Source organism: Thalassospira sp. MCCC 1A01428, assembly GCF_002115825.1.
Lineage (GTDB): Bacteria > Pseudomonadota > Alphaproteobacteria > Rhodospirillales > Thalassospiraceae > Thalassospira.
Window position 1 is genome coordinate 57,672 of sequence record NZ_JFJZ01000011.1, and the last position, 57,671, is coordinate 115,342.

Annotated in this window: 54 protein-coding genes (1 of these 54 only partly in view); 14 read left to right on the plus strand and 40 right to left on the minus strand. The window is 53.3% G+C overall.

Annotation, left to right across the window (positions count from 1 at the left end):
- The 6 genes from urtE to THS27_RS11165 all read right to left on the minus strand — a co-directional run.
- On the minus strand, window positions 1–136 hold the beginning of the coding sequence (urtE, locus tag THS27_RS11140; RefSeq protein ID WP_085590815.1) for an urea ABC transporter ATP-binding subunit UrtE. The gene continues 560 nt to the left of window position 1, outside the view; 136 of the gene's 696 nt are visible here — the first part of the coding sequence; the start codon lies at window positions 134–136; the stop codon falls past the left edge of the window.
- 2 nt (window positions 137–138) lie between these two features.
- A complete protein-coding gene (urtD, locus tag THS27_RS11145; RefSeq protein ID WP_085590976.1) occupies window positions 139–894 on the minus strand; it encodes an urea ABC transporter ATP-binding protein UrtD in 756 nt (251 codons plus the stop codon).
- A gap of 35 nt (window positions 895–929) precedes the next feature.
- Window positions 930–2,090 carry an urea ABC transporter permease subunit UrtC gene (gene urtC, locus THS27_RS11150; RefSeq protein ID WP_371455503.1) on the minus strand — a complete coding sequence of 387 codons (1,161 nt, stop codon included), beginning with the start codon at window positions 2,088–2,090 and terminating at the stop codon, window positions 930–932.
- 30 nt (window positions 2,091–2,120) lie between these two features.
- Window positions 2,121–3,815: an urea ABC transporter permease subunit UrtB gene (gene urtB, locus THS27_RS11155; RefSeq protein WP_246832934.1), complete on the minus strand. Its 1,695-nt coding sequence runs from the start codon at window positions 3,813–3,815 to the stop codon at window positions 2,121–2,123.
- Between the two features lie 128 nt (window positions 3,816–3,943).
- A complete protein-coding gene (urtA, locus tag THS27_RS11160) occupies window positions 3,944–5,221 on the minus strand; it encodes an urea ABC transporter substrate-binding protein (protein ID WP_085590821.1) in 1,278 nt (425 codons plus the stop codon).
- 362 nt (window positions 5,222–5,583) lie between these two features.
- Window positions 5,584–6,510 carry a LysR family transcriptional regulator gene (locus THS27_RS11165; RefSeq protein WP_085590978.1) on the minus strand — a complete coding sequence of 309 codons (927 nt, stop codon included), beginning with the start codon at window positions 6,508–6,510 and terminating at the stop codon, window positions 5,584–5,586.
- Window positions 6,511–6,609: 99 nt separating this feature from the next.
- Here THS27_RS11165 and THS27_RS11170 point away from each other — a divergent pair, with 99 nt between their 5' ends.
- The gene (locus THS27_RS11170; protein ID WP_085590824.1) at window positions 6,610–7,512 is read left to right on the plus strand and encodes an MBL fold metallo-hydrolase; all 903 of its coding nucleotides are present in this window, start codon (window positions 6,610–6,612) and stop codon (window positions 7,510–7,512) included.
- A 95-nt stretch (window positions 7,513–7,607) separates the two neighbouring features.
- On the opposite strand, the gene THS27_RS11175 is transcribed toward THS27_RS11170, so the two are convergent.
- The gene (locus tag THS27_RS11175) at window positions 7,608–8,798 is read right to left on the minus strand and encodes a urate hydroxylase PuuD (protein WP_085590826.1); all 1,191 of its coding nucleotides are present in this window, start codon (window positions 8,796–8,798) and stop codon (window positions 7,608–7,610) included.
- Window positions 8,799–9,116: 318 nt separating this feature from the next.
- Here THS27_RS11175 and THS27_RS11180 point away from each other — a divergent pair, with 318 nt between their 5' ends.
- The gene (locus THS27_RS11180; RefSeq protein WP_085590828.1) at window positions 9,117–10,031 is read left to right on the plus strand and encodes a LysR family transcriptional regulator; all 915 of its coding nucleotides are present in this window, start codon (window positions 9,117–9,119) and stop codon (window positions 10,029–10,031) included.
- Window positions 10,032–10,053: 22 nt separating this feature from the next.
- Here THS27_RS11180 and THS27_RS11185 read toward each other — a convergent pair whose 3' ends face one another.
- Window positions 10,054–10,758: an LrgB family protein gene (locus THS27_RS11185; protein ID WP_085590830.1), complete on the minus strand. Its 705-nt coding sequence runs from the start codon at window positions 10,756–10,758 to the stop codon at window positions 10,054–10,056.
- Complete coding sequence (locus THS27_RS11190) at window positions 10,745–11,227, minus strand: CidA/LrgA family protein (protein ID WP_085590832.1); 483 nt, start codon at window positions 11,225–11,227, stop codon at window positions 10,745–10,747. Before THS27_RS11190 ends, THS27_RS11185 begins: the two co-directional genes overlap by 14 nt.
- Window positions 11,228–11,317: 90 nt before the next feature.
- Between THS27_RS11190 and THS27_RS11195 the strand changes: the two genes are divergently transcribed.
- Complete coding sequence (locus THS27_RS11195; RefSeq protein WP_085590834.1) at window positions 11,318–12,238, plus strand: LysR family transcriptional regulator; 921 nt, start codon at window positions 11,318–11,320, stop codon at window positions 12,236–12,238.
- 40 nt (window positions 12,239–12,278) lie between these two features.
- Here THS27_RS11195 and THS27_RS11200 read toward each other — a convergent pair whose 3' ends face one another.
- The 3 genes from THS27_RS11200 to THS27_RS11210 all read right to left on the minus strand — a co-directional run bounded on the left by THS27_RS11200 (window position 12,279) and on the right by THS27_RS11210 (window position 15,182).
- Window positions 12,279–13,376 (minus strand): histone deacetylase family protein, encoded by a 1,098-nt coding sequence (locus tag THS27_RS11200; RefSeq protein ID WP_085590836.1) that lies wholly within the window; start codon window positions 13,374–13,376, stop codon window positions 12,279–12,281.
- A gap of 69 nt (window positions 13,377–13,445) precedes the next feature.
- On the minus strand, window positions 13,446–14,624 hold the full coding sequence (locus THS27_RS11205; protein WP_085590838.1) for a methyl-accepting chemotaxis protein: 1,179 nt from the start codon (window positions 14,622–14,624) through the stop codon (window positions 13,446–13,448).
- Between the two features lie 24 nt (window positions 14,625–14,648).
- Window positions 14,649–15,182 (minus strand): PAS domain-containing protein, encoded by a 534-nt coding sequence (locus THS27_RS11210; RefSeq protein WP_085590840.1) that lies wholly within the window; start codon window positions 15,180–15,182, stop codon window positions 14,649–14,651.
- Window positions 15,183–15,526: 344 nt separating this feature from the next.
- On the opposite strand from THS27_RS11210, the gene THS27_RS11215 reads away from it, so the two are divergent.
- Window positions 15,527–16,138: a hypothetical protein gene (locus THS27_RS11215; protein ID WP_085590842.1), complete on the plus strand. Its 612-nt coding sequence runs from the start codon at window positions 15,527–15,529 to the stop codon at window positions 16,136–16,138.
- 88 nt (window positions 16,139–16,226) lie between these two features.
- Here THS27_RS11215 and THS27_RS11220 read toward each other — a convergent pair whose 3' ends face one another.
- Window positions 16,227–17,426: a helix-turn-helix transcriptional regulator gene (locus THS27_RS11220; RefSeq protein WP_085590844.1), complete on the minus strand. Its 1,200-nt coding sequence runs from the start codon at window positions 17,424–17,426 to the stop codon at window positions 16,227–16,229.
- A gap of 139 nt (window positions 17,427–17,565) precedes the next feature.
- Between THS27_RS11220 and THS27_RS26895 the strand changes: the two genes are divergently transcribed.
- Complete coding sequence (locus THS27_RS26895) at window positions 17,566–18,051, plus strand: hypothetical protein (RefSeq protein WP_210402888.1); 486 nt, start codon at window positions 17,566–17,568, stop codon at window positions 18,049–18,051.
- 250 nt (window positions 18,052–18,301) lie between these two features.
- Here THS27_RS26895 and THS27_RS11230 read toward each other — a convergent pair whose 3' ends face one another.
- The 10 genes from THS27_RS11230 to THS27_RS26645 all read right to left on the minus strand — a co-directional run bounded on the left by THS27_RS11230 (window position 18,302) and on the right by THS27_RS26645 (window position 29,687).
- Window positions 18,302–19,372 (minus strand): BMP family ABC transporter substrate-binding protein, encoded by a 1,071-nt coding sequence (locus THS27_RS11230; protein ID WP_085590979.1) that lies wholly within the window; start codon window positions 19,370–19,372, stop codon window positions 18,302–18,304.
- Between the two features lie 123 nt (window positions 19,373–19,495).
- The gene (locus THS27_RS11235) at window positions 19,496–20,416 is read right to left on the minus strand and encodes an ABC transporter permease (RefSeq protein ID WP_085590847.1); all 921 of its coding nucleotides are present in this window, start codon (window positions 20,414–20,416) and stop codon (window positions 19,496–19,498) included.
- Window positions 20,416–21,495 (minus strand): ABC transporter permease, encoded by a 1,080-nt coding sequence (locus THS27_RS11240; protein WP_085590849.1) that lies wholly within the window; start codon window positions 21,493–21,495, stop codon window positions 20,416–20,418. Before THS27_RS11240 ends, THS27_RS11235 begins: the two co-directional genes overlap by 1 nt.
- Window positions 21,482–23,083, minus strand: coding sequence for an ABC transporter ATP-binding protein (locus THS27_RS11245; protein ID WP_085590851.1), 1,602 nt, complete (start codon window positions 23,081–23,083; stop codon window positions 21,482–21,484). Before THS27_RS11245 ends, THS27_RS11240 begins: the two co-directional genes overlap by 14 nt.
- Before the next feature lie 113 nt (window positions 23,084–23,196).
- The gene (locus THS27_RS11250; protein WP_085590981.1) at window positions 23,197–23,649 is read right to left on the minus strand and encodes a nucleoside deaminase; all 453 of its coding nucleotides are present in this window, start codon (window positions 23,647–23,649) and stop codon (window positions 23,197–23,199) included.
- Between the two features lie 164 nt (window positions 23,650–23,813).
- Window positions 23,814–24,989 carry a xanthine dehydrogenase accessory protein XdhC gene (gene xdhC / locus THS27_RS11255; protein ID WP_085590853.1) on the minus strand — a complete coding sequence of 392 codons (1,176 nt, stop codon included), beginning with the start codon at window positions 24,987–24,989 and terminating at the stop codon, window positions 23,814–23,816.
- A 5-nt stretch (window positions 24,990–24,994) separates the two neighbouring features.
- Window positions 24,995–27,436: a xanthine dehydrogenase molybdopterin binding subunit gene (gene xdhB, locus THS27_RS11260; RefSeq protein ID WP_085590855.1), complete on the minus strand. Its 2,442-nt coding sequence runs from the start codon at window positions 27,434–27,436 to the stop codon at window positions 24,995–24,997.
- The gene (xdhA, locus tag THS27_RS11265) at window positions 27,429–28,916 is read right to left on the minus strand and encodes a xanthine dehydrogenase small subunit (protein WP_246832935.1); all 1,488 of its coding nucleotides are present in this window, start codon (window positions 28,914–28,916) and stop codon (window positions 27,429–27,431) included. The genes xdhB and xdhA overlap by 8 nt, the downstream gene beginning before the upstream one ends.
- 8 nt (window positions 28,917–28,924) lie before the next feature.
- Window positions 28,925–29,278, minus strand: a complete 354-nt coding sequence (gene uraH / locus THS27_RS11270; RefSeq protein ID WP_085590857.1) for a hydroxyisourate hydrolase — start codon at window positions 29,276–29,278, stop codon at window positions 28,925–28,927.
- A 181-nt stretch (window positions 29,279–29,459) separates the two neighbouring features.
- Window positions 29,460–29,687 (minus strand): hypothetical protein, encoded by a 228-nt coding sequence (locus tag THS27_RS26645; RefSeq protein WP_139835552.1) that lies wholly within the window; start codon window positions 29,685–29,687, stop codon window positions 29,460–29,462.
- Window positions 29,688–29,689: 2 nt separating this feature from the next.
- Between THS27_RS26645 and puuE the strand changes: the two genes are divergently transcribed.
- The 4 genes from puuE to THS27_RS11290 all read left to right on the plus strand — a co-directional run bounded on the left by puuE (window position 29,690) and on the right by THS27_RS11290 (window position 32,973).
- Window positions 29,690–30,604, plus strand: coding sequence for an allantoinase PuuE (gene puuE / locus THS27_RS11275; protein ID WP_085590985.1), 915 nt, complete (start codon window positions 29,690–29,692; stop codon window positions 30,602–30,604).
- Window positions 30,605–30,659: 55 nt separating this feature from the next.
- Window positions 30,660–31,217 carry a 2-oxo-4-hydroxy-4-carboxy-5-ureidoimidazoline decarboxylase gene (gene uraD / locus THS27_RS11280; RefSeq protein ID WP_085590859.1) on the plus strand — a complete coding sequence of 186 codons (558 nt, stop codon included), beginning with the start codon at window positions 30,660–30,662 and terminating at the stop codon, window positions 31,215–31,217.
- Window positions 31,218–31,253: 36 nt separating this feature from the next.
- Window positions 31,254–32,273 carry an allantoicase gene (gene alc / locus THS27_RS11285; RefSeq protein ID WP_085590861.1) on the plus strand — a complete coding sequence of 340 codons (1,020 nt, stop codon included), beginning with the start codon at window positions 31,254–31,256 and terminating at the stop codon, window positions 32,271–32,273.
- Window positions 32,274–32,451: 178 nt separating this feature from the next.
- Window positions 32,452–32,973, plus strand: coding sequence for an ureidoglycolate lyase (locus tag THS27_RS11290; protein ID WP_085590863.1), 522 nt, complete (start codon window positions 32,452–32,454; stop codon window positions 32,971–32,973).
- Between the two features lie 176 nt (window positions 32,974–33,149).
- Here THS27_RS11290 and THS27_RS11295 read toward each other — a convergent pair whose 3' ends face one another.
- Together THS27_RS11295 and THS27_RS11300 are read right to left on the minus strand one after the other, a co-directional pair.
- Complete coding sequence (locus THS27_RS11295; protein WP_085590865.1) at window positions 33,150–33,920, minus strand: hypothetical protein; 771 nt, start codon at window positions 33,918–33,920, stop codon at window positions 33,150–33,152.
- A gap of 88 nt (window positions 33,921–34,008) precedes the next feature.
- Complete coding sequence (locus THS27_RS11300) at window positions 34,009–35,805, minus strand: DUF4153 domain-containing protein (RefSeq protein WP_085590867.1); 1,797 nt, start codon at window positions 35,803–35,805, stop codon at window positions 34,009–34,011.
- A 323-nt stretch (window positions 35,806–36,128) separates the two neighbouring features.
- On the opposite strand from THS27_RS11300, the gene THS27_RS11305 reads away from it, so the two are divergent.
- Window positions 36,129–37,634 (plus strand): jacalin-like lectin, encoded by a 1,506-nt coding sequence (locus THS27_RS11305; RefSeq protein WP_085590869.1) that lies wholly within the window; start codon window positions 36,129–36,131, stop codon window positions 37,632–37,634.
- Between the two features lie 161 nt (window positions 37,635–37,795).
- Here the strand turns inward: THS27_RS11305 and THS27_RS11310 are convergent, their stop codons facing one another.
- A complete protein-coding gene (locus THS27_RS11310; protein WP_085590871.1) occupies window positions 37,796–38,194 on the minus strand; it encodes a helix-turn-helix domain-containing protein in 399 nt (132 codons plus the stop codon).
- Window positions 38,195–38,325: 131 nt separating this feature from the next.
- On the opposite strand from THS27_RS11310, the gene THS27_RS11315 reads away from it, so the two are divergent.
- Window positions 38,326–38,877, plus strand: coding sequence for an NADPH-dependent FMN reductase (locus THS27_RS11315; protein ID WP_085590873.1), 552 nt, complete (start codon window positions 38,326–38,328; stop codon window positions 38,875–38,877).
- A gap of 125 nt (window positions 38,878–39,002) precedes the next feature.
- Here the strand turns inward: THS27_RS11315 and THS27_RS11320 are convergent, their stop codons facing one another.
- From THS27_RS11320 to THS27_RS11345, 6 genes are all read right to left on the minus strand, one after another.
- Window positions 39,003–39,785: a succinate dehydrogenase iron-sulfur subunit gene (locus THS27_RS11320; RefSeq protein WP_085590875.1), complete on the minus strand. Its 783-nt coding sequence runs from the start codon at window positions 39,783–39,785 to the stop codon at window positions 39,003–39,005.
- A gap of 25 nt (window positions 39,786–39,810) precedes the next feature.
- Complete coding sequence (sdhA, locus tag THS27_RS11325) at window positions 39,811–41,607, minus strand: succinate dehydrogenase flavoprotein subunit (protein ID WP_085590877.1); 1,797 nt, start codon at window positions 41,605–41,607, stop codon at window positions 39,811–39,813.
- A 3-nt stretch (window positions 41,608–41,610) separates the two neighbouring features.
- Window positions 41,611–41,988, minus strand: coding sequence for a succinate dehydrogenase, hydrophobic membrane anchor protein (sdhD, locus tag THS27_RS11330; protein WP_246832936.1), 378 nt, complete (start codon window positions 41,986–41,988; stop codon window positions 41,611–41,613).
- 32 nt (window positions 41,989–42,020) lie between these two features.
- Complete coding sequence (sdhC, locus tag THS27_RS11335; protein WP_085590879.1) at window positions 42,021–42,401, minus strand: succinate dehydrogenase, cytochrome b556 subunit; 381 nt, start codon at window positions 42,399–42,401, stop codon at window positions 42,021–42,023.
- 244 nt (window positions 42,402–42,645) lie between these two features.
- Window positions 42,646–43,704: a MaoC family dehydratase gene (locus tag THS27_RS11340; protein WP_085590881.1), complete on the minus strand. Its 1,059-nt coding sequence runs from the start codon at window positions 43,702–43,704 to the stop codon at window positions 42,646–42,648.
- 242 nt (window positions 43,705–43,946) lie between these two features.
- On the minus strand, window positions 43,947–44,825 hold the full coding sequence (locus THS27_RS11345; protein WP_085590882.1) for a CoA ester lyase: 879 nt from the start codon (window positions 44,823–44,825) through the stop codon (window positions 43,947–43,949).
- A gap of 316 nt (window positions 44,826–45,141) precedes the next feature.
- Here THS27_RS11345 and THS27_RS11350 point away from each other — a divergent pair, with 316 nt between their 5' ends.
- The 3 genes from THS27_RS11350 to THS27_RS11360 are packed head-to-tail and all read left to right on the plus strand — an operon-like array spanning window position 45,142 to window position 49,212.
- Window positions 45,142–46,713, plus strand: a complete 1,572-nt coding sequence (locus THS27_RS11350; protein WP_168184874.1) for an OmpA family protein — start codon at window positions 45,142–45,144, stop codon at window positions 46,711–46,713.
- Between the two features lie 26 nt (window positions 46,714–46,739).
- Window positions 46,740–48,326 (plus strand): hypothetical protein, encoded by a 1,587-nt coding sequence (locus THS27_RS11355; protein WP_085590886.1) that lies wholly within the window; start codon window positions 46,740–46,742, stop codon window positions 48,324–48,326.
- A gap of 25 nt (window positions 48,327–48,351) precedes the next feature.
- Window positions 48,352–49,212: a hypothetical protein gene (locus tag THS27_RS11360; protein ID WP_085590888.1), complete on the plus strand. Its 861-nt coding sequence runs from the start codon at window positions 48,352–48,354 to the stop codon at window positions 49,210–49,212.
- A gap of 116 nt (window positions 49,213–49,328) precedes the next feature.
- On the opposite strand, the gene THS27_RS11365 is transcribed toward THS27_RS11360, so the two are convergent.
- The 8 genes from THS27_RS11365 to THS27_RS11400 all read right to left on the minus strand — a co-directional run bounded on the left by THS27_RS11365 (window position 49,329) and on the right by THS27_RS11400 (window position 57,400).
- Window positions 49,329–50,246, minus strand: coding sequence for an HlyD family secretion protein (locus THS27_RS11365; RefSeq protein WP_085590890.1), 918 nt, complete (start codon window positions 50,244–50,246; stop codon window positions 49,329–49,331).
- Window positions 50,247–50,253: 7 nt separating this feature from the next.
- Window positions 50,254–50,457 (minus strand): DUF1656 domain-containing protein, encoded by a 204-nt coding sequence (locus THS27_RS11370; protein WP_085590892.1) that lies wholly within the window; start codon window positions 50,455–50,457, stop codon window positions 50,254–50,256.
- The gene (locus THS27_RS11375) at window positions 50,454–52,673 is read right to left on the minus strand and encodes an FUSC family protein (protein WP_085590894.1); all 2,220 of its coding nucleotides are present in this window, start codon (window positions 52,671–52,673) and stop codon (window positions 50,454–50,456) included. The genes THS27_RS11370 and THS27_RS11375 overlap by 4 nt, the downstream gene beginning before the upstream one ends.
- An 8-nt stretch (window positions 52,674–52,681) precedes the next feature.
- Window positions 52,682–53,158 carry a MarR family winged helix-turn-helix transcriptional regulator gene (locus THS27_RS11380; RefSeq protein ID WP_085590896.1) on the minus strand — a complete coding sequence of 159 codons (477 nt, stop codon included), beginning with the start codon at window positions 53,156–53,158 and terminating at the stop codon, window positions 52,682–52,684.
- 440 nt (window positions 53,159–53,598) lie between these two features.
- Entirely contained in the window at window positions 53,599–54,720 is a 1,122-nt protein-coding gene (locus THS27_RS11385) for a serine hydrolase (RefSeq protein ID WP_085590898.1), read from the minus strand.
- Window positions 54,721–54,870: 150 nt separating this feature from the next.
- Window positions 54,871–55,230, minus strand: a complete 360-nt coding sequence (locus THS27_RS11390) for a hypothetical protein (protein ID WP_085590900.1) — start codon at window positions 55,228–55,230, stop codon at window positions 54,871–54,873.
- Between the two features lie 117 nt (window positions 55,231–55,347).
- The gene (locus THS27_RS11395; protein ID WP_085590902.1) at window positions 55,348–55,953 is read right to left on the minus strand and encodes an EndoU domain-containing protein; all 606 of its coding nucleotides are present in this window, start codon (window positions 55,951–55,953) and stop codon (window positions 55,348–55,350) included.
- A 70-nt stretch (window positions 55,954–56,023) separates the two neighbouring features.
- Window positions 56,024–57,400, minus strand: coding sequence for an ATP-binding protein (locus THS27_RS11400; RefSeq protein WP_085590904.1), 1,377 nt, complete (start codon window positions 57,398–57,400; stop codon window positions 56,024–56,026).
- Between the last annotated feature and the right edge of the window lie 271 nt (window positions 57,401–57,671).

The following is a 57,671-nucleotide window of genomic DNA, read 5'->3' on the forward strand; positions in this document are numbered from 1 at the left end:
CGCGCATCAACGATGTTTTGCCCACCCCGTTGCGGCCCAGAACCGCCGTTACCTTGCCGGTTTCCGCCGTCAGTGAAACCGAGCGCAGTGCATGGGACGCCCCATAGAATAGATCGATGTTTTCAACACTCAGCATGATCAGCGCCCCAGATAAACTTCAATAACACGCGGGTCTTTTTGCACGCTATCTAACCGCCCTTCCGCCAGAACCGAGCCCTCGTGCAGCACCGTCACCTTGCAATCAAGATCGCGGACAAATTCCATATCGTGTTCCACCACCACAACCGACCGGGTTTTGGCGATATTGCGCAGCAAAATGGCGGTTTGTTCGGTTTCAGAATCGGTCATGCCCGCGACGGGTTCATCAACCAGCAACAATTGCGGTTCCTGCATCAGCAACATGCCAATTTCCAGCCATTGCTTTTGCCCGTGCGACAAATTGGCCGCCAGCGTTTCGCGCGCATCGCCCAACCGAATGGTCGCCAGGGTTTCCTCGATCCGCTGTTTTTCAGCGGTGCTTAGCCGGTGAAACAGGGCCGAAAACACCCTGCGCCCGCCAGAACAGGCCAGTAACAGATTGTCAAAAACCGTATGGCTTTCAAACACGGTCGGTTTTTGAAATTTTCGCCCAATACCCAGATTGGCGATGTCGGCTTCATCAAGTTTGGTTAAATCAACCTCGCTGCGAAACAACACATCGCCAGTATCGGGGCGGGTTTTCCCGGTGATGATATCCATCATCGTGGTTTTACCCGCCCCATTAGGGCCGATAATGGCGCGAAGTTCACCCGGTTCGACATAAAAGCTCAGGTTATTAAGTGCGCGAAAGCCATCAAAACTTACCGATACGCCATCGACATACAGGATGGTGGCGGCCTTTTCGCTTTGAATCATGCGGCTTTCTTCGGAAAGAAGGTCTTCTGCGGTATTCATGCCTTGCCCCCCTGATTGGCGCGCCAGGCGGCCAATCTTTCACGCCAGTTCCCCTGTGCGCCCGGCCCCGCTGTACCACCAAACGCAGGAACCGCCCCGATGACACCCTTGGGCAAAAACAGCGTCACGGCGACAAACAACCCGCCCAGGAAAAACAGCCAGAAATCGGGCATTACACCGGTAAAAAACGTTTTGGCATAATTGACAATAAACGCCCCTAACACCGCCCCGTAAAGCGTGCCACGCCCGCCAACCGCCACCCAGATCACCACTTCAATACTGGCCGCCGGCGCAAATTCGCCGGGGTTGATAATGCCGATTTGCGGCACATAAAGCGCACCGGCAATGCCCGCCATCACGGCTGAAACGGTAAACACAAACAACTTGTAATATTCCACCCGATAGCCGGTAAAACGCACCCGGCTTTCGGCATCGCGAATGGCAATTAACACCTTGCCCAAACGTGATTGCGTAATGCCCCGCGCCACCAGATAACACAGTGCGAGCATCACAGCCGATGCCACAACCAAAACACAACGGGTTTGATCCGATTGCAGATCAAAGCCCAGAATATCCTTGAAATCGGTCAGGCCGTTATTGCCGCCAAAACCCATATCGTTGCGAAAAAACGCCAGTAACAGCGCATAGGTCATCGCCTGGGTAATAATCGACAGATAAACCCCGGTCACGCGAGACCGAAACGCCAGAAATCCGAACACAAACGCCAGCAAACCGGGAACCAGCATCGCCATAATCACGGCCATGCTGAAATGATCAAACCCGTACCAGTACCACGGCAGTTCCTTCCAGTTCAGGAACACCATAAAATCGGGCAAAACCGGATCGCCATAAACCCCGCGATCACCGATCTGTCGCATCAGATACATGCCCATGGCATAGCCGCCAAGGGCGAAAAACGCCCCATGGCCCAGGCTTAAAATGCCGCAAAAACCCCAAATCAAATCAACACTCAGGGCCAACAGCGCATAACACAAATACTTGCCCAACAGCCCCAACATCCAGGTTGGCACATGAAAGGCCGATCCTTCGGGGATCAGCAAATTTCCAATCGGAATCAGGATGCTGCCAGCCAAAAGAATGCCCAGCAAAATCATGCCGCCCCGGTCCTGCAACAACCAGCCCAGAACCGGCGTCATTTTATATTTCTGGCGATAGTCGGTCATGGATCAGGCCTCCACCGCGCGGCCCTTAAGGGCAAACAACCCTTTGGGACGTTTCTGGATAAACAGGATAAGAGCAACCAGAACAAAGATTTTTGCCAACACAGCCCCGGCAACAGGTTCCAGAAATTTGTTCACAATCCCCAGGCTAAACGCGCCCAAAACCGTGCCCCACAAATTACCAACGCCGCCAAACACCACCACCATAAAACTGTCGATGATATAACCCTGCCCCAGATTGGGGCTGACATTGTCGATCTGACTAAGCGCGACACCGGCAATCCCGGCAATGCCCGATCCCAGGCCAAAGGTCAGCGCATCGACATAGCCGGTGCGAATACCAACCGACCCCGCCATACGGCGGTTTTGCGTCACCGCCCGCATTTGCAAACCAAACGCGGTATAGCGCAGCACAATGGCAATGCCACCAACGACGAGCAGGCTAAACAGAATAATCCACAGCCGGTTATAGGTGAGAACCAGACCGGTCGAAAATTCGATGGCGCCACTCATGAAATCGGGTGCAACGACCTGGCGGTTGCTGGCACCAAAAATGCTGCGAATGGCTTGCTGCAAAAACAGGCTAAGCCCCCAGGTTGCCAGCAGGGTTTCAAGTGGGCGGCCATATAAAAAACGAATGATCAAACGTTCAACCACCACACCAACCCCGCCCGAAACCAGAAATGCCATTGGCACTGCTACCGCCAGCGACCAGCCGATACCGGCAGGCCACCACACCATAAAAGCCTGCTGCACCGCATAGGTGGTATAGGCCCCGATCATGATCATTTCGCCGTGCGCCATATTAATGACGCCCATCACACCAAAGGTAATCGCCAATCCAACGGCGGCTAGCAACAAAACCGACCCCAGACTGATGCCCCGATAAACGTCACCGCCGGTCTGCCACATCTTTAACCGGCCTTCGACCGATGCCACCGCGTCCTTTGCCGCAGCAACCACTTTGGGGTCATAATTTTCGGCCTCGGCGGCATTGACAAACTGCAACAACACCGCACGAATTTGCGGGGTGGTCTGGCTTGCCAGAATATCAATCGCATCCAGCCGTTCTTGCGATGTTTTGCCCGCCGCCAGCGCCATGGTCGCCTTGGCAAGTTCCATTCGGGCCAGTAATTCGGGGTCGTTCTCGCGGTCAATGGCACGCTGCAACAACGGTGCCATTGCCGGATCGCGGGTATCCATCACGGTTTCCACCGCCGCCCGGCGGGTTGCCAGGTCCGGACTAAATAAATTCAGGGTCGCCAGCGCATCACGAAGCGCCCCGCGCAGACGGTTATTAATCCGTATTTTATCAAGATCGCCCGATCCGCTTTCCCCTGTGACCGCCCCGCTAACAACATCAATATGCTGCCAGACCTTGCCCTGCTTTTTACCAATAACCACCTTGTCATCGGCCTTGCTGACATATAAATCGCCGCCCAGCATTGCTTCCAGGATCGGGGCAACACGCGGGTCGCCATCCGCCGCCATCTTTTCAATGACATCAAGCTTTTTGGTCGAACTTTTGGCGTTTAACTGTTCCGCATTCTGCCGCAACTGTTCGTCGCTAAAGGCATGTGCCTGTTGCGGGGCCAATGCCACCAGCATCAGAGCCACAATGGCAAACAGGGGCATGAAAAAACGGCGGAAAGAATGATGGGGCATTCGGCCCGGCGCAGGCGGGGAAAAATCTTGACGCATGATCAAAGCCTTCGCATCGCGCATTCAAATATACAGGCAAATTCAAACGGGGCGGTAAAACATGTTGCCATCCCGCGCACCAGCAAAACGGGCCGGAATGCGCACGGCATCCGGCCCGTCCATTTCAATTAATATGTCGGTTTTTCGCAGTTACCGCAGACCCACGGATAGGTCCAATCCGCCGTCAGCTTCGCACTTTCGGGGATATAGTCTGACCAGGAATCGCCCACAACAACGTCGTCGGTTTTCCAGACGGTATCAAACTGGCCATCATCCTGTACTTCGCCAATCAGAACCGGTTTGGACAAGTAATGGTTGGGGTTCATCACCGCAACACCACCGGTCAGGTTCGGTACTTTCTGGCCATACATGGCCTGACGAACGGCATCGACATCGGTGGTGCCAGCCTGCTCAACCGCATGGGCCCACATGGTAAAGCCGATATAGGTGGCCTCCATCGGGTCATTGGTTACGCGTTTGTCATCGCCGATATAGGCATGCCATTTTTTGATAAAGGCCGCATTGGCTTCGGTATCGACACTTTCAAAATAGTTCCAGGCAGCCAGATGACCAACCAGCGGGGTGGTATCAATACCAGCCAGTTCTTCTTCGCCGACTGAAAATGCAACGACGGGAATGTCTTCTGCCTTAATGCCCTGGTTTGCCAGTTCCTTGTAGAACGGCACGTTGGCATCACCATTGATGGTCGAAACAACAGCGGTTTTTTTGCCCGCCGATGCAAAGGTTTTTACGTCCGACACAATGGACTGCCAATCGGAATGACCAAACGGCGTATAGTTTTCCATAATGTCTTCGTCGGCAACACCTTTGCTATGCAAATAGGCGCGCAAAACCTTGTTGGTGGTACGCGGATAAACATAGTCCGTTCCCAGCAGGGCAAAACGTTTTGCGCCGCCGCCATCTTCGCTCATCAAATAGTCAACAGCCGGAATTGCCTGCTGGTTCGGGGCAGCCCCGGTATAAAACACATTGCGCGAGCTTTCTTCGCCCTCAAACTGCACCGGATAGAACAAAAGACCGTTGTCTTCTTCAAAGACCGGTAAAACCGATTTGCGCGAAACGGATGTCCAGCAACCAAAAACAGCGGCAACCTTGTCTTTTTCCAGAAGCTCACGCGCTTTTTCGGCAAAAAGCGGCCAGTCCGAAGCCGGGTCAACCACCACAGCTTCGACCTTTTTGCCCAGAAGACCGCCTTTTTTGTTGATGTCATCAACCAGCATCAGGACCGTGTCCTTTAACGTGGTTTCCGAAATCGCCATCGTTCCCGAGAGAGAGTGCAGTACGCCAATTTTGATCGTATCGTCGGCGGCTTGCGCCGGCGTCATGGCCATTGCAGACCACGCCAGCGCCCCCGCGCCAACGATCGTCTGAAGCGTCTTCTTCATTTTGTAGCCTCCACTGCGAGTTTATTGCACCGCAGCGGTACTAGCCAAAATCGTGCCAAATTTTGAAGTTTTATACGAATCCCCAAAAACCGCAGAGACTCAACGCAATTTAACAATACTACATCACGGTTTAGTAGAAAATTATTGCGTCACATGCATTTTGCATGACTATTTTTCATTCACATATATTTTTTTGACTGTTTTTTAATCAACCGAAAGGTACTTGACCCCCCTTATTAACCGGCGTATCCCACCGCCCGGAGGTTTCGGCCTCCACCGAGGTTATTGCACCACAATACCTCGCACCCCGCCAGTTTGCCCTGGCGGGGTGCATTTATTTCGCCCTTGCACCACCATCATCATCATGATGCCTGCAACGCCACGGTGCGAATACAATCACGCATCCATAAGACAGCAACATCGCGTTCCGTATGACGGGCCCAGACCATAAAGCTGGCTGAAAAACCCTGCGCGACCGGCACGGGGCTGGTCACCAAACCAAATGTTGCGGCATAGCGCCTGGCAATGCGTTCTGGCACCGTCGCAATCAGGGGGGCCTTGGCCGCCGCGGCCAACAGCGGTAAAAAAGCCGGGGCCGCAAACCCGACATCGAGCGTATACCCGGTTTTTTGATAAATATCTCCAACACAGCCTGCGATATTGGCACTGTGTGAAAAAACCGCGTGGCGTGCCGCAAAATATGCATCGGCGTCCAGTGGCGTGTTTCGCCCAATCAAATCAGGGTGAAAACAGCAACTGGCGTGGGCATCAAACAGCTTTTCGCCCGCAAACGATCCTTGCGGCACATAGGGCACGCCCACAGCAACATCTATTTCACTACGATTCAGCAAAGGCTCAACCGTTGGCAGGCTTAATTCCCGGGCCAAAATGCCAATGCCGGGTGCGGCATGGGCCAGATACCCCAGAAGGTCCGGCAACAGAACCTGCGCCATCTCGTCAGAAACCCCGATGCGAAATACCCGTTTTTCCGTTCGCGGATCAAAATCATTTCCCACCTGCAAGGCGGCTTGTGCCTGCTGCAAAGCATGGCGGATCGGCCCGGACAGGCTTTGCGCGCGGGCTGTTGGCTGCATTTCCTGCCCAACCCGAACAAACAAATCATCGCGCAACAACATCCGCAACGTTGCCAGATTATGGCTCATCGCGGACTGACCAATCCGTAATTTTCTGGCTGCCCGCGTCACACTGCCTTCCGTGATCAAGGCATCAAAGGCAACCAGCAGATTAAGGTCAAAAGATCGCAAATTGAAATAATCAATGTTTTGCATTACCGGCATCGATTTGATTAATGACAGACCCAGATATAGCCTGTCTGAACCAACTTACAAAGCCCCGCCTGCGTGGCGGGCAACAGACAGGAACCCACCATGAACGCCCCGATCAAACATCCGGCATTGCCCAATCCCGTTCCCGGTTATTACCCCATGATCCTTGGCAACATGGTCGTCACCGCATTATCAGACGGAACCATCCCCTTTGCGCTGGAAAAACTTTATCTAAACACCAATGCCGACCATGTCGCTGCGCGGCTGACTGATACCTGGCAAGGCACGCCAACCCCCGCATCTTTTAATGCCTTTTTATTTGCCATCGGTGATCGTCTTGTTCTGGTCGATACCGGCAGCGGCGACCTGGCCGGGCCTGCACTGGGGCATGTGGAGCGCAATCTTATGGCGGCGGGATACCGGCCTGCGCAAATTGATGACGTTATTTTAACCCACCTGCATAGCGACCATGTCGGCGGTTTGATCCGCGATGGCAAAATGGCATTCCCCAATGCCCGCCTGCATATCCCGAAACGCGATGCAGACTTTTTCCTAAACCCGGACCACATGGCACTGGTCCCCGCTGCCATGCATCCGCATTTTAAAAATGCCATTGCCTGCATCGCACCCTATGAAAATGCAGGGCATGTGTCCGTGTTTGCCGACAATGCCAGCCCCATCCCTGATTTTGCAATGTCGGTTCTGTTACCCGGTCATTCGCCGGGGCATAGCGGCATCGTCATGCAATCGGGTGAAAATGCCGTCTTTTGCTGGGGCGATATCAGCCACGGCCATATCGTCCAGTTTGAGGACCCCGCCATCGCAATCTGCTTTGACGTCGATGGCGACACGGCGGTTCAAAGCCGTAAAAAAGCGCTGGAATTTGCCGTTACAAAGAAATGCCATGTGGCAGGCAGCCATATTGCGTTTCCCGGCATCGGCCATATCACGGTTGCCCAGCAAGGCTATCGCTGGAACCCCACTGTTTTTCAAAACCTGCCATAACAAAACCAAAACCCGAACAAAACAGGGGGTGGATCACAATGTCCCCCCCTGTTTATCTCTGTCATAGCTTAATTACGATCGGACCTACACAAACCCTATTCCGGCATCTTCGCCCTTATCCACTGGCCCAGCTTGGCCCGTTCTTCGTCGGTCATTTCAGTAAGATTACCCAGCGGCATGGATTTGCCAATTACGGCCTGCGCCATAATGCGTTGCGCATTGGTATGGACCTGGTCAAGGCTGTCAAACATCACACCTGCCGGGGCTTCATCAAAGCCATCCTCGGTTGGATGGGCGGAATGACACACCGCACAGCGGGTTTGGATAATGCCCATGGCTTCGTTTGACGAAATAATGTCACCACTGCGCGGGGCACTGGGATCATAGGATACAAAAACCACCAGTATCGCCATAAATACCGCCGCAGCGGGCAATTGCCAGGCAATCGCCTTGCCCGCACCACCCGAATTGCGGGTATTGAAAAAATGCCGCACCAGTCCGCCCACAATCAGGATCAGGCCAATCACCACCCATGCCTGATCATGGGCATAGGTCATGGGGTAATGGTTGCTGATCATCATCGCCAGCACCGGCAAGGTCAGATAGTTATTATGGGTGGAACGCTGTTTGGCCTGCAAACCCAAAGCCGGGTCGGGCTTTTCCCCCGCCATCAGCGATGCCACAACCTTTTTCTGATTGGGAATGATGATGCGAAAAACATTGACCGCCATCATGGTGCCAATCAACGCACCCACATGAATGAACGCCCCACGCCCGCTAAAAACATGGGTATAAATCCAGGCAAAGGCCATAATCTGAATGAACAGGGCAATCGCCAGTGTGCCGGTTTTACGGCCAATCGGGCTTTTGCAAATCAAATCATAAATAAACCATCCGGCGACCAGGCTGATCAGGCCGGTCAGGATGGCATCCCATTTGGTCATCGGCATCACCGACGGATCAATCAGATAGGATTCCGCACTCCAGTAATACATCGTCACCAGCAGGGCAAAGCCGGTCAGCCAGGTGAAATAGGCCTCGTATTTAAACCAGTGCAAATCGTCGGGCATTTTGGCCGGGGCGACCATCCATTTATTGACATGGTAAAAGCCGCCGCCATGCACCATCCAGGCTTCGCCGTAAACGCCATCATCCATACCCGGGCGCTTGCGCAGCGATAAATCCAGCCAGACAAAATAAAATGACGAGCCAATCCACGCGATCCCGGTAATCACATGCGCCCAGCGCAGGATCAGATTGATCCAGTCCTGAAACAGAATATCCACCTGTTTGGTCCCTCTCTCTTACCGGGATGCCCCTGCGATAACGATCGCGGGCCCCGGTCCCCGTCCCTGATTTTGCCTTGCAGCATATTATGACGCGAATTTTCAGAATTCTTACAATCCCTATTTTCCTAACACAGGCTTGAAGGGGGCTCTATTATTTAGGAAGCGGGCATAATCGAAATGACTTTCAAGACATTTTTTAAAATGGCACAGTAAAGACGCGATCAAGGCTTCGCCCCCGCAGCAAAATAAAAGGCCGATTGCTACAGCACCCCAACAGGGGAGCCTGTAAACCAACAAGAGTGAGAGCATAGCCCTATGTCCGATTTTGAGGACATCCAGATTTTTGTGCGCGTTGCCGAGCTGGGCAACCTTTCGGCCGCCGGGCGCGAATTGCGCCATTCGGCCGCCGTGGTGTCAAACCGTATTGCCCGGCTGGAAGAACGACTGGGCGTACGTTTGCTTAACCGCACCACACGCCGCGTGGGCCTGACCACCGAAGGCGACATTTATTATCGCCATTGCCAGCGTATTCTGGCCGAAATGGAAGAGGCCGAAAACGCCATTGCCAACCAGAAAAACACCACCCGCGGCCCGGTCACCGTGACCTGCCCGGTGGCCTTTGGCAATATGTTCGTCGCCCCGATCATTCCCAAATTTGTTGAAAAAAACCCGGATGTACAAATCCGCCTGCACCTGTCAGACCGACTTTTGGACCTGTTGCAAGACAAGGTTGACCTTGCTATTCGCATTGCCGAGCTTAAGGAAAGTTCGCTGATTGTGCGCAAACTGGCAGCCAACAAACGGGTATTGGTGGCAAGCCCGGCCTATTTAAAACGCAACGGCACCCCGCGCACCCCCGCCGACCTTCTGAACCATAACTGCCTGTTGCTGCGTTTTCCCGGCTCGCGGCAATATCAATGGACCTTGCAGCCTGAAGACGACGACGCACCGAGCACCTTATCGGTTTCAGGATCGATGGATTCGGACAATGGCGAGGTTTTAACTCGCTGGTGTGTCGATGGGCATGGTATTGCCCTGAAATCGATGTGGGAAGTTGGCCCGCTGATTACTTCAGGTGCCTTAAAGGTGGTTCTGCCCGACTGCACTCCACCGGCCCACGCGGTTTATACCCTGTACCCTGAAAACCGTTACCTGCCGACACGGGTGCGCGCCTTTGTTGATTTTCTGGTCGCCGAATTTGGCGGCACCCCACCGTGGGAACGCCCATGATCCACGCGGTATTTTGCCCTTGTTAGCCCCGCAAACAATAAGCAATCACCGGGGCGATCAAAACATTCAGCAAACCAACCAGCACCATAATCAACCCGGCGACCGATCCTTCTTCGGTGCCAATTTCGTGGGCCTTGGCCGTTCCGGCCCCGTGTGCGCCCATGCCCAGTGCGGCCCCTCGGGCCAGGGTCGATGATACCGGCATCCGGGCCAGCATAATTTCACCCAGAACCGCGCCAAATACCCCGGTCACCACTACAAAAACCGCCGTTAAATCGGGAATGCCGCCAATATCGCCCGAAACTTCCATGGCAAAGGGCGTGCTGATGGAACGGGGCAGCAAACTGAGCCGCAAGGCACCATCCAGCCCCAAAAACGTGGCCAGGCACCAGCCGGTTACCATTGCGGTAATACTCCCGGCAACAGCCCCCACCGCCAGAACGGGCCAATGACGATAGATAAATTTGCGCTGTTCATAAATTGGCACGGCAAAGGCAACCATTGTGGGGCCCAACAACGTTACCAACCAGCCGGTCCCGCGAATATACGCGCCATAACTTTCATGAAGCATCAACGCCAAGCCGATCAGGATCACCGGCGTTACCAGAAGCGGCGTTAACCAGCCGTGTTGCCAGCGGCGATGAAGTTTATGGGCCAGAATGTAAAATCCGATTGTTGCCAGCGACCAGAAAACGGCCTGGGCAATGGCATTATCAAACCACGTCATGACGAGACCTGAAATGTACAAAAACGTCCATGATCAAGGCGGTAACAGCAATAACCGAGGCCGTACTACCCAATATAACCACCAAAACCTTCACGCCCAGCATCCCGAACAATTCGGAATGGTTTAAAACCGCCAATACAGCAGGTACAAAAAACAGCAACATCTCAGCCAGATACCACTGCGCCCCGCGCCGCATGCTGTGCAAGCTGATGCGGTGTGTGGCCAGCAGGCCAAAAACAATTGCCATGCCAATAATACCGCCGGGCAAAGAGACATGCGCCGCACGCACAATCGCTTCGCCCAGCAACCAAAAGGCAAATATCAAGGCAATTTGTAAAAGGCGGCTATTGCGCACGGCATGGCGACTGCGAATGGTGATGCCGGTGAAAAAACGACCGGTCGTGAGCGGCGCAGCGACGGCGCGGGTCGTGGCAACGGCAGATGGAACCGTGGAAAGTGGGGTGCTCATGTCTGTTCTCCTTGACGGCCACCATAACGCACCGCACAATATGATTAAAATGAATTGAATTACTTAAAACTATTCCCATTAGGAATGATTATGGATATTCGCGCCCTGCGCGCCTTTGTCGAAGTTGTTCGTCAGGGCGGGTTTTCCCACGCGGCCAAAACAGTTTTTGTCACCCAATCGGCGATCAGCAAGTCTGTGCGCCAGCTGGAAGATGAAATTGGGGTGCCGTTGCTCGAACGCATTGGTCATAACAACCGTATGACGGCCGCAGGCGAGGTTGTTTATGCCCGTGCATTGCGCATTCTGGCCGAGCGCGAAGACCTTTTGGCGGAACTTGATGAAATTCGCGGTTTAAAACGCGGGGCTTTGCATTTGGGCCTGCCGCCAATTGGCAGCAACACCTTGTTTGCGCCAGTATTTGCCCTGTATCGCAAACGGTTTCCCGGCATTGATATTCGCCTGGTCGAACAGGGCAGTACCCGGCTGGAAGAAATGCTGCAAAGCGGGGAACTGGAACTGGGCGCATCATTGTTACCAACAACGGGCGATTTTGACGCACAACCCGTGCGCTGCGAACCGCTGGTCGCCCTGTTGCCAAACGACCATCCCGACGCGCATAAACCCCGCATCACTTTTGATGATTTGCGCGATACACCGTTGATCCTGTTTGAAAAGGGGTTTGCACTGAACCGTATTTTAATTGACGCCGCCCGTCGCCGTAAAGTTGAACCGGTGATTGCGGCGCGCAGCAGCCAGATCGATTTTATCACCGAACTGGTCGCAGCGGGCCTTGGGGTCAGCTTTTTGCCGCGCATGATTGCGCAGCAGCGCCCGCATCCCGGCCTGAAATATATCGAACTTAACGAAGCCGACACCCAATGGGACATGGCCATGATCTGGCGCCGGAACGGGTTTTTATCGCACGCGGCCAAGGCATGGCTGGAGATCGTTCGCGAGATTTACCCCACGGCTTCGGCCCTGCCCGCCCACAGCCCGGTGAACCACATCTAACCAGTTAAAAGTATCAGCCCCTTTTAAAACACTGACCCAATCACGGGTTACCTCCGATACCGCCTAAAAACCCCGATAATACCGCCACCACATTTTGCCCGATCACATCGTGGGCATACCCGCCTTCCATCACAAACAACGTGCGCAAGCCAAGGCTGGCAATCTGTTGGCCAATTGCAAAATAATTTTCTGTCGTCAGGCCAAGGGTCCCCAAAGGTTCAACCTCATGGGCATTTACCCCCAGTGACACCACCAGCATATCGGCATCAAACCCGATAATTTTTTGCCGCGCCAAACCAAGCCCGTCAGAAAAACCTGAAAAACCGGCATTTTCCGCCAAAGGTATGTTCAGGTTAGTGCCCAAGCCGTCACCCGCGCCGGTTTCGTGGGCATAACCGCTAAAAAAAGGAAAATGGTTATCCGGGTCTGCATGAATAGAAACGGTTAAAACGTCGCCACGCTGATAAAAAATATCCTGCGTGCCGTCGCCGTGATCCTGATCAATATCAAGAACAGCTACCCGGTCTGCCCCCATTGCCCGCATATGCTGGGCCGCAATCGCCGCATTATTTAACAGGCAATGCCCACCATAACAGGCACGGTGTGCATGGTGCCCCGGGGGCCGGCCAAGGCAAAACGATGCCTCGCCGTCCTTCATCACCGCATTGGCCGCCGAAATAGCAGTTTGTGCCCCCCAATAGGCCGCCTGCCAACTGCCATCGCCAATCGGCGTGTCAGTGGCATAGGCATATTGGCCCAGCTTTTTAAGGATATGACATTGATCGGGCAGGACACTGGCGGCATGTGCAGATTTATCGCCCGGATTCAAATTTGCATCACCGATACCTGTCACCATGGCACGCCAGACACCGGGAACAGCAGCCCCGTCAAACCCGGCATTGTTCCAGTCCTGCCAGGCATGGCTTAGAAAGTTCAGATACCCCGCATCATGAACAGCCCGGATCGCAGCCATGCCATGATCTGTCGGGTCTACCAGCCGGGCGGCAACTTTATGGGCCAAAGCATCACGGATAATGCCCATGCGACGCGGATCGTCGAGGGCGGAAATGGTTTGCCCGTGGTAAAATTCAGCTTTCACGTCATGGGCGTCATGCCGGGCATTGAAAAATACACGCATTGTCATATCCCTGAACCAGCCCGCCAGGCTCGACCGGTTCAAGGATACATCCGGTGGTTTACCTGCGGATTATTTTTTACGTGATGAAGTATACAACAATTGCGTAATATTATCGAGAAAACCGCCCAACTGCCCGCGCAGATGTTCTGCCTGCTGTGCCAGATCGGCCGCCATTTCACGCGTGGTTTGTGCCGCCTGACCGGTTTGGCTGGTCATATCGGAAACGGCGGTGATGTTATCGGTTACATCGCGTGCGCCATCCGATGCCTGTTCAACATTGTGCGTCATATCGGATGACAGCGACGTCTGGGTTTCAACGTTGGTGGAAATCAAATCAGAACGCGCCGCCAGATCATCGATTACCCCGGCAATCTCGCGGATTGATCCAACCGAAAGCTCGATCGCGTTTTGAATATCCTGAACTTTTTCTTCAATGCTTTCGGTTGCCTTGCTGGTCTGGTTGGCAAGGCCTTTGACCTCGTTGGCGACCACGGCAAAGCCTTTGCCCGCCTCGCCCGCGCGGGCGGCTTCGATCGTGGCATTCAGGGCCAGAAGGTTGGTCTGGGCGGCAATATCGCGAATGAAGCTAACGACTTCGACAATCTCGACGGCCGCGGTTTCAAGCTGTCCAATACGCCCATCGGTTTCACGGGCCAGGCCATTGGCGCGATGCGCAATATCAACCGATTCCCGGGCCTGCTCGCTGACTTCGCGAATGGAATGGTTAAGTTCCTCGGACGCGGCGGAAACACCAGTGACGTTATCGGCCGTCTGGCGGGCAGCGGCGGCAACATTGGTGGAACGTGCACTGGTTTCATGGGCGATGCGGCTGGCATCATCTGATGCCCCTTCAAGGGCGACCGATGCCCGGGCAATACGGTCCACCGCATCAAACGACCCGCTGCGAAATTCATCGACAACTTTTTGGAAACCGCCCAGCTTTGTTTCAATCATGCCGGTGGCTGCATTAATTTCACGCGCCGATGTTAAATAAGCCCCGACAAGCCCGGTTTCGACAATACGCCGGTAATAACGATTTTCAGCCACCGCAGCCATGGATGCGGCACTTTCGCGCAAAAAGGCATCGTTGCGGTCGATCAATCGGTTGATAGCGTTAAATAAATCCCGCATTTGCGGATGGCTATCAATATGGGTAATACGGGCTTCATAATCGCCATTTGCTGCTGCTTCAACAACTTCCAGCGCCTTTTGAATTCCCGACTTCGTAGACCCGCCAAACAGCGACATATTCAAACCTCGGCGTTAGGGTTGTTACAGGCTTTGGACGAACTGATCATATTCAAGCCCAAGATCCTTGACCTTTTGCGCCATCGCGCGCCCGGCCATATGCATGCCGTCCTTGCGGCTGGCCTGGCTTTCCTCGATTTTACGCAATTCGGCATAAAGGGGCTTTATGGTTTTATCAACCACACCGGCTTCGGGAACCCGACGGTTGGAATGATATCCCGTGATTTTACCGTGCTGGTCAAAGCTGGGGGTAATATGGGCATAAACCCAGTAATGATCGCCGTTTTTTGCCAGATTAACGACATAGGCAAAAATCTCGCGGCCCGCCTCGATTTCAGACCATAGCAACTGAAAAACACACCGCGGCATATCAGGATGGCGGATAATGGAATGGGGTTGTCCCAGAATTTCTTCTTCGTCATAGCCTGCTATGTCAAGAAACGTATCATTGGCATAGGTAATCCGGCCTTTAAGATCGGTTTTACTGACAATCAGTTCGTCTGCACCGAAGTGACGCTCCTTGCCCGTCGGCTGCACATGAGATCGTGTTTCAGTCACGTATCCTACCCCGGTTTTTGTCTTGATTATCCACCGTTCCCAACAGACGGCAGTATTACGTTTTCACGTATCATGTAACGATATATCCGCGAAGGATAAATGTAAAATATCCATGTGCCATACGGGCTAAGCGCGCCACCGAAAATTAGAATAATACAAATATGCGCTGTAAAAAAATAATACCTGTGCCGCAGTCTGGCGTTTTTTTTATCAAAACCCGGCCAGTATCCCCCGCACGGGGGATTTGCAGATACCCAAAATCACATTGAATAGCATCGAATACACCCGACACGGCTTGCATTTAGGGCAACTGCGAACCGGTTTTACACGCCTAGGAGACTTTTATGAAAAAACTGATAATTCCTTTTATTATTCTAATCGGGCTGGCAGCCTGCCAGACAAACAGCAATGTCGTGCGCAACAGCCAGGTCAGCCTGCTGTCACTCGCCAAACCGGACCTTGCCGTCGGCGATGCCTATGCCTATTACCGTAATGGCAACAAAGAAACACTGACCGTTACCGGCAAAAATGCCGATGGTTTGATGTTTGAAATCACCGAAGGCCCCAATAAAGGTTGCACATCAGAGGGGGCAGATTTCTTAAGCCCCGATACCAAATGGACCAATTGCGGCGGGTCAAACGGCACGCAAAGCGTTATCCGGCAAGGCGATATCTGGCCGTTAAAACCTGGTGCGATGGAATCCTTCGAGATTGAAGGCACAGACGGCAAAGAAACATGGTCCGCAACACGCGATTGCATCGTTGCCGGGACCGCAATGGTCACCGTTGGCACCAAAACCATCCCGACCTATGAAGTCATTTGCAAAGATGCATCAAACACGCGCAGCTGGTTTTATTCTCCCGACAACAAATGGCCGATCAAATTCACCAAGGTTCACAAAAAACGCGGCCTTGTCGAAGATTATGTCATCGACCTTGGACAGGGTGCCAGCTAAGCATAATTAAAGACACAGCATAAACAAACACGACAAAACACCCGGTCGGTCAAACATTCAACCCGCCGACCGGGCCTTAACCTGCCTGCTAATCCTGTAACGCCCGCCTGATCCCCGGTTTTGGAGCATCGCCATCACCGTTGAGCGGAATGATCAACTGAACTGCAAGGCGCACAAGTTCCAGCCGGTCATTGGCACCGGTTTTACGAAATATGCTCGCAAGCTGGGATTTTACGGTTTCGCGTCCCTTGCCCAAATGATCGGCGATATCACTATTGCTTAAACCACGAAGAACAGCGTCGAAAATGTCGATTTCGGCCTTCGTCAAATTGTAATGATCGCGCATCAGGCCAACATTTAAATCCGTATACCAGAACGGATCCACCACCGTCACCAGCACACCGGAAAACTGCCCACCAAAAGCGCCACGGGTTTCGCGCAAGGGCGATAGATCCAGCAAATAGGCGCTGTTTTCATTGATCCTGCTGCCAAGGCGGATACTTTCCGATGTCGTAACCAAACTGTCCTTGCGGCTTAGTTTTAAAACGGCATCGCGTAACAGACGGGCATCATAATCATCACGGGCCGACAGGCTGGAATCCGCCCCCAGCATAAGACTGTCGCCGGTTGAAACGATGCGATTAAACTCCTCGTTGGCAATCACAAGCTCCGACCCTGCCGTTACAATCCCAACCCCGATCCTCAAGCGGTCCAGCACATCAAGAAATGCGCCATACCGATGCCGCAAAAGATTGACCGGGCGGTTCATTTCAAGAACCTTGGTCAAATGGGGGCCGATAATGCGCAGTATGCTGGTTGCTTCTTGCGGGACAAAATCCCCGCCATCGCGATAATGGGTGGTTAGAATGTCATACCCGGAAGGCTCGTTTGACAGGCAAATTCCCGCAGCCTGATTACAACCGGTGTTTTTTTCCAGCCATGGGTAAAAACGCGATGGCGACATGTCCCCGTTGCGGTGACGCATTTCATCACCAACTGAAAATTCATACACATCAAGCTGATGAAAATAGGCCGACCCGTCATTATTGTTCAAACCAAGTCGCAGATAGTCATCCGTCATTTCCGGCGTGATCCAGCTGTTGGTATGAAAAGAATAATCGGAAATTTCAGGTCTGATATTTTCAATGCGAACAAGAACAACATTCTTGCTGCGCAATACCCCCGTTAACCAGTCAAGGCGCTCTTTCCACAAATCGGGCGAAATTGCCGCCTCATATAGTGCAGGAATCATCGAATTTAGAACGCCAAATTCTCTTTCACCGATCATTACCCTGCACCTCTCCCTATTGCCGGTTAAACTTTAGAACAGATAAATCTTTCGAATTCAAAGACAAAGAATTTATACATCTTTTAAGATCGCTTTATGTATCATTGGCTAACCGCCAAAGGCTGGCGTTGGGGGAGATATGAAAAAAGATCTGCGAAATTTTCCGTTTCGGATTGTTATTCACGAACGGCAATCAGCGCAGCCGATCCTGGACTGGCTGGACCGAAATATTCGTCATGATCGCTGGACCATGGGTATCCGCAATATTGAAATGCCGCGATCAGACCAAAGTGCACCATTTGTCGATATGGTGATCCACTTTGCCCGCAGTGATGACATGGAACTGTTTCGCGAAAAATGGGCCGGGGAAAGCCGACAGCGCCGGGTAAAATTAAAATTCATCCGTGCTGCCCTGTTCGCCCTAACCCACCCGCGGGCCGATATGGTATTTTACGAAACCCTGTCCGACGCCGACAACGAACGTAACGCCAGGGCCCAGGCAAAAGCAAAAGCGGCCGAAAAAGAAAAGAACGCCCAGGACCTCGATGCTGCAATTAATGCTGCAGAGGCCGCGCTGGACGCGCCAAAGCAAACACCGTCACCAAAACCGCAAAACCGGCAATAATTACCGTATAACCGCCCCCGTGGGGTCTGCCCCCGGTACTGGTGGCAAACAGGATGTTTTATCCCCGCCTCAAATCTACTCGTCACCAGCCCCCAAATCGATAGGTGGTTTTCCCTGAAACCCGTGTTCGGGGCAGGTGCCTTAGAGCATATTTTGCAAATAAAACAGCCCCACAGGTCATCTGCGGGGCTGTCATATTTTGCTTATAGGCAACTGCAATCGTTAAAACTGCAATTAACCACAAGATATTTTATTTCGGCAGTTCGGCATCAATGCCTTTAACGTACCAGTCCATACCCAGCAGCATGCCGTCCGGGGCAACTTCGCCTTCCTTGACGCGCAATTCGCCAGCCTGATCATAAATCGGGCCTTCAAAGATCTTGATGTCACCCGAAGCAATTTTATCTTCGGTTTCCTTGGCAAGGGCAGCAACATCGTCGGGCATGTTGGTAAACGGTGCCATATGGACCATGCCCTCTTTCAGGCCATGCCAGGTGTCGTCCGCTTTCCAGGTACCGTCCATAACAGCCTGAACACGATCGATGTAATAGTCATCCCAATGGTCAACAATCGCGCTAAGCTGGGCTTTGGGCGCAAATTTGATCATATCGGATGCCTGACCAAAACCCTTGATGCCACGGTTTTCAGCAACCTGAAGCGGGGCCGGGCTGTCGGTGTGCTGCACCATAATGTCGGCACCCTGGTCGATCAGGGCCTTGGCAGCATCGCCTTCCTTGCCCGGATCATACCAGCTGTTAACCCAAACAATTTTAACCTTCACATCGGGGTTAACCGACCACGCACCGCGCATGAACGCGTTAATGCCACGCACAACTTCGGGGATCGGGAAGGACCCGACATAACCGATGACGTTGCTTTTGGTCATTTTACCGGCAATCACACCGGCAACATAACGGCCTTCGTAAAAACGTGCGGCATAGGTTGCAACGTTATCGGCGCGTTTGTAACCGGTTGCATGTTCGAATTTCACATTCGGGAACTGTTTTGCCACCTTGATGGTCGGGTTCATGAAACCAAACGAAGTGGTGAAAATCAGTTCGTTGCCGGTCTGGGCCAACTGGCGGATAACACGTTCGGCGTCAGCACCTTCCGGCACATTTTCAACAAACGTGGTTTTAACCTTGTCGCCAAATTTTTCTTCAACAGCCTTGCGGCCCTGATCATGCTGGTAGGAATACCCAAAGTCACCGACCGGGCCAACATAAACAAAACCGACCTTTAACGGATCAGCTGCCTGTGCCGTCCCCATGCCCAGTGCCATTGCGCCCACAGTCGCCAATGCGGCTGCCGTGCGCTTCATAAAACGTGCCTTCATAAGAATGTCTCCCTTAAAACCTCTGCACAGGATTTATACCTGTTATTGCGTGCAATCAACAATGCGCGTCATAATTGAGTGTGACGCACCTCCCATTTTGCGCCGGCGTTATTGCGCCGGTCGGAACGCCTTGCCGATGCAGGCAGGCGCGTTAAGGCGAATTTTGGTAACATCGCTGGAAATAATCACCAGCACGATCACGGTTGCCAGATACGGCAGCATCGACATGAATTGCGATGGCACATTGATGCCCGCACTTTGCGCATGAAGCTGCAACACCGAAATGCAGCCAAACATATAGGCCCCGGCCAAAAGCCGCCCTGGCCGCCAGGTGGCAAACACCACCAAGGCCAACGCGATCCAGCCCCGCCCTGCCGTCATGTTTTCAGCCCACATCGGGGTGTAAACCAGCGACAGATACGCCCCGGCCAGGCCCGACATCGCCCCGCCAAACAGAGTGGCCATATAGCGAATACGAATAACGTTATAGCCAATGGCATGGGCGGAATCATGAGAATCGCCCACGGCTTTTAAAATAAGCCCGGCGCGTGTTCTGGTTAAAAACCAGCCTGACGCGATCACCATGAAAATCGACAGATAAACCAGAAAATCCTGCCCGAACAGGATCGGCCCGATCACGGGAATGTCGGAAATAAACGGAATATGCAGGGACGGCAGCGGTTCGATGGCAAAACCCACAAAGCCCGAACCAACAAGGGCGGAAAAACCCACCCCGAAAATGGTCAGCGCCAAACCGGTTGCCACCTGATTTGCCATCAATGTCAGGGTTAAAAAGGCAAAAATCAGCGCAATCGCCATACCGGCAATGGCCGCAGCAATAATACCCAGCGTTGCCGAGCCTGTAGAAACCGTAACGGCAAAACCGGTGATGGCACCAATTAACATCATGCCTTCAACGCCCAAATTCAGAACGCCGGATTTTTCGGTAATCAACTCGCCGGTTGCCGAAAGCAAAAGCGGGGTTGATGCCGTGATCACGGTAAGGATTAAAGGGACAATCCAGTCCATTATGCAGGCTCCCCGGATTTGCTAACCGACCCGAAACGAAGGCGGTATTTGGTCAAAACATCGCAGGCCAGCAGGAAGAACAATAAAATCCCCTGAAACAGCCCGGTTACGGCACTGGGCAAACCCAATCCTATTTGCGCCAGTTCCCCCCCCAGATAGGTCAGCGCCATGACCAGCCCGGCAAACAAAATGCCAATCGGATGCAAACGGCCCAAAAAGGCGACGATAATGGCGGTAAAACCATAACCCGGCGAGATAGACGGTTGAAGCTGGCCGATGGGACCAGCAACCTCGAACATACCGGCAAGGCCGGAAAGCCCGCCCGACAAAAGCAAGGTGAACCACACCATGCGTTTCTGCCGGAAACCGACATGGCGGGCCGCCTGTGGCGCCTGCCCGACCACGCGAAGCTGAAAACCAACCACCGATTTGGTCAGCAAAACCCAGCCGCCTGCAACAATCAGCAAGGCAAAGATCGCGCCCAGATGCACACGGGTACCATCATAAATAATCGGCAGCAGGGCGGCATCGGGGAAAGCACGGGATTCAGGAAAGTTAAAACCCTCGGGGTTGCGCCACGGCCCATAAACCAGATAGCTGAGAAACAAAGTTGCCACATAGGTTAGCATCAGGCTGGTCAGGATTTCGTTGGCATTAAAACGCGTACGCAACCATGCCGGGATCGCGCCCCAAAATGCCCCGCCAATTGCAGCCATGACGAACATGCCGGGTAACAAAAACACACTGGTACTGTCATAAAACGCCAGTGCCAGCCCCCCACCAAAAATTGCCCCCATCGTCAACTGGCCTTCGGCACCGATGTTCCAGACATTGGCGCGAAAACCCATTGCCAAACCAATGGCAATAATGACAAGCGGGGTTGCCTTAACAAACAGCTCGCCCACACCATAGGCATTGTTAATCGGCATGATGAAAAAGGTATAAAGCGCCTCGATCGGGTCTTTGCCCATAAAGGCGAAAATAATCGCACCACTGATCAGGGTCAGGACAATCGCCAGCAAGGGCGAAAGATAGATCATTTTTTGCGAATGCTGACGCCGTGGTTCAAGCCGGATCATTCTGGCCTCCGTTCAGTTCGGGGGCCGGATTTGCGCCCAAATCATGTAACCCGCCCATCAGAAGGCCGATTTCATCAATGCTGGCATCGGCCATATTGCGAGCTGCCGACATTTTGCCTGCCGCCATCACCACCACCTGGTCACAAATGGCATAAATCTCGTCGAGATCCTGTGAAATCACCAAAACCGCCGTACCCTTTGCCGCCAAATCCAGCAAGGCCTGATGAATGGCACTGGCCGCCCCGGCATCGACCCCCCAGGTAGGTTGGGAAATAACCAGAACCCCCGGGTCCTGCATAATCTCGCGGCCGACAATGAATTTTTGAAGATTCCCCCCTGACAGGCTGCCTGCTTCGGCCCCGTGACCGGTGGTACGGACATCAAATGTCTTGATAATGCTATCGGCAAAGCTGCGGGTTGGGACCTCGCGGATCAGACCGCGAGCGGAAAGGGCCATGCGGCGAAACGCAGTCAGAAACCCGTTTTCAGCCAAATTCATATCGGGCACAGCGCCATGACCGTTGCGTTCTTCGGGCACAAAGGCAGCCCCCAGACGACGGCGACGGCGCGGGCCAAAATCGGCCACCGGTTGTTTATCCAGTGTGATGCAATCGGGTGTGCCGTGAATTTCGGTTTCGCCGGCCAGGGCCTGAAACAGTTCGTTCTGCCCGTTCCCGGCCACCCCGGCCACGCCCAGAATTTGCCCGCCGCGCACCTCGAACGAAATATTTTTAAGATCGGTGCCAAATTGCTGATCACTCACCAGCGACAGGTTTTTGACCGCCAGGCGCACATCACCCGGTGCCGGGCGCACACCCCGGTCCGGTGCGAGCAGTTTTTGCCCGATCATCATTTCCGCCATCGACTTGGCGGTTTCGGCGCGCGGGTCACAAGTCGCGACAACCTTGCCCCCCCGTAACACCGTGGCATGTTCACAAAGCGCCTTAACCTCGTGCAGCTTATGGCTGATATAAAGGATGGCACAGCCTTCGTTTGCCAACCGACGCAGGGTTTCAAACAGTTTGTCCACTTCCTGCGGGGTTAACACCGACGTTGGCTCATCCAGAATCAGCAATTTGGGATTTTGCAACAGGCAACGCACAATTTCGATGCGCTGCCGTTCACCGACTGACAGGGTGTAAACATGGCGGTCCGGGTCCAGCGGCAGACCATAGGTTTTTTCAACCTCGATCACTTGCTGGCGTAAAACAGCCATATCGCGCACATCGTTCATGGCAAGCGCGATGTTTTCCAGCACCGTCATGGTTTCAAACAGCGAAAAGTGCTGAAACACCAGCCCGATGCCCATTTCACGCGCATCATGCGGGCTGGCGATGGTAACGGTTTTTCCTTCCCACAACAGTTCACCGGCATCGGCCTGCATCACACCATAGATCATTTTGACCAGTGTGCTTTTGCCGGCACCGTTTTCGCCCAGCAAGGCGTGGATTTCGCCCGGCTCGATCCGAAAACTGATATTGTCGTTGGCCAAACAACCTGGGAAAGCCTTGGTCACGCCGCGTATTTCAAGCTGCGCGGGCCCTGATCCCGTTCGTTGTTCGACGGCCCCGGTGGTATTGCCGGTCATCGCGGTCACTGTCTGCCACCCCCTGATTGCGATCCGATTACTTGCGCCAAAGGCGTTTTACCCCTGCCCGGCCCGGTAATCAAACTGTCTCGATGCTTTTTTAAGTATGTTTTTTAATAGGCGATCTTATCTTCCTTGGCTGCCCATTGGGCAAAGACCTCGGCGGCTTCGTCCATTTCGATATGTTCGCACGGCAATTCGCGTTGCGATATGGGTTTGGCAACCTCGTCATATAAAAACTGGTCATCAAAACCAATGGCGGCTGCATCTTCGCGACCATTAGCATAATAAATGCGGTCGATCCGCGCCCAGTAAATTGCTGACAGACACATGGGGCAAGGTTCGCAACTGGTGTAAATTTCGCACCCGGCCAGGCTAAAATCGCCTAACGCCTCACACGCCGCGCGAATGGCAGAAACTTCGGCATGGGCCGTCGGATCCATGCTGGATGTGACATTATTCCAGCCTTCGGCAATGACTTTGCCATCGCGCACAATCACCGCGCCAAACGGCCCGCCACACCCTTCTTGCATCTTTTGGCGTGATAATTCTACTGCGTGGCGCATATGTTTATGCCGAATATCATCACACACAGTCTGTTCTCCTTGTTAAGCCCTGCCCGATCATCCGGGATATTGTTTATTGTGTTATGTACCGCATCCCCTGCCAAACCGGGTATGCGATAGTGGTTTGTTCCCGCGTTATCAATGGCGGTAAAATGCCCCTGCCATTATCCGGTATTTCGCTTGCCCTTCCCATACTTGCGGGCCGCACCGGCTGTATATGCACCAATACCGGGCGTATCCAGTTTTTGACGTTGCATATTTTCACGCAACCCCACCAATTGGGCGGCCACCGATGCGGCAATAATGGCGGGATGTTTCCCCGTAATGCCGTCCACACCAATCGGACATGTCAGGCGCGCCAATGCCGCATCAGACATTTGACGTTCGCGCATCCGCGCAACAAACCGCGCCCGTTTGGTGGCGCTGCCAATCATACCAACCAGGTCAAGATCGGCACGTTTCAGGGCTGCACGGCAAATCTCAAAATCTTCGGCGTGGGAATGGGTTAAAATCAACACCAGCGCACCGGCAGGGATATCGGCGAGTTCTTCCCACGGGTTGGGGCTGTGATGGCGATGCAGACGAGATGTTTCCGCAGTATTGGCAGGGGCATCAGGCGGAACATCAATGTAATCACGTCGCGAATCGACCCAGTGGACATTAAATGGCAAAGGCGCAAGCGCCCGCACAATTGCGGCCCCGACATGCCCGGCGCCAAAAACCCAAACCGGCGTCGCCCCATCATCAAGCCGGATAAACAAAGCCCCTTTTGCCCCTAAAACAGGCTGATCTGCCACATGGTTAGCGGGCAACATACCGCCGCGCAAATTGCCAAACTGTTTGACCAAACCCAAGGCATCATCGCCCGATACAACAGCAAAATCATCTTGCGGATGCTGATTTGCGGGCAGTATCAGCCACACGGGCGATATATCGCTGTCCTGCCCGGTACATAACGCCCGAACAGCTTGTAACAAAGCTGCTTTTTGCTGGTCATTGATGGCATGAAAGCCAACCTGCACCGACCCGCCGCAACATTGCCCCAGCGATGGCCCCAGCGGGAAACGCATAAATTGCGCCATTGGCACCGTTTGTTGCCCCAGCCATTCACGGGCCTTGCGGGTCAATTGATGTTCCAGATTGCCGCCGCCCACGGTGCCAGCCGTATGATTGGGCGTTATCACCATAAATGCGCCTGCTTCACGCGGGGTAGACCCGGCAATTTCGGCAATGCTGACCATCACCATCGGTTCGTCTGTTTGCAACAAACCAATCCATGATGCCGGGTCCAGCGACAAGGCCGGATATGCAACCGATGAGGAATCAGCAAAGCTGCCCATGTGGTTTATGCCCCCACCTGCGGCGCGCCAACCCCGACCATTGCGGTATTATCGGCACCCTTCACGGGCAAATCTTTGTGTTGGCGGGCGGCATGACCGGCCATATCATCGGCAAGGCGGGCCACAGCACATAAAACGGCCTCGGGCGTCGCCGGGGTATTTAACGCCGGAACAATTTTACCCTGCGCCACCGATGCCACCGCATGGGCAATGGCACGATGCACCGAAATTGCCAACATCAAGGGGGGTTCACCGACCGCCTTTGAACGATGGATGGATTTTTCAACATTTCGACCCGATGACCACAGGTCCATGCGGAAATCTTCGGGGCGATCGGAACAGGCGGGAATTTTATAAGTTGATGGCGCGTGGGTGCGAATACGCCCCGCATCGTCCCACCACAGTTCCTCTGATGTCAGCCATCCCATGCCTTGAATAAAACCGCCTTCAACCTGCCCCCGGTCAATCGCCGGGTTAAGCGACTGGCCAACATCGTGCAAAATATCAACCCGTGTAACCTTGTTCTCGCCGGTCAACGTATCGATCATGACTTCGCTGCAGGCCATGCCATAAGCAAAATAGAAAAACGGGCGCCCCGATGCCGTTTCGCGGTCATAGTGGATTTTCGGGGTCGCATAATAACCGGTTGCCGACAGGGATACTCGGCCCAGATAGGCCTGTTTGACCAGTTCGGCAAAACTGATATCGGCAACATCGCCTATAATAACCCGTCCCGGCACAAACTGAATGGCAGTGGGCGCAACCTTGTAATAACCGGCAGCAAATTCAATCAGCCGGTCCTTAATGGTACGGGCGGCATTGCGTGCGGCCATGCCGTTCATATCCGCACCCGACGATGCCGCCGTGGCCGATGTATTGGGCACCTTGCCGGTATTGGTGGCGGTGATTTTGATCTGATCAAGATCGATCTGGAATTCCTCGGCCACGACCTGGGCCACCTTGATAAACAGGCCCTGGCCCATTTCGGTGCCACCGTGGTTTAAATGCACCGATCCATCCTGATAAACATGAACCAAAGCCCCGGCCTGATTAAGGAAGGTGGTGGTAAAGGAAATGCCAAATTTAACCGGGGTAATGGCAATGCCCCGTTTGATCACCGGGCTTTGGGTATTAAAGGCATCAATTTCCGCCCGACGTGCGCGATAATCCGAACTTGCCAGCAAATCGCGGGTCAGTTCAGGCAGAACATTGTCTTCGACCGGCATATAATAGGGCGTCATATTGCGCCCTTCGTTGCCATAATAATTGGCAAGGCGCACATCCAGCGGGTCCAAACCCAGCGTCATGGCAATTTCATCGATAATCCGTTCAATCGCCACCATGCCCTGTGGCCCGCCAAAGCCGCGAAAGGCGGTATTGGACACAAGGTTGGTTTTACAGCGATAGGACCGGATTTCAACATCGCCCAGATAATAGGCATTATCGGTATGGAACATGGCACGATCGGCAATCGCAGATGACAAATCGGCGCTGAAACCGCAATTAGCTGCGTATTGAATATCTGCGCCACATATGCGCCCGCCATCGTCAAAGCCGATATCGTAATCAACGATGAAATCATGGCGTTTGCCGGTCATGATCATATCGTCATCGCGGTCCAGCCGCATTTTGGCCGGGCGCCCGGTTTTTATTGCCACGATGGATGCCAGGGCCGCCCATTGCATGGATTGGGTTTCCTTGCCGCCAAAACCACCGCCCATGCGCCGCACTTCCACTGTAACGGCATTGGCCGGGCGCCCCAGCACATTGGCGATGTTATGCTGTACTTCGGACGGATGCTGGGTGGAGCAATGAATAAAAACATCGCCATCTTCCTGCGGGATGGCAAAGGAAATATGCCCTTCAAGGTAAAAATGATCCTGCCCGCCAATCATCATGCGCGATGCATGGCGGTGCGGTGCAGATGCAAGCGCACTTGCACTATCGCCGCGTTTCATCACATGAGGGTCGGCAACATAGGATTTTTGCGCCATCGCATCGTCAATCGACAGGATGGCGGGCAATTCCTCATATTCAATTTCGGCAAGTTTAGTGGCAGCACGGGCCTGTTCGCGGGTTTCTGCCGCCACACAAAACACCGGCTGACCGTAAAACTGCACAATGCCATCGGGCAAAACCGGTTCGTCATGGGTATGGGCCGGGGAAACATCGTTGATGCCGGGAATATCATCCGCCGTTAGCACACATACCACTCCCGGTGCCGACCGCACCTTGGACAAATCCATTTTGGTAATTTTGCCATGCGCAATGGTGGCAGCCCCCGGGGCCAAATGAAGCGTGCCATAAGGTTCGACAATATCGTCGATATAAACGGCTTCACCGGTTACATGTTTGGGGCCGCTATCGTGCTTGCTGGCAGAACGCACCCCGCCCTTAAGGCCCGGTGTCGGTGCAATCAGATCGGTGTTGTCGGCTTTATCAAGCATGTGCCGCTACCTTCCCGACAAGGCGGGTTGCCACGCCGGGTTGTGTGGTTTCAATAAACAGTTTGGTCAGCAGGTTTTGTGCCACCAAAGTGCGGTATTCGCCCGATGCCCGCATATCCGTCATCGGTTTAAAATCATCCATCAAAGCCCGCCGCGCGGCATTCAGGGTTGCATCATTCCACGGCTGATTGACCACCGCGGCTTCGCATTTTTTAGCCCGCATCGGGGTCCCTGCCATGCCGCCAAAGGCCGCGCGCATATCACGCACCACACCGTTTTCCAGGGTTATGGCAAAGGCACCAAGTACAGCGGTAATATCCTGATCAAATCGTTTGGAAATTTTCCAGGCCTTGAACTGCGTTTGCGCACCGGGTTTGGGGACAATGATTTTTTCAACAAATTCGCCTTTGGCGCGGTCTTGCTTGCCATAGGTAATGAAAAAATCCTCCAATGCGATTTCACGGCGGATATCGCCCATACGCAGGACAATGCGCGCACCAAGGGCAATTAGGGCCGGTGGCGTATCACCAATCGGCGAACCATTGGCAATGTTCCCCCCCACGGTACCGGCATTACGAATTTGCCGCGACCCAATACGTCGAATCAGTTCGCCAATATCGGCGGCAACTGCCCCCAACGCATCATGCGCGTCGCTATAGGTGGCACCAGCCCCGATATGCAGTTCAGTGCCAATCTGTTCGACCTGTTTAAGATCGGCGACATTGCCAATATAGATAATCGGGTCCAGACGTTTAAGGTGTTTGGTTACCCAAAGGCCAACATCTGTGCCGCCAGCCAGAATAACTGCATCAGGATGCGTCACCAAAAGGTGCGCCAGATCATCACTGTTACGCGGGGCAAAATAACGTCCGCTTTCATGGCTCAGGCTTACTCCGCCATCGCCACCAATCAGGGCTTTAAGGCGCTCGGCAATATCCTGACGGCGCGATTGTTCAAGTTTATCATTTATTGAAACGCCACCTGATTGGCGTGCAGCCTCTATAATTGGTCCATAACCGGTGCAGCGGCACAAATTACCCGCCAATGCATCGTTAATCGCACCACGATCATCCTCGCCGCCATCCAGCCAGATTTTATACAGACTCATGACAAAACCGGGTGTGCAAAAGCCACATTGCGAACCATGACTATCGACCATTGCCTGCTGAACCGGATGCAAGCTGCCATCCGCCGATTTTAAATGTTCCACCGTCAAAAGCTGTTTGCCATCCAGCGTTGGCACAAACTGAATACAGGCATTCACGGTGCGGTAAGACATGCCCCCCGCCGCTGTTTCGTCCACCTCGCCCAAAACGACGGTACAGGCCCCGCAATCGCCCTCCGCGCAGCCTTCTTTGGTGCCGCATTTATGCTCGGTCAGGCGCAGATAGTTCAGGACTGTGGTTTGCGGATCAATATTTTCGATCCGGCGTTCTTCATTGCCCAACAAAAAGCGGATGTCGCTTCGCATATTTGTCATCGTCTTTCTTAACTGCCGCGATAGGTGGAATAGCCAAAGGGCGAAAGCAAAAGCGGTACATGGTAATGGGAATCGGCATCAGAAATGCCAAAGCGAATTACCACCTGATCAAGGAATTTCGGGTCAGGCAGGTCATAACCGGCCGCATCAAAATAATCCCCGGCATGAAACACCAGCTCATATTTTCCCGGTCTAAAGGTTTTGCCATCCAGCAAGGGGGCATCGGTACGGCCATCTTCATTGGTCACGGCCATGGCCACGCGGTCATCATGACCACCATCAAACCGGTGCAATTCAATGCGAATACCCCCCGCAGGGCAGCCGCGCGCTGTATCAAGCACATGTGTGGTCAAGCGCCCCATGACGGGTCTCCTTTGTCACTGAACCGAGGATCTCGTAATTTCTCGATAATCTTAGGACGGTTGCCCGCCTGCCTCTCTGATCCGGCCTGTTATAATTTTGAAGGCCAAGCCGGTTTGTTTGTGATGTTTTTAAAAAGGTCGCACTGCAACAGGCATTCAGGAAAGAGGCGATAAAGTGAAACTATATCAATAATTCTTTGAAAAAGGACATCACCAGCATCGCACAAAACACTTCCAATGCCTGAAAACCTGCGTCTTTTAGCCATGAGAAAGGATGGATATTTTCAAAGTCACCTTGAAAATTTCCCATATGCCCCGCGCGAGATTTTCTTGCTGCACCGCAGCCAATGGTTAATGCTACACCAAATAACCCGGCGAACCAAACCGGGATTAATCGATCTGGAGGCAAAGATGACCGACACTCCCTATGCGCGTGACCTTATCGGCTATGGCGCAAACCCGCCCCATGCCAACTGGCCGGGCAAAGCCCGCATTGCGGTGCAGTTTGTGCTGAATTACGAAGAAGGCGGTGAAAACTGCATTTTGCACGGGGACGCGGCATCGGAAGCCTTTTTATCCGAAATGATTGGTGCCGATGCCCGCAAGGGCGTGCGCCATATGAGCATGGAATCGATCTATGAATATGGATCGCGTGTCGGGGTGTGGCGAATATTGAACCTTTTTCGCGAACGCGAAATTCCCATTACCCTGTTTGCCGTTGCCATGGCCCTTGCCCGCCAGCCCAAGGTTGCCGAAATCGCCATGAAAGACGGCCATGAAATATGTTCGCACGGCCTGCGCTGGATCGATTACCAGTATGTTGACGAAAATGTTGAACGCGACCATTTGCACCAGGCCATCGACATTATCAAAAACATCACCGGCGAACGCCCGCTGGGCTGGTATACGGGCCGCACCAGCCCCAATACCCGGCGCCTTGTCGCCGAAGAAGGCGGTTTCCTGTATGATGCCGATGATTACAGCGACGAATTACCGTTCTGGAGCACCCAGACCGAAAACCCGCACCTGATTGTGCCCTATACCCTTGATGTCAACGACATGCGTTTTGCCGCCATGCAGGGCTTTAATTCCGGCGAGCAATATTACCAGTATTTAAAAGACAGTTTCGACACCCTGTATGAGGAAGGCACCCATACGCCCAAGATGTTGTCGGTGGGCTTGCATTGCCGCCTTGTCGGGCGGCCGGGACGGTTTAGCGCGTTAAAACGCTTTGTCGATTATGTGCGCAGCCATGACGATGTTTGGTTTGCCCGGCGCGTCGATATTGCCCGGCACTGGCGCGAACATCACCCTTTTGCCGGTTAACCAGACAGGGCCCAAATGACAGGCGGTCTTTACCTGATTTACAGGAACGTTTCAGATGACTGAAAATACCCCCTCCACGGCAACCGGGCCGGGTGGAAAAACATCGCTGTTTACAAGCAACCCGCCCAGCACCCTGGCGGCAAAATCGTTTGTTAATTTATATGGCAGTGTCTACGAACATTCGCCCTGGATTGCTGAACGGCTGGTTGAAAATGGCATCACCCCGGCCCTCGATAGCCCCGAAAATCTGGCAAGTGCCATGCAGGTTATTGTCGAGCGCGCCACCCGGGACGAAAAACTTGCCCTGTTGCGTTCTCACCCCGACCTTGCCGGTAAACTGGCCCTGGCCGATTTAACAACATCGTCACGCAATGAACAGCAAGGTGCGGGGTTAGATCAATGCAGCAAAGACGAACTTGTGCGATTTTCCGAACTTAATGATGTCTATAAGGGCAAGTTCGGGTTTCCGTTTATCTTTGCGGTAAAAGGATTTCATCGTACCGACATTCTGGCCGCGTTTGAGCGCCGGGTGAAAAACGATATGGACACCGAATTTAACGAAGCCCTGCAACAGGTTCACCGCATCGCCTTATTGCGATTGCAATCCCTGTAAGCGTGGCACGCCCCTTTATCAGCAGGACGCAAACCCATGACCCATTCAAGCAGCGATACCGCACCCGATTTTACTCGGCGTTTTGTCAATCTGGCAGACGAACGCCTTGGCGCGGTTGCCATTTTTGCCACCGACGATTTTTTCGCCGACAAACAGCGCATGTTGCAATCAGCACCGGCAATTTTTTATCCTGACAAATACGACGATAACGGCAAATGGATGGATGGCTGGGAAAGCCGTCGCAAACGGGTAGAAGGCCACGATTATGCCATCGTCCGTCTGGCATCATCTGGCAAGATTTATGGTGTTGATATCGACACCAGCCATTTCACCGGCAATTTCCCGCCAGCCGCCTCGCTTGAGGGCTGTTTTTGCCCGGAAGGTGACCCCGATGAAAATGCACAATGGACCGAAATTGTCGCCCCGCAGGGCCTAGGGGCCAGCGCGCACCATTATGCGGACGTCACCAGCGAAGCGATTTATACCCATGTCCGCCTGCATATTTACCCCGATGGCGGCATTGCCCGGTTGCGCGTTTATGGCCGCCCCAACCGCGACTGGACGGAAATGGCCGCCAAGGGCGAACAGGTTGACCTTGCTGCCATGATCAATGGCGGCATCGCTGTTGCGTGGTCCGATGCCCATTATGGCAACCCCAATGTGGTGTTGGCACCGGGACGCGGCATTAATATGGGTGATGGCTGGGAAACCAGCCGTCGGCGCGAACCGGGAAATGAATGGCTGATTATCGAAATGGGCCACCCCGGCGAAATCGATAAAATCGTGATTGATACCTGCCATTTCAAAGGCAACTTTCCCGACCGCGTTTCCATTCAGGGGGCCTATGTGGACGGCGAAAAGGATAAATCGATTATTGCCCGTTCCATGTTCTGGCAAACCATATTACCCGAACAAAAAATGCAAGCCGACCGTATTCACGAATTTGGTGGCGCAGCGATCACTGCTCGCGGGCCTGTTTCGCATTTACGCATCAATTCAATACCGGATGGTGGCATCAGCCGGATCCGTATTTTGGGGAAACCGGCCCGTCCCTGATTTTCATTAACCGGCCTTCGCAGGAATTTCCATGAAGGCCTGCCTGAACGTGGTCGCGCCGCGCACCCTGAAAAATTGGCACGGGCTTGCCATGGCCACCGGCCCAGGGTCAGGGGCGTGGCGACCGATTTAGGTTCATGAAATCTGGAACTATAGATACGGACAACAGGGGGTAAAAATGAAACTGACTGTCGAACCGCTGACACCGGAATCCTTCACCGAATTTGGCGATGTGATCAGCACGGAAACAGCACGGGAATCCTTTGGGATCAATCAGGGAACAACCACGCGCTATCACGATATTTCCGGCATCGACACCAGCGAGGAAGGCGGACGGCCGATTATCAGCATTTTTCGTGGTAACCCGCGCCCCTTGCCGATCCGCATTGCCATGATGGAACGTCATCCATTGGGATCACAGGCATTTGTCCCGATGCAGGGGCAAAAGTTTTTGATTGTGGTGGCCCCCGCAAGCGACATGCCCAAAGCAGGCGATTTGCGCGCCTTTGTCACCAATGGCAAACAGGGCGTTACCTATGACAAAGGGGTTTGGCACCACCCGCTTCTGGTACTGGAACCCGATAGTGAATTTCTGATTATTGACCGCGCAGGGCCGGGTAATAATCTTAACGAAGTTGAAATGGGCGATATTGACGGCGTGCCCATCAGCCTGGACTGGTCACAAACCAAAGCCAGCTAAAATGCACATCCCTTAATGCGCCAGCGCCATCCCCGCAAATAAGACAAAAGTTCGCCCCCCGATGCCACAACATGCGAAACCCTGGCGGTAAATAGCATGTTGGCATCGCAGGGCTGCCAACGCCCTTTGAGCGGCGGCAAAAGACAGGCATCACTATTGATTAACACGCCATCACATCACTGTTGGGCGGCACCAACGCCCATATCCAGGGCCAAAAGCTGCTTTTGAATACGCTGGGACAATACGGGATCGGGATTGGCATTTAATGCGCGCTGATAGGCAACACGGGCCATATCGCGTTTGCCCATTGCCACGGCGTTATCGGCAAAATGGGCCAGATGTTCGGCAATCGGCGCGGCCTTGTTGGCCTTGATCAGGGCTTCCTCGGCGGCGGCATAGTCGCCCTGTTTATACAGGATCAGCCCATATGTATCCTGAATCGACGGATTTTCCGGCTGTACCTGCATCGCCATTTTAATCAGCCTTTCGGCCTCCATCAGGTTTTCGCCCTTTGTGGCGTAATGATAGGCTAACCAGTTAGCGGCTTCGATGTTTCCGGCTTTGGCCGCCTGTGCGGCTTCGGCCGTCAGGGTGTCGTTATACGATTTAATCACATCGGCAACGCCTTGCTGGTCCAGCCCATCGATCGATGTCAGGCCCAACCGCGATACCTTGCAATTGGCACCTCCGCCATTTTGGCACATCGCCAGCGCCTGCTGCCCCGCGCCCACAACCGTGGCATTCGGCCCGGCGGAAAATGCCTTGCCGCTGTCATCGGTTGCCATTGCCTTGAAATCAACCATCCCCGCATAGGCACTATCAAGGCTGGTTTGCTCGGCCGGGCCGCCCATCATGTCCTGGGGTTCCCATTTTGGCGCGGTGTCTCCACACGCGGCCAGCCCCAAAAATGCGACGCTAACAATCACATGTCGGAAATTTATCGGCATGGTGTGCGGCCTCCCTTAACGATAATCCTGATACCCAACCAATAGGTCAGGCCACTTAACAATCATAGCAAAAACCCGTCGCGTCATGTTAACGGCTTTGTTCCCAAAGTATTCCCCCCACGGATAAGTCGGAATATGCGGGGACCTCCGGTTTGAAATCACCCTGTTTTAACTGGTCTATGATATCGATACTGGCCTTACCGTTTGCCAGATACAAATCGCGCACCTTTACCCAGTCCTTTTCCTCAGGGCGGTATTTTAACATCGCCGCAACAGGCCTGAGCGAGAAAAACACAGCTTCATCCACCCCGTCGCCATCCATATCAATAATCAGCAAGGCACATTTGTTTTGTGCTTTGGCGGCCTGCTCAGATAAGCCATCCTCTTTGCAAAACTGACGATCAAATTGCAAATCCTTATCCATCATTTGCGACAGGGCATCGCGCGAATAAGGTTGATCCTCGGGAAAGACCGGAATTTCATCAACGGCTGAATCCCGCCGCTGTTTTAAGATTGTGGGCATCAAACGCAATTCGGCCAACTCTGGCACGGTGTCAGGGTAAACCTGCTTTAGGTCCGTAATGGCCTGTTCACCAGGCTTGCCCAGTTGTTGCGCCATAAAGGCCAGGTCGGACTGGTTTATATCTTCGATGTGCAATAGCCGGTCCTGCTGGTTACGTGCAGCGATACTTACCGGGTCAAGCCACGGCAGATGGATTAAAAATGCACAGATGGTCGCACCAATGGCGACATGGCCGAACGCCCGTTGCAAGGCAATGATCATGCCATCGCCACGCGTCATGCCTGCACGCATAATCCAAAGCGTGGCAACCAGCACGGCAACCACGATCCAGGAACCATAAATGCGTTGGGGGGTCAGCCCGTAATCATCGACACGCACCCATATCGTCCCAATGCCCAGCAACGCACAAAGAGGGGCCATCCACAGGGTATAGCGAAAAACAAAATCACCCCAACGACCAAACAATGTTGTTTTCGTACCCGACTGTATCGCCCCGAACAGTAAATAACTTAGCCAAAGCGAGGCCGAAGTTACCACCAGCCAGATACTGGTATCCTGCCCCAAAAGCTGTTCCCAGCCCCCAAGCGCCCCCAATAATAAAAATAGAAAAACCCCGAATGCCTGAAAGGGATAAAAAAACCGGTACAGGGTGCCCAACACCTGACGGACGGCGCGCAAGAGATATGGTTTTTCACGGGTTAGCATAATACCGGTGGCAAAGGCCGCCCCCGACAGGACGGAGCCACCCAGCCCGGTTTCAAGAAAATCCATAAAGGCGGTGAAACCGACAAGATTAAACAGAATTGCCAGCAAATAGGCCATGACCCAAAACACGCCAATCGCCACGACGCCAAAAGAAAGCGATAGCTTGATGTTCCAGATTTGCGGGCCGATTTGGGAAACCCTGATCAATGGGTACGAGGCATCCACAGATTGACCACTGTCATCATGATCAGGATCGTTCGTAACACCCTGTTCCTGAAACAGCGAGGCATCACCTGGTTTCACTGGCAATGGCTGCAATGTGCTGCGCCAGATCGCCACAACCAGCGCAACCCAAACAGCCTGGGCGGCAATTAAACCGCCAACTGTGGTATCCTCAACATGGTCGAACCCGACCAAATGCTGAAAAACGGCAACTTGCCCGGCAGCCAGCCCGGAAACCAGCACCGAAAACAGGATATCGCCCCACAGTTTGCGAACCCCGATTGCAAACCAGCAGCAATACGCCGCCACAATGATGAAAACCAGCAATGACGGGGCATACAGGCTGTGTTCGTCAAAATGGTCAAGCAAATACCACAACGCCCAACCATAAAGCCCGCCGCTTAGCGGGAACAACCACATCAGCCTGTTTACCATCTATATCTTTCCATGTCGTATTGCGCAGGGCCTCTGCGCATGAGGTGGCCACAAACAACCCGCCACCGGCCCCGGAAGACTAAAAATCAAAACTGCGACCACATCAGGGCAGAACGGTTGGAAAAATGCGACGAAAACATCACCACAAAATCATCTAACCCGCTTGAAGGTGGTGTTTTTTTATGCGGCGCGCCATTTCATTCAATACCAAACCTGGCGGATATCATTAAATTTTAGCAACAAAAATGACAACTTAAAATTTTATGATGGTAAAATAAAACAACTATAATACGATGAAATTCGTATTAATCCAAGAGGCTTGAATGGCCAGTAATAATCCGTCTACGATTTTTCAGGGTTACAGTACCGTTTCGGGCAGGACCTATTTGCAGGCGGTAACCGGTGACACCACCAAATCGGGCGCGCGATCGTCTGTTGATGTTCTTGTCACCAGCAGCGCTGAAAAAGTTGCCACCAGCATGGAAATTCAGGCATCCCTGACTGCAAGCTACGGCCCGGTCGCATCGGGTTCGACAAAGGTGGATTATTACCACAGCCTGGAAATAACCACCTACAGCATCGTAATCATGGTTTCGGCATCAAAAACACTTAGTTCCGAAAGCATTATATCCAATTTGCGAATGCTTGACGGTGTTGCGACACCAACCAACAATGCCGAAGCTACGCAATTTTTCAAATCCTACGGCGACTGCTTTTTACAAAGCGTCAATACGGGCGGTGAATATTATGGCACTTATGTTTTTTACTGCCAGTCCCGCGAAGAACAGGAATCACTTAATACCGAATTATCGGCATCAGGCATTTATAACGGGGTAAGTGCCAGTGCCAGCCTGCAAACATCGCTAGACAGTTTCACCAAATCAACCACGGTCAGTTACAGCTTCAAACAGGTTCTAACCGGAATCAGCAACCCGTCTCTGCCAACCCAGGACGATTTTGTCGCCTATGCCCTGGCCTTTCCGTCACTGACACTCGACGCACCGGTCATTAACAGCTTCGACGTCTGGAGCTATACCAAGGTTATCAATCAGGCATTTGACGCCATTGAGCGCAATCGACTGTATTTTACCGGCGACGAATTCACCGTTGGCCTGACAGCAAGCGCAACCAAGCTGTCTGATTTGCAAGATCAAACAGACCGGATCATTGATACCTACGAATTCTATCGTGGTAGCGATTTTGACTGGCAGGAGTTTGACCCAAAACTGGCCAGTGTCGATGTGGAAACCGGCGATGACCTTGACAAAATCTCTGCCCAAATGGAAGCCTACCTGACAGATCCAGTCACCCCCTATGAAAAACCGAGCCTTCCGGCACTTGATCATGGGACCCCGCAACTGGTGACCTATTATTCCTATAGCACGATGGAAGGCGGCGGTGGCGGCAGCCCGTTTGATGATGTCGACACGATTAACGGCATCAGCAATCACACCCATATAACGGCCATTGAATTGCGCGCCGGGGCACGGGTTGATGCCCTGAAAGTCACCTATAACAACGGTTCCGGGCAAAAATGGCAAACCGTCCATGGCGGCGGTGGCGGTAGCGCGGTTGGTCCGCTGGAACTTTCCGAATCTGTCCCGGTCACTGCTATTTCCGGTCGTGCGGGCTCTAAAATAGACCATCTCAGCTTTACAGCTGCCAATGGCACCACCCTCGATGGCGGTGGCGGCGGCGGTGGCGTTTTCAACTTCACCTTTCCCGATGGCATGTTTCTGGTTGGTTTTACCGGCAGGTCTGGATCGGAACTTGATGCGTTTGGCGCCGTATTTGGCGGCTTCAAACAGACGAAATGGTCTAACAGCTAGTTTATGCCTGCCATTATGGCATAGGCGAAACAATGTCATGGAAAACACAGGCCGCAGGCATTTCTGCCATACGCCAACAATGCACCACCCGGCCCCATCATCAGATGGGGCCGGGCACATTTTCGGGCCATCTATATCCATTTGATATCAGAGATGCCGCCTTAGCTGTCTTGTGCGTTCAAATCAAATTGCTGACGTGCGTGCTGAATTTCAAATTTATGGGCAATTGCCCAATCGGCAAGCGCCATAACCGGTTGCCATAATGATTGCCCCAGCGGGGTCAGGCTGTAATCAACCCGTGGGGACTTACCCGGCGTCACATGACGTGTAACCAGGCCATCACGTTCCAGATTGCGCAGGGTTAATGTCAGCATTCGTTTTGAAATGCCGCCAATACGGCGATGCAGGTCACTAAAGCGCACCGGGCCATCACCCAGCAACCGAACGACAAGGACGCTCCATTTATCGCCAACCCGCGATAACACACCGCTTACCCCGCGACAGGTATCTGGCAAATGATCGTCTGCGGGGTCGGTCGGGATGAAGGAAGCTGGTAACATAGGTGTGCCTTATTGAGGAAAAGCCATTTGCCGATATATATGTAGGTTACAAATAATTACCTGACTTCAACCTGCCATCACAGCCAAAATTTGGCGATCTCGGATGGCAGCGGCTTAAACAAGGAGAAACCATGGCGTCGATCAAACTGGCTGTCATCGTTGGCAGTAACCGCAAAGATTCAATCAACCGAAAACTGGCAAATGCACTGGTGAAACTTGCGGGCGACCGCGTTGAGGCATCGCTGGTACAGATTGATGATTTGCCAATGTATAACATGGACCTGGAAGGCAACCGCCCCGACGCGGTGAACCGGTTTACCGCCGAAGTCGCCGCCTGCGATGCGGTATTACTGGTTACGCCTGAACATAACCGGTCAATCCCCGCTGTTTTGAAAAACGCCATCGACTGGGGCTCCAAACCGATGGATAAAAACGTATGGCGTGGCAAGGCAACAGCCATTACCGGCACGTCACCCGGTGCCATCGGCACTGCCGTCGGCCAGCAGCATTTACGCCAGATCATGGGTATTCTGGGCGGGCTGGTAATGGGCGGCGAAGCGTACATTGCGTTTAAACCCGACCTGATCGCAGAAGATGGCAGCATCGCCATTGAGGACACCAGGGCCTTCCTGCAAACCTATATCGATAATTTCGTAAACGTTGCGCAAAAACTCTCGGCTTAATTGCCTTTTACAAACGACATCGGGCAAACCAACATTTGCCACGAAAAACACAAATGCCGCCGGAAAAAATCCGGCGGCATTTGTTTTACGCAAAATGAATTGCGATATCTTCTGATCTACCGTGATTAAGCGCCGCGTTCCGCAATCATTTTTTTGATTTCGGTAATCGCCAGTGCCGGGTTCAACCCCTTCGGGCAGGTATTGGTGCAGTTCATGATCGTGTGGCAACGATACAGACGGAACGGGTCTTCAAGCATATCAAGACGTTCGCCAGTATATTCATCCCGCGAGTCAGCCAGCCAGCGATAGGCCTGCAACAGAACAGCCGGGCCAAGGTAACGATCAGAGTTCCACCAGTAAGACGGACATGCGGTAGAGCAGGAAAAGCACAGAATGCATTCCCACAAACCGTCAAGTTTGGCACGTTCTTCACGAGACTGCAGACGTTCCCCGTCCGGCGGGGTCGGGCTGTCGGCCTTCAGCCACGGCTCGATCGAGGCGAGCTGGGCATAAGGCTGTGACAGGTCGGGCACCAGATCCTTGACCACCGGCATATGCGGCAACGGATAGATTTTAACATCACCGCTAATGTCTTCGATCGGTTTCAGACAGGCCAGCGTGTTACGGCCGTCAATATTCATCGCACAGGAACCGCAAATACCTTCACGGCAGGAGCGACGGAAAGTCAGGGTCGCGTCGATTTCGTTCTTGATCTTGATCAGCGCGTCCAGAACCATCGGGCCGCAGGCATCAAGGTCAAGTTCGTAGGTATCGGTGCGCGGGTTATCGCCGGAATCCGGATCATAACGATAGATCTTGAATTTCCGGGTATTCTTCGCATTCGCCGGTGCAGAAAACGATTTACCGTCCTGCACGACCGAATTGGCGGGAAGCTTGAATTCAGCCATCTCTCAAATCCTCTCTGTCCGCGCCTTAATACACGCGTTCCTTCGGCTCGATATACTCAACTTCGTCGGTAAGGGTGAAGCTGTTAACCGGCCGATAGGTGAGATCAACGCCATAGTTGTTGTCCCAGGCAACCTTGGCAATCGTGTGCTTCATCCAGACTTCGTCGTCGCGCTTGGGATAATCTTCGTGCGCGTGCGCCCCGCGGGATTCATGGCGCGCCTCGGCGGAATTCATGGTTGATGCTGCGCAAACCATCAGGTTTTCCAGCTCCATGGTTTCCACCAGGTCCGAATTCCAGATCAATGAACGGTCCGAAACAGAAACATCCCCAAGGGTTGCTGCTGTTTTGGCAAGTTTTTCGACACCTTCACCCAGGATTTCGGCAGTACGGAACACGCCGCAATTACCCTGCATGACCTTTTGCATTTCGAGGCGGATTTCCGCCGTCGGACGGGCACCCTTGGCCCAGCGCAAACGATCAAAGCGGTCAAGGGCTGTCTGGCCATCGCTGGCTTTAAGTTCCTTGAAGGACGATTTCGCGTCAACAACCTCGGCAGCATGCATGCCGCACGCACGACCAAACACAACCAGGTCAAGCAGCGAGTTCGTGCCCAGACGGTTCGCACCGTGAACAGAAACACAGGCAGCTTCACCAGCCGCCATCAGGCCCGGCACAATACGATTGGGGTCATCTGCCGTCGGGTTCAGGACTTCGCCCTTATAGTTGGTCGGAATACCACCCATATTGTAATGGACCGTCGGCAGAACCGGGATCGGTTCCTTGGTCGCATCAACACCGGCAAAAATCTTGGCGGTTTCGGTAATACCCGGCAGGCGTTCCCACAGGACTTCCGACCCCAGATGCTCAAGATGCAAATGGATATATTCGCCATGTTCGCCAACACCACGACCATCGCGAATTTCCTGTGCCATCCCGCGCGATACAACGTCACGCGATGCCAGGTCTTTCACGGTCGGGGCATAACGTTCCATGAAACGTTCGCCTTCGGAATTGGTCAGATAGCCGCCTTCGCCGCGTGCGCCTTCGGTGATCAGGCAGCCCGAACCATAAATGCCGGTCGGGTGGAACTGAACAAATTCCATATCCTGAAGACCAAGGCCCGCACGGGCCACCATGCCATGACCGTCGCCGGTGCAGGTATGAGCCGAGGTGCAGCTAAAGAAGGCACGGCCATAACCGCCCGATGCCAGAATGGTCATCTTGGCGTTGAAACGGTGCATGATGCCGGTATCAAGATCCCATGCCACCAGACCGCGGCAGGTGCCATCTTCATCCATGATCAAATCAATGGCGATGAATTCAACAAAGAATTCAGCCTTGTGCTTCAGGCACTGCTGGTAAAGCGTGTGCAGCATGGCGTGACCGGTACGGTCAGCCGCGGCACAGGCACGTTCAACCGGGGCCTTGCCGTGATCGCGGGTGTGACCACCAAACGGGCGCTGGTAAATCTTGCCTTCGGCGGTACGCGAAAACGGCATGCCGTAATGTTCAAGTTCATGAACAGCGGGCACCGCATTGCGGCACATATATTCGATGGCATCCTGGTCACCCAGCCAGTCCGACCCCTTGACGGTGTCGTACATGTGCCACTGCCAGTGATCTTCCGACATATTGCCCAGCGACGCACCGATACCACCCTGGGCGGCAACAGTGTGTGAACGGGTCGGGAAGACCTTGGTGATGCAGGCGGTTTTCAAACCGGCCTCAACCGTGCCCAATGTAGCGCGAAGACCAGCACCACCGGCACCCATAACGACAACATCGTAGTTATGGTCAATAATTTTATAGGATTCTGTCATTGCTCAGGCTCCGGCAAAAACGATTCGCAGCACCGAAATAATCGCGGCAACGGTCATAAAGACCGCCAGGGCGCGGATCAGCAACATCGAAACAATTTCTGCTTTACGGTTATGCACATAGTCTTCGATCACAACTTGCAGGCCGAGAACGAAATGCCAGGCAACAGAGATGACCAGAAGGACCATCATGGTTGCGTGGAAATAACTGCTCAGCCAGGCCCGGACTGCATCGAATGATGCCGTGTGGCCAGCAAGGATCGAATAGATAAACCAAAGTCCCAGCGGCAGGTTCGCCGCAGCGGTGACGCGTTGCGCCCACCAGTGCGAAGAGCCGCTTTTGGCGGAACCGAGACCGCGTACACGGCCCAGATCGGATTGCATCTTCATAACAACCTTGTCCCCATTTGCCTGGATCAAACCAGACCGATAATCCAGGTGATGATGGTCAGCACGACTGCCGCGCCAAGAACGATCGGGTTGGACTTTGCCGCCCCTTCATTCGACAGGCCGCGACCGGTATCCCAGACGAGGTGCCGGAGACCGTTGCAGGCGTGATAGTAAAACGCCACTGTCCAGCCGAACAGCAGCAACAGACCAAACCACGAGGTGAAAAATGCCTGATAGCCCTCGAACGTATCCCGACCGGCGCCAGCGGCGATAAGCCACGACGCCAGGAATACGAAACCAATGGCAAGGCCAATGCCCATGATGCGGAACGAAATGGACATTTTGGCCGTCAGCGGGAGCCTGTACACCTGAAGGTGGGGAGACAGCGGCCGATTGGCTTTGCTCATAACGGAATTGCCTCTTCTCAAATAGCTGGCGGGAAAGCAGGGATTATTTACCCACGCACAGGGGGTAAGTCAATCTCAACGCCTTTGAAAACCAGAGAAATCTGCGAATTAACGCCATTTCTACCGTTGTTTTAGATTTGTTTCATATAGTTGAACGCAAGGCAATATCCCCCTTAGTCGGAGATATATGATGCTGTAACGCACCAAAACAGGTGTCATTGCGAAATTTTATTCTTTTTACGGATCAAGTGCGCTTTGGGATCAAAACAGTATGGTCAAAATCCAGTAACACGGCGGAGTCATATTTTCCGGCTTCATCGCGTAGCACAAATTCCGTCGCGCCACGGTTGCGCACTGCAACAAGCCTTACGCGCAGTGCGCCCACATCATCGCGCCCGGCAAGGCTGATTTTGTCGACAATTTCGGACCAGGCAAACACCGTATCACCGGCAAAAGCGGGGTTGGCATGGCTGCCGCCATTGATAGCCACAATTTTAAAGGCATTGCCCAGCCCGTTAAAGGACAAGGCCCGGGCCAGCGACATGATATGCCCGCCATAAATCAGCCGCTTGCCAAACCGGCCCTTATTGGCGGCAACCTGATCAAAATGCACTTTGGCGGTATTCTGATACAACCGGGTCGCAATCTGATGTTCGGCTTCTTCAATCGTCATGCCATCCACATGGTCGATCTTTTCGCCAACCTCATAATCTTCCCAGTAATGGGGGGCACCGGCCAATTCACAATCATATCCGGCCAGATCAAGCCCAACCGGCATCCGAAAATGGGCAGCATCAACCGTCGCGGCCAGGTCTGGCACAGCGGTGACAGGTGCTGGGGCATCAATATTGTTTTTATGCACCATGACCCAGCGGTTATAATCCACCACCATTTCACCATGCTGATTCGACCCGACCGAATTAACGTAAACAACCCCGGTTTTACCGTTTGAATTTTCTTTTAAGCCAATCACACGTGACACGGTACTAACGGTATCCCCCGCATATACCGGGGCACCAAACACCCCGCCCGCGTATCCCAGATTGGCCACCGCATTTAACGATATATCGGGCACGGTTTTGCCAAAAACCATATGAAACACCAGCAAATCGTCGACCGGGGCCCCTCGAAAACCAATGGCACCGGCAAATTCAGCCGAGGATTGAACGGCAAAACGTGGACCATATAACCCGGTATAAAGGGCGACATCCCCCGCGGTAATGGTGCGCGGAGTAGCATGGCGTAGCACCTGCCCGAGATGGAAATCCTCGAAATAATTGCCAGGATTATTTTTGGAGATCATCACCGAAAATTCCTTGTTCCCTACGCAAGACACCTGCGCATTAAGCCAATTCGACACACCTTCGCGACAGCAAATAACCCCGGCTCTCTATGGAAATAACGCATTAAGGACCGGTTAAACACAACACCGCCGCATGGCCTGTGCCACACAAAAGGGGATCAACGAGTATGCCTGCCAGACGAAGACCTTGTTGATCGGCTTCAATCAACAGGATTATGGTATAACCCCGGCTTCCCGACAATTCAGGTGGTTGCCATTGCTGCGATTTGATCGGCAAGAGCAACAAGGCGCTGCGCACTCACCACGTGCAGATTTTCAATCAATTTTCCATCAACCACCACAACCCCCTGTCCCTTCCCAACGGCATCCTGATGGGCCGCAATAATTTTGCGTGCCCAGGCCACCTCGGTCTCGCTTGGTTCAAAGGCTTTATTTACAGCAGCAATGGTTTTGGGATGAATCAGGGTTTTACCGTCAAAGCCCAGTTCGCGACCTTGTACACAGGATGCGTCAAAACCTTCATCGTCAGACAGATCAAGATGAACACCATCAAGAATGGCAAGACCATAAGCCCGCGCGGCGAGCATACACAGACCAAGGCTTGTGATCATGGGCAGGCGATCGCGCGTGTGGGCACAGTTCAAATCCTTGGCCAAATCGGATGTGCCCATCACAAACCCGCCCAATAACGGATGCGCCCCGGCAATTTCACGGGCGTTTAGCATCGCTAGCGGCGTTTCCATCATGCACCAGATACGCATGTTGTCATGCGCCCCTTCGGCCTGCATGATCGCCGCGACCTGACGAATGGTTTCCGGGCTTTCGACCTTGGGCAACAAAATGGCATCGGCCTTGCTGCGTGCCGTAGCAACAATGTCGTCATAGCCCCACGGGGTATTCAGGCCATTCACCCGCACCTGTATTTCGCGCGGGCCATATCCTCCCTGATCAAGGGCGGCCATAATTTGTTCACGCGCCACGGCTTTGGAGTCGGGGGCGACAGCATCTTCAATATCAAGGATAAGACCATCCGCCGGCAAAGCCCGTCCCTTTTCCAGGGCCCGCGCGTTGGAACCAGGCATATATAAAACGGATCGACGCGGACGCGATGAAACAGCCATCTAAAAGCCCCTGATTTGTAACTTTAGTATAAAATAAGACAACCAAACTTTAACAAAATTACCAAATTTTGCTGCGATGCGGCAAGTCGTATTTTTATATTCACCACACAATCAGTAGGCGAGGGTACACTTTTCGGGTGATATTCTAACCGCCATACCAGATTATACTGATATCGGAAAAAGTGATTTCCTCTCAACGGGATATTTATTTTCCCAATCGCCTTTTCCATAGCTTGCGAAGACAGGGATGCCTTCGTAAAAAGAAATGATATTGTTGTCAGACACGGTCAAACCGGCTGTGGATACAGGGGGTCCCATGCGCAAAAACTGCGTTCGCAATACCATTGCAGCACTGTGTACAACCAGCTTGCTTGCCGGATGTGCCAACCAGCAAGCGCCATCCTTTTTAAATGTGCAGCCGGACCAGAATGGCGCCTGCCAATTTAACGAGGCTGGATATGTTATTGGCGGCGCATTGCTGGGAGCCGGGCTGGGGCTTTTGGTCGGGGGCAAAAACCGGGGTATCGCCACGGTCGCAGGCGGCGCTGCCGGGGCATTGGCTGGCAAGGGCCTTCAATCCTATTTAACCAGTCGCTGCGAAAAGCTTGCTGCTGTGCAAAAGGAACTGCGCGAAACCCGGATGGGCATTGCGCGGGTGAATGTTCCGACCGGATCAACCTGGGCCAATCCCGATGCCAGCAACAGCAAAACCTCGGAAGGCTTGCTGGTCACCGTGGATAACAGCGGCATGTTTGCCAGCGGCGACGACAACCTTTCGCCGGCCGCCAACAGGGATATGCACAAAATTGCCGACACGTTCCGGGGTACAGACCGCAATATCCTGATTGTCGGTCACACCGACAGCACCGGCAGCCGGGCGCTAAATCTGGACCTGTCGCAACGCCGTGCGCGTACCGTTGGCCGCATTTTTGAACAGGAAGGTGTCGATAAAAACCGCATCTTCTACAAAGGTGCCGGAGAAGACCAGCCGATCGCCAGCAACACCACCGAGACGGGCAAGGCGCAAAATCGCCGCGTACAAATTATCGAGCTTGAAACCCGCGAAGCCATCATGGCATTTGCCAACCAGACCGAGACCGACCCGACATTGCCCGAGCGCGTAAAGGTCAATCAGGCCCCGGCAGATGTAGATGAACCGATTACAGCACCTGCCCCGCCCAAAAAATCAACTTCACCGCAAAAAACCACGCCCAAAGCGCAAAGCACGCCCCCTGCCTCGCAGGAAGCCATGACCAAACCGGGCTATCAGGTTGCGAAATCCGGGCATGGCATTGATTTTGGTGGCAAACCTGCCGAAACCATGCCCAACACATTATCGGGCAAAGCCGGTTTGCCTGATAAAGAAGACGAAGGTGTTCTGTCATCGCTTTGGCCTTTGGGGTCGGCCAAGGCATCGGAAACTACGCTGCCAACAAATATTGCCTGTATTGAAGATACCTATCGCCCGGTCGGGGCTGTTATGTCGCTTGCAAATGATCGCCCGGTTCACGAAACAGCCGATTATTTACCCGCCCTGTATTCGACCAGCTGGTACGATACGGTAAACAATCACCTGGTCGGGCTGACCAAAGTTGCCGTTTTGCAAAACGGCGGATCAGTCGACGGGGACCCGGACGTCTTCGTGTTTGAAAACTATAAAAAAGGCGACCAGAAACCGGCCATTAAAACCATCGGCCATGCCAGGTCCTATGTTGGAACAGACGGGGTGATGTATCGGGTATTTATGGATGGGGATGCCTGGCCTGTGCGCTGCATGGATGTGCTTTTTTCGCGCAAGGACCCGTTCGGCACCGCCGAAGGCCGCATTTATTATGACAGGGATGGTCATGTCTATGCCCGTGACATCGGTCTTGAAAAAGCAAAATGATTTTGGGGAATTCGGGGAATTAATCGATGCTTGACGAAATTTACGCCTTTGTTCTCGCCTACCGCGAACTTATCTCGATTGTGGTTCTGACAATTGTGCTGGTGGTTTTGCTTTTGAACTGGTGGGACGAAGTAAAACTGTTTGCCAAAAGTACATTTTACAGCATGCCGTTTATTGGCAAAACCCGGCGCCTGTCAAAGGATCTCAATATCCGCCGTGACGGCTGGTTTGCCTCCGAGCGGACCCTGTGTGAAGACTTCGCCGGTGACATTCGCAAAATTGCGGCTGATCCCGACATGTATGACAAAGCCAAAAGCTATCTGGGCAAAGTACAGGAACTGGGCCGCAACGAACTGGGCATTGGCATGCGCCTGTTGCTGATTGCCATGGTGTTTATCGAGGCCCTGGGTTTTGCCTATGTGCTGTCGGGCTATACCCTGCCCGGTGCCAGCGAGAAGTTACAGGTTCAGGGGGCGTTTGGCATTGCGTTCCTGATTTCCTGCGTCCTGGTGTTTTTCACCCACCAGGCGGGTCATGAGCTCCACAAACGTGGGCTTATCGGCAAGGTTCGAACCTGGTGGAACCACGACAGCAACCCCGACCGCCCCAATCTGATGGGCCGCACCAACAAGACAACTTTGGAAAATGATCATCTTGATGATGATGATCCCGCCTATCTGCAAATCCTGCATCGGCTTGACACCAATGCAACGGTAACCAAGGGTACCCCGATCTGGACGATTGTTGCCGTCATTGCCATTATCGGCGTTGCCTGCACGGCTACCTATGTGCGCTATGAAACATACAAGCAGGAAAAAACTGCCGAAACCACCGGTGCCCCTGCAGCCGACAACACCTTTTCGCTGGGCGATCTTATGTCCAACGATGATGCCCTGCCCGACCTGCTGGCCCAGCCGCAACAAAATGCCGATCAAAAAGCCTCGCAGGAACGCGAAGGCGCACGGGATGCCGCAAATTTGTCAACCTATGCCATTTTGGCGGCCCTGTTTATCCTGATTCAGATCATGGGGATCGGCATTGGTTTTAAAACCGGTTTTGCCGGCAAGGAAAGCAGTGAAGCCCGCCGGATCATTGGCAAATTTTCCAGCCGGGTTGCCTATGAAAGCTGGTTTGAACGCAAACGCGATGCCATTGCCCGCATTGCCCAAAAACACCTGACGAACCTGCAATCGCGCCTGACCGAACATGCAGCCGCCACCGGCGTTGACAAAACCCATCGTGACATTCTGCAATTTTCCGCCGATCGCCACTTCATGGAACATTATTACCAAAGCGAAGATAAAAGCTATCATGCGCGCCAGGCCCACGAAGCTGTAACCCGCAACACGCACGCGCAAAGCCGTGAAGCAGCAGCAACCAGCACGGCACCTGTCGCACCAAGCGAACCGGCGACATCTGCCCCGGTGGAAAACGCGACACCGGTAGCGCCGATGGAAACAGCCGAGCAAATGGAGCAACGTCTACGCGCAAAGATCAAACAGGAAATGGCCGAAAAGAAGGCCCGCGAAGAAGCAGAAAAAAAAGCCAAACCTGTAGAAACAGAAGAAGAAATGTATGCCCGTCTGCTCCGGGAAGAAGGCACGGAAAACTAATGTCAACGCCGGAACGGAGGACAGAATGGCCAGACAATTAAACAGCTTTACCCGCACAGGTCTGGCGATGCTCGCAATTGCCGCCTCGTCGCTTGCCCTGATTTCCCCGGTACAGGCAGGAAGTGCGAAAATTGGCAGTTGTTACGACCAGGTTCGCATCAACGATGTTGAAACGCCCAGGCTGTCGCGCGACCTGTATATTGTTGTGGATCAGACCCTGATATTTGACAAAAAGCTGCAAGAAGATGCCTATCGAAAATTGCAGGATTTTGTCGAACCTGGCACCGCCTATCATGTCGTGACCTTTTCGGCCAATGCTGCCGGGCGCTATGCATCGGTTCTGATTAATGCACAGGTCGATACGCCGTTGGAAAATGACGTTCGCTATGACATTTCCAAAAAAACACTAACCCTGCTTGATGCTTGCCAGAAGAAACAGGCCCTGCTTGCCAAAAAAGCACTGGGGCAGGCTTTGTTAAAGGCATTTGGCGATGCCAGCACTGAATTACCCCACACCGAATTGATGGGGAACCTTGCCAATATCTCGCGTAATCTGGCCGGGGCATCCGACATTGCCGATAAGTACCTGGTTGTGATTTCGGACATGATCGAAAATTCCGATCTGCTGTCATTCTATCAGGCGGGAAACCTGGAAAAAGCCAATACCGACGCCCATTTTGAAAGCTATGCACAAGCCGGGGCGATTGGTGACTGGCAACAGGCCAGGGTTTACGTCATCGGTGGTGGCTATGCCCCGGATGGCAGTTACTGGTCATCCGCGCAGCTTAAAATTCTGCGCGATTTCTGGACCAGCTATTTTGAACATTCAAATGCCCGCATGATGGAATTTGGCACCCCGTCGCTTTTGGGCAATATTGGCGATTAATGCCAAAAACCCAGAACAGGCGTGCCTCCGTTATCTTTCGTAACTAACGAAAAATGCTAACAAAACAGCCCTGAATTATTTTCAGGGCTGTTTTGCTATCCAATTAACAAGCGCCATTAAAACAGCTTACTCAGGCGTTCACCCTTGCTGCTTATGATATCTTTGCCATCCTCTATCACACGAACGGTCGCGCTCCGCCCGGCAACCAGCCGCACATCGGCGGGAACATCCTGCAATGTAACGCGCACGGGTACACGTTGTGCAAGGCGCACCCAGCTAAATGTAGGTTTAATATTGGCCAGGCTGCCGGTGGCACCTGTGCGTTCGCTATCCTGAATACCGGCTGAAATGCTGGCGACGTGGCCGTAAATGGGGTGTTCTTCCCCCATTAACTGCACCTCGACACGGTCGCCAATGGCAATGCGCGGCAATTTGGTTTCTTCAAAATACCCGGCAACATAATAGGAATTCGCATCAATCAGTGCGGCAATTGCATTGCCCGCCCCCACATAATTGCCGGGTCGCATTGAAAAGTTGGTCAATGTGCCGTCAACAGGGGCGCGGACTTTGGTACGCTTCAGGTTCAGTTTCACCAGGTCAAGGTCTGCCTTCGCCAGTTCGACAGCAGCATTGGCCGTTGCCAACGCCGTACGCACCTGTTCCTTTTTCTGGCGTGAAACGGCATCACTGCTAAGGTTGCGATAACGTGCAACTTCGCGTGCGGCCTGGTCCTTGCTCGCAACAGCGCTATCTAACCGGGCCTGCGCCTGGCTTACAGCCACTTCAAACCGGGCAGTATCGATTTCAAACAATAAATCACCCGCCTTGACCTGCTGGTTATCGGTCACATCCACCTTGCTGACCAAACCCGATACATCAGGGGCAATAGCCACCACATCGGCACTGATACGCCCGTCACGCGTCCAGGGATCGTTCATATAATAATCCCATAACTGAATACCTGCGACCACGGCAGCTGCGACCAGAACCCCGGACAGCACAAACCGCCCGATCCATGAAAACCACTTTTTCATAATTCACCTATCGAACAAAAATCGCCGTGATCCCGGCCAGCAGTAATACAAACAGCGCCAGATCGATCAGGGCCGGATGGAATGTGGTGCGGTAAAAACCAACCCGCACCAGAACCTTGCGCAGAACAATCAGGCTGCACCACGCCGCAATCGCAAACACCAGAAAACCCGGTAAATACACACCATATAAATCCACCATCGCACCGATCATGCCCGTCCCTCCAGACTTGCAGGTACAATGTCATTCGCACATGACAACGGCAGGGTAATGCGCTGAAAACCATGTCCGAAATCGGGCTCGCCATTGCGGGCAAGCACCCGGCGCATCGCCACCAGCGACACCACCAGCCTGCGTTTAAAGTTATGGTCCATGTCCATCTGTGCCGGTTTTGCCGCATTCCGCATGTCCCGTGATGCCACCAGCCCAACGAGGCCGTCGGCAAGGCACGACACGTCCTGTCCTTGCGGTTGATCTGCGGTTGCCTGCATCAGGATTTCGTCAAGCAAGGTTAAAAGCTCGGCGTCGGGCTTACGGTCAAAATCATGGGTTCTAAGGTCAAAATGATTGGCCATCCCGCCCAGGAAACGATCAAGCAGATCGGCGATATCGCCGTTCACCCCTTTGCGAACCCGACGCAAATCAAACAGGTTGGCCGCAATGGAGACTTCCGGCATTGCGCGCATCAACTGGCCCCGATGGTTTGGGGCCAGGGCCAGTTTCGGCAAGATCAAACCCTGACGATCCAGCAAGCGACGCAGCACTGTCATACGCGGGGCAACACGGTCAAACCGCGCCAGATTGGCAAGGTCGCGCCAATTGGCCTGCAACAGGCGGCGAATGGAATGATCCGGCGTCATGGAGCGCATCATCGCCGTTACAATTGCCGCCACAGCAAAGCCGGAAACCATGGCCACCGCCCCGTCAATCGAACTGGCAAAGTTACCGCTATAACGGGTGGAAATGTTAAGCAACATCACCGTATTAACCGCCATTGGCAGCGCAAAGATAAACGTTTTGGGTGACGGGATCAGCAAGCCGATGAGCAGCAAATAGGGGGCAAAAACGGCAACCAGCAACGGAAAACCATCAATGGCAGGCAGCACGGCATAGCCATAAAACAGCGTTACCACCACCGAAAACAGGGTATAGGTGATAAAGCCTTTTTGGGCGGGTACCGGGTCATCGAGAAATGACAATATACTGGTGCCGACAGCGGCCATCATCGCGGCCGAAGAACCATTGGGCCAACCGGTTTCAACCCAGATCAAACAGACCGCCAATGTCGCAAGGGTCGCGGTCAAGCCCGAGCGTAACGCCAAACCATAATCCACATGCAACGAAGCTTTGTCGCCCGGGTCTCGCCAGCGGTCCACCACCGTTTGGGGAACCCGCCCTTCGCGGATGCCAGCCCATAACAACTGGCAATCGTCGTAAAAACCAATCAGTCGATGCAAACGCACACACAGATTGATCACCAGAAGATCATGCCAGTTACGATTAACCTCGTAATGGCGGGCCAATTCGGAAATATCGTTGTGCAACCGGTTAATCCGGGTCCGGTCAAACGGATCGGCATTTCCATCCTGTATCCAGGTATCGATGCTGCGCAACAGAACGGCAACATTTTGGGGGATGCCAGGACCTGTTGCCGCCAGTGCATTGATCCGGTCATGCAGGCTGTAAAGGGATGGCAATAAAGCCGCCATGGCATTTTGCAATGCCTGCAACGGACGCGTCATCCCGTTCAGGGACGAACGTTCATAACCAACATGAACGGCAAGACCATGTATTTCGCCAATATCGGCAATCAGTTTAATACGGTCCTCATGCAATTTTTCATCATCATGGTCACCGGCAAAACTTAAACCCGCAAGATCGCGCACATCTTGCAAGGCACGATCAATTCTTGCGGCCAACACAGGCCCCAGATGACGTGGAAACACCACATGACTAACAAGTGTGGCACAAATAATGCCCAGACTGATTTCCTGGACCCGGGCAACAGCAACGTCAAAAACAGTGCCGGGGTCGGTAACACAGGGAAAACCGATAATGGCAGCGGTATAACCCGCCAGCATAAACAGATAACTACGCGGGGTGCGGTCAAGGCGCGACAGATACAGACATAATCCAACCCAACCCGCCATCATCAACGACAGTAAAACCGGTGCATCCACCAAATTGGGCACCAGCGCCACGGCGAAAACCGCGCCAATTATGGTGCCAACCACGCGATATACCGCCTTGGATGCCAAAACCCCGGTTAACGGATTGGCAATGATATAAACAGTTGCCATCGCCCATACCGGGCGGTCCAGATCAAATGCCAGCGCAATAAACAGGGCAAGCATACCGGCAACAAAGGTTTTGGCCGAAAACAACCAGTCATCCAGTCCCGGCCGGGAGGCAAGAATATTTTTTAACATCACATCCCCTAACCGTTATTGTCTTGCGGGTCCTTGCCTTCGCGACAGGTCAATCTGGCCAGCAGCTGCTTTAGAACCTTCAGGGTGGTTTCAAGGTCGCCATCATCAATTTCAGCCGTAACGTTATCGCGGACACGGGCCAGAATTTGCTCGATCTCGGTTGCCTTGATCGCCCCTTGCGAGGTGAGGGATACCATTTTCGCCCGCCGGTCTGACGGGTCGGCAACACGGCGCACCATGTCGTCGGCCTCCAGCGCATCAATCACACGCACCAGCGATGGGCCTTCAACACCAATTTCCTCGGCAATGGCGCCTTGTCGTACGGTGCCACCGCGCCGATGCAACACAATCAACGGTAATGCCGTGGTTTGCGACAAGCCGTGCGCTTGCAGGGCATGGTCGATCTCGCGACGCCATTTTCGCGCTGTGTTAATCAGGGCGCTGCCAATGGTCAAATGCTGGGAAAAGGGATCAAAATCTGTCATGCAAAAAAGGTAGCATTGAATTAGTTTGAATCCTATCTATTTTAATTCCAATCAGGCATGCCATCAACGCATGGCATAACGAACCCTGGATTTGCAGATAAGCTCTATTACCGCCGCGACCATTGCGGGCACCAATGCGCACCAACAAGCGTTTGTGGAAAGCGCCCCCCCCCCCTCAAATGAACCTGATTGATGCACTGGCTGCCTGCCGTACTGCTTACAGTGCAAAGACAGAATTATACAAAAGCCGAGATTTCCGAGTGGTAGCTCACCTATCGGCGTGTGTGGGGGGGGAAGAACAGACAGATTAACCGGTTTGAAAAACAGGATTTCGTAAAATTCCACACGGCTTTGCCACGCCGGACGCATGCGTTTACCAAACACCCGTTATTGCACCGCACCCGGCCCTTACACGGAAGGCAATCGTCGGTAAAACTGCTTTATTGCAGGGGATTACCAAAAATGGCAGGCAGTATTTGCTGAGTAAAAGGAGATACATCATTTAGCGGCCGACCATTGGTTAGAAAAACAATGGCTGTTTTTTGCTTGGGAAACCACGATATTTCAGCACTATAGCCAAAATAGGTGCCATCATGCCCCCAAACCGGCCCCCAGTCGCTTTCCCCAACCATAACGCCATAGCCATACGCCCCGTTACCGGCAAACATGGTATCAGTTGTCATGCGCTCAATTGCCTGGGGGCCCAACAAGGTACCATCAACAAAAAGCCCCCGGATAAAAGCCAGCATATCGCGCGCGGTTGAAACAACCCCGCCATCAGCCAGATGGTCGCCCACATCATAACCGGTGACGTCTTCAAGATTCCCGTCACCATCGCCATCGTCATATCCGCGCGCAAGATCAGCATCACGCGGGAAACTGCCAAAACTGGTCGCGTCCATTTCCAGCGGAGTAAAAATGCGTTTTTCAAAAACCTCCTCGATTGAGGCCTGTTCGATCTGCTCGATGATATAGCCCAGCAAGATATAATTGCTGTTGGAATTGGCATATTCGCTTCCAGGCGAAAAAACGGGATCGCGATCGGCGATCAACGGCAAAAGCTCGGCATTGCGCCATCCATGCCGGGGTTCACGCCCCACCAGTTCAAAAAAGAAATCACCGTCCAGATAATCGGGGATGCCGGAACTGTTATGTAAAAGGTCAATCAGGGTAGCCTGTTTGACGTTGGCGATGGACTGGGCATATTCGGGTGGCAGCCAACGCGCCGGATGATCCGACAGCTTTAACCGTTGTTCGGATGCCAGTTGCAGGATCACGACCGACGTCATCATCTTGGTTAAAGATCCGATATAGAACCGCTCCGCCCCACGCATTTTCCGGCTTGGGGCGACATGGGACAAGCCTGCCGCGGCAAAACGACTGCTGCCATCCTGATAGGCAATACCGACAACGGCGCCGGGCAATCCGGCCTGGGTGATATAGGCCTGCAAAAAGACCTGCAGCGGATCGGCCTGTTTTTGTGTTTGCGAAAAGGCCGGTTTACCACAACCAGCAAATGCAAAAAAAACAATTGCGAACAAAACAGGGCCCAAAGCCGCCATTTGGCCTGCCCGTGCCCCTATATGCCACCACCGATCACGCACCGCTTCTGTCCCCCGACTGAAATCACAGCCTTTTCACTATGGACAGCATTTGCCTGCAATCAAATTAAAAATTCAACGACTATTGGTACACTGCAGCACGTTTCACGCCTACTGTGCCAACCGGATCGTATCAATATCGGCAATCCGGCGCTCCAGCGCGGCAAGAAGGTCAGGGGTTCGCACAACAACCGGGTCCTCGCCGGTATCATCAATGGCGGGTTCAATAACCGAGGTTTCGGGACCAATGGTAACGCTATAGGCATTCATCACAATGTCATCTTCTGCACCGCTCTGCCCGGCGCGGACAGGCTGATTTATGATGCGATCGCGAACATATTCGGCCTTTTCACGAGACTGTTGAATATCAAGCACCAGAAATGCCGTGATACGCGCATGACCAACATTACTTGCATCCCGTCCCGGCCAGTCCGGTACAGCAGAATAAGGCCCACCTAATACTTCACCCATCAAAACCTCCTGTTGAGGCAAACGACACGCCAGCATTTTAATCCTAAACAAATGAAAAAGACAGCTCCGGCAAGGCGGCGTTTTCCTGGCCACCAGACGGAGCTGCCTTGCGGCAGGTTACGGTGCGACGTTAATCGGAAAGGCTGTATTAATTGCGGTGCCCGATATCGCCATTGCGACTGAGAAACGCAATGACGCATCTTTACCAACACAATATTTTCCAGCATCAGCCACCGGTAATGGTTCAGGCCGGTTATAACCGCATTTGGTCCATCCCGGCGCCCCTGCCGGGCAGGCTGCCTCGAGATGATCGGCAGCATATGTGATTGTTTCCTCGATCTGGGTTTGACTGCAATCATCGGGGAACAGGGTTGAAAACTTCGACGGGTTGGAAGGATTGGCAGCCCCGGCCCGGGCGCTATTCCAAAAAACCGTGGCATCATAAATGCCATTGGCATTTTCCGAACCCGGCGTCACGTTCACGGCAGAAATGGTTGCCGGGTTAACAGCCCCCGGGCGTGAATGAAAACCGACAAACCGGTTTTTAGCATTCACCTCGCCGCAAAAAACATGTTCAAGATTGATAGAATAAGCCCCGCTGCTATGCCCCTGCCCCGGACATGCAACCTGCGCCTGTGCTTTATTTCCCGCACAGACCAACAAAACAGCCAACAACATGGCAGTGCCAGTTAAAACCCGGCCTGCCGTTAATAGGATATACATTTGACGCCCCCGTCATGTGTTAAGAATACGTGCCGGTCGACGACCAGCCACACCCAACGACGCCAGCGCCCTATAACTGTGAAAATTCCAGTCCAATCCGCAGGGCCAATACACTGGCAGGTTCAAACCGCATGGGTTCACCGCCCAACTTGCCGCCATGCCATTGAGCCTTGGTAAGGACAAATGCCCCCAAGGGCAAATCGTGGCTGGTTTTGAAATTCACCAGCGCACGAACTTCCTTTGGTTTGCGAATGGCATCGTCGCGCCACATACAGTGATAGGCAAAAAGCGGCGTTCCACTACGGCGGTCCAAAAATACAAACGGCACTTCATAATGGCCCCAGCGCGCATAAAACAGGCTTTCCATACCCGTACTGGATGCCAGAAACTGGGTTTGAATGGCGGTTTCCACCAACCGGGTCACGGTATCTTCGCCTTCGGCGCGGCCACCAATAAGGCCACTTCGCAAACCGGGGTGAATCAGATGTACCTTAAAGGCAACAGCGCGCTGAAACGGTTTGGCATCCTGATCGATCCGTTCCAGCCGACGTACCAGCCATGCACTTTCCAGATATTCGAGATACCGGCGCAGGGTGTTTTTTGCCAGGTCAAGTTCGCGCGCCAGGGTTTCAATCGAAAATTCGGCCCCGGTATTATAAGCCAGCAAAACAAACAGGCGATGCAGGTCTGACGGGCTGGAAATGCCATGCAAACCGGGCAAATCGGAATGAAGGGAACGATGAATGGCCCCGGCTTCGCCATTGCGATCATGAAAACCGCCTTCGTTGATGTAATCTTCAAACAGGCGGTTTAATTCAATCAGACCATCGGGCACATCTGTTGTAAAGCGCCCCGCATTTGGCGGTTCGGGCAAAACATCGGCAGGTTTAATGCCTTGCTGCCCCAAATATTCGGCAAAGCTGAAGGGGGGCAAAAACAATGTGGTCAAATGGCTGCGATTTTCGGCATTAGGGGCCAGCGCACTGACGGCAACCACGCGCAACATCGGGTCGGCTTGTAACAACTTGGCAAGCTGGGCCTCCCAGTCGCGCTGATAGGATACTTCGTCGATAAACAGCCATAACGGATGATCGGCCGAAATCCCGCGCGAAGCCCGCAACAGGCGCGGCAGCCGGGAAATATCAAGTTCCAGAAATAACGGATGTTCCAGCGAAACATAACAGACATGGCGGCGCGGGGTATCGCCGTCGAGTAATTGCGACACGGCCTGACGCAGCATCACGGTTTTGCCCACACCACGCGGCCCGGTTAACAAAACGGCCTTATCACCGTCGCCACGTTCAATCGCATTCCAGAACCGCTTAAAAAATGCCCGTTCCGGCAGATTATGAACCACATCATCAGTGATGCCATCCCACCACGGATTATCCAGCATCAATCGACGCAGAAAATCCGGCTCACCAGGATGTTCAACAAAAGTCGCCATAAACCGCCCCCACAGCTTGCCAGTGACCGCTATCGCATCGGCAAAATAACGCCAGCAACAACACCCAAATTAGGATTAGTCATAAACCTTATTCTGATATTTTTTAACAAATACTTGTCAAACGCCGATTCTTTTGCCCATTACCCACAAAAAACGGATCGCCTGCCGGGGAGGCAAGCGATCCGACGGACCGATCTGCTATGCGGGAAGGCACAAGTCCTGGGGAAGACGCGAGAAAGACTGACCCGACAACGGGAGCGCCAACTGCATC

What these genes read in the sequence shown, in the direction of transcription:
- THS27_RS11195 (WP_085590834.1), top strand. Translation starts at nt 11,318, where the DNA reads ATGGATATTCGCGCCCTGCGCGCCTTTGTCGAAGTTGTTCGTCAGGGC.
- THS27_RS11400 (WP_085590904.1), bottom strand. Translation starts at nt 57,400, where the DNA reads ATGGCGACTTTTGTTGAACATCCTGGTGAGCCGGATTTTCTGCGTCGA.
- THS27_RS11165 (WP_085590978.1), bottom strand. Translation starts at nt 6,510, where the DNA reads ATGCAAAACATTGATTATTTCAATTTGCGATCTTTTGACCTTAATCTG.
- THS27_RS11300 (WP_085590867.1), bottom strand. Translation starts at nt 35,805, where the DNA reads ATGGTAAACAGGCTGATGTGGTTGTTCCCGCTAAGCGGCGGGCTTTAT.
- THS27_RS11185 (WP_085590830.1), bottom strand. Translation starts at nt 10,758, where the DNA reads ATGACGTGGTTTGATAATGCCATTGCCCAGGCCGTTTTCTGGTCGCTG.
- THS27_RS11390 (WP_085590900.1), bottom strand. Translation starts at nt 55,230, where the DNA reads ATGGGTGAAGTATTAGGTGGGCCTTATTCTGCTGTACCGGACTGGCCG.
- THS27_RS11245 (WP_085590851.1), bottom strand. Translation starts at nt 23,083, where the DNA reads ATGACCGGCAATACCACCGGGGCCGTCGAACAACGAACGGGATCAGGG.
- THS27_RS11355 (WP_085590886.1), top strand. Translation starts at nt 46,740, where the DNA reads ATGCTTGACGAAATTTACGCCTTTGTTCTCGCCTACCGCGAACTTATC.
- urtB (WP_246832934.1), bottom strand. Translation starts at nt 3,815, where the DNA reads ATGCGTCAAGATTTTTCCCCGCCTGCGCCGGGCCGAATGCCCCATCAT.
- THS27_RS11360 (WP_085590888.1), top strand. Translation starts at nt 48,352, where the DNA reads ATGGCCAGACAATTAAACAGCTTTACCCGCACAGGTCTGGCGATGCTC.
- THS27_RS11200 (WP_085590836.1), bottom strand. Translation starts at nt 13,376, where the DNA reads ATGCGTGTATTTTTCAATGCCCGGCATGACGCCCATGACGTGAAAGCT.
- THS27_RS11305 (WP_085590869.1), top strand. Translation starts at nt 36,129, where the DNA reads ATGGCCAGTAATAATCCGTCTACGATTTTTCAGGGTTACAGTACCGTT.
- sdhD (WP_246832936.1), bottom strand. Translation starts at nt 41,988, where the DNA reads ATGCAATCCGATCTGGGCCGTGTACGCGGTCTCGGTTCCGCCAAAAGC.
- THS27_RS11380 (WP_085590896.1), bottom strand. Translation starts at nt 53,158, where the DNA reads ATGACAGATTTTGATCCCTTTTCCCAGCATTTGACCATTGGCAGCGCC.
- alc (WP_085590861.1), top strand. Translation starts at nt 31,254, where the DNA reads ATGACCCATTCAAGCAGCGATACCGCACCCGATTTTACTCGGCGTTTT.
- sdhC (WP_085590879.1), bottom strand. Translation starts at nt 42,401, where the DNA reads ATGAGCAAAGCCAATCGGCCGCTGTCTCCCCACCTTCAGGTGTACAGG.
- THS27_RS11340 (WP_085590881.1), bottom strand. Translation starts at nt 43,704, where the DNA reads ATGATCTCCAAAAATAATCCTGGCAATTATTTCGAGGATTTCCATCTC.
- THS27_RS11290 (WP_085590863.1), top strand. Translation starts at nt 32,452, where the DNA reads ATGAAACTGACTGTCGAACCGCTGACACCGGAATCCTTCACCGAATTT.
- THS27_RS11385 (WP_085590898.1), bottom strand. Translation starts at nt 54,720, where the DNA reads ATGGCGGCTTTGGGCCCTGTTTTGTTCGCAATTGTTTTTTTTGCATTT.
- THS27_RS11215 (WP_085590842.1), top strand. Translation starts at nt 15,527, where the DNA reads ATGAAAAAACTGATAATTCCTTTTATTATTCTAATCGGGCTGGCAGCC.
- THS27_RS11250 (WP_085590981.1), bottom strand. Translation starts at nt 23,649, where the DNA reads ATGCGCCACGCAGTAGAATTATCACGCCAAAAGATGCAAGAAGGGTGT.
- THS27_RS11230 (WP_085590979.1), bottom strand. Translation starts at nt 19,372, where the DNA reads ATGAAGCGCACGGCAGCCGCATTGGCGACTGTGGGCGCAATGGCACTG.
- xdhB (WP_085590855.1), bottom strand. Translation starts at nt 27,436, where the DNA reads ATGCTTGATAAAGCCGACAACACCGATCTGATTGCACCGACACCGGGC.
- xdhA (WP_246832935.1), bottom strand. Translation starts at nt 28,916, where the DNA reads ATGACAAATATGCGAAGCGACATCCGCTTTTTGTTGGGCAATGAAGAA.
- THS27_RS11370 (WP_085590892.1), bottom strand. Translation starts at nt 50,457, where the DNA reads ATGATCGGTGCGATGGTGGATTTATATGGTGTGTATTTACCGGGTTTT.
- THS27_RS11205 (WP_085590838.1), bottom strand. Translation starts at nt 14,624, where the DNA reads ATGTCGCTGTTTGGCGGGTCTACGAAGTCGGGAATTCAAAAGGCGCTG.
- THS27_RS11365 (WP_085590890.1), bottom strand. Translation starts at nt 50,246, where the DNA reads ATGAAAAAGTGGTTTTCATGGATCGGGCGGTTTGTGCTGTCCGGGGTT.
- THS27_RS11235 (WP_085590847.1), bottom strand. Translation starts at nt 20,416, where the DNA reads ATGGACTGGATTGTCCCTTTAATCCTTACCGTGATCACGGCATCAACC.
- THS27_RS11315 (WP_085590873.1), top strand. Translation starts at nt 38,326, where the DNA reads ATGGCGTCGATCAAACTGGCTGTCATCGTTGGCAGTAACCGCAAAGAT.
- THS27_RS11170 (WP_085590824.1), top strand. Translation starts at nt 6,610, where the DNA reads ATGAACGCCCCGATCAAACATCCGGCATTGCCCAATCCCGTTCCCGGT.
- uraD (WP_085590859.1), top strand. Translation starts at nt 30,660, where the DNA reads ATGACTGAAAATACCCCCTCCACGGCAACCGGGCCGGGTGGAAAAACA.
- THS27_RS11180 (WP_085590828.1), top strand. Translation starts at nt 9,117, where the DNA reads ATGTCCGATTTTGAGGACATCCAGATTTTTGTGCGCGTTGCCGAGCTG.
- urtC (WP_371455503.1), bottom strand. Translation starts at nt 2,090, where the DNA reads ATGACGCCGGTTCTGGGCTGGTTGTTGCAGGACCGGGGCGGCATGATT.
- urtA (WP_085590821.1), bottom strand. Translation starts at nt 5,221, where the DNA reads ATGAAGAAGACGCTTCAGACGATCGTTGGCGCGGGGGCGCTGGCGTGG.
- uraH (WP_085590857.1), bottom strand. Translation starts at nt 29,278, where the DNA reads ATGGGGCGCTTGACCACACATGTGCTTGATACAGCGCGCGGCTGCCCT.
- THS27_RS11190 (WP_085590832.1), bottom strand. Translation starts at nt 11,227, where the DNA reads ATGAGCACCCCACTTTCCACGGTTCCATCTGCCGTTGCCACGACCCGC.
- THS27_RS26895 (WP_210402888.1), top strand. Translation starts at nt 17,566, where the DNA reads ATGAAAAAAGATCTGCGAAATTTTCCGTTTCGGATTGTTATTCACGAA.
- sdhA (WP_085590877.1), bottom strand. Translation starts at nt 41,607, where the DNA reads ATGACAGAATCCTATAAAATTATTGACCATAACTACGATGTTGTCGTT.
- urtD (WP_085590976.1), bottom strand. Translation starts at nt 894, where the DNA reads ATGATTCAAAGCGAAAAGGCCGCCACCATCCTGTATGTCGATGGCGTA.
- THS27_RS11295 (WP_085590865.1), bottom strand. Translation starts at nt 33,920, where the DNA reads ATGCCGATAAATTTCCGACATGTGATTGTTAGCGTCGCATTTTTGGGG.
- THS27_RS11350 (WP_168184874.1), top strand. Translation starts at nt 45,142, where the DNA reads ATGCGCAAAAACTGCGTTCGCAATACCATTGCAGCACTGTGTACAACC.
- THS27_RS11310 (WP_085590871.1), bottom strand. Translation starts at nt 38,194, where the DNA reads ATGTTACCAGCTTCCTTCATCCCGACCGACCCCGCAGACGATCATTTG.
- THS27_RS11320 (WP_085590875.1), bottom strand. Translation starts at nt 39,785, where the DNA reads ATGGCTGAATTCAAGCTTCCCGCCAATTCGGTCGTGCAGGACGGTAAA.
- THS27_RS11240 (WP_085590849.1), bottom strand. Translation starts at nt 21,495, where the DNA reads ATGATCCGGCTTGAACCACGGCGTCAGCATTCGCAAAAAATGATCTAT.
- THS27_RS11345 (WP_085590882.1), bottom strand. Translation starts at nt 44,825, where the DNA reads ATGGCTGTTTCATCGCGTCCGCGTCGATCCGTTTTATATATGCCTGGT.
- THS27_RS11375 (WP_085590894.1), bottom strand. Translation starts at nt 52,673, where the DNA reads ATGTTAAAAAATATTCTTGCCTCCCGGCCGGGACTGGATGACTGGTTG.
- THS27_RS11395 (WP_085590902.1), bottom strand. Translation starts at nt 55,953, where the DNA reads ATGTATATCCTATTAACGGCAGGCCGGGTTTTAACTGGCACTGCCATG.
- puuE (WP_085590985.1), top strand. Translation starts at nt 29,690, where the DNA reads ATGACCGACACTCCCTATGCGCGTGACCTTATCGGCTATGGCGCAAAC.
- xdhC (WP_085590853.1), bottom strand. Translation starts at nt 24,989, where the DNA reads ATGGGCAGCTTTGCTGATTCCTCATCGGTTGCATATCCGGCCTTGTCG.
- THS27_RS11220 (WP_085590844.1), bottom strand. Translation starts at nt 17,426, where the DNA reads ATGATCGGTGAAAGAGAATTTGGCGTTCTAAATTCGATGATTCCTGCA.